This window comes from Aneurinibacillus danicus, from assembly GCF_007991215.1.
Lineage (GTDB): Bacteria > Bacillota > Bacilli > Aneurinibacillales > Aneurinibacillaceae > Aneurinibacillus > Aneurinibacillus danicus.
The window spans coordinates 1-50,244 of sequence record NZ_BJXX01000103.1 but is presented as its reverse complement, the minus strand read 5'-3'; the positions used below and the strand labels follow the sequence as shown (position 1 = coordinate 50,244).

The 50,244-nt window shown below is 46.9% G+C and carries 45 protein-coding genes and 2 pseudogenes; 16 read left to right on the top strand and 31 right to left on the bottom strand.

The window, feature by feature from the left end; genetic code table 11:
- A pseudogene (locus ADA01nite_RS11865) lies at nucleotides 1-347 on the top strand (hypothetical protein); the annotation flags it as partial.
- On the opposite strand, the gene ADA01nite_RS11860 reads toward ADA01nite_RS11865, so the two are convergent.
- The gene (locus ADA01nite_RS11860) at nucleotides 337-951 is read right to left on the bottom strand and encodes a PH domain-containing protein (protein ID WP_146810178.1); all 615 of its coding nucleotides are present in this window, start codon (nucleotides 949-951) and stop codon (nucleotides 337-339) included. The pseudogene ADA01nite_RS11865 and the gene ADA01nite_RS11860 sit on opposite strands and share 11 nt — an antisense overlap.
- A 160-nt stretch (nucleotides 952-1,111) precedes the next feature.
- Here ADA01nite_RS11860 and ADA01nite_RS11855 point away from each other — a divergent pair, with 160 nt between their 5' ends.
- Nucleotides 1,112-1,378, top strand: a complete 267-nt coding sequence (locus ADA01nite_RS11855; protein ID WP_146810177.1) for a hypothetical protein — start codon at nucleotides 1,112-1,114, stop codon at nucleotides 1,376-1,378.
- Here the strand turns inward: ADA01nite_RS11855 and ADA01nite_RS11850 are convergent.
- The 5 genes from ADA01nite_RS11850 to ADA01nite_RS11830 form a co-directional block, all read right to left on the bottom strand.
- On the bottom strand, nucleotides 1,359-1,910 hold the full coding sequence (locus ADA01nite_RS11850; protein WP_174760606.1) for a dihydrofolate reductase: 552 nt from the start codon (nucleotides 1,908-1,910) through the stop codon (nucleotides 1,359-1,361). The two genes, ADA01nite_RS11855 and ADA01nite_RS11850, sit on opposite strands and share 20 nt — an antisense overlap.
- Nucleotides 1,910-2,743, bottom strand: a complete 834-nt coding sequence (thyA, locus tag ADA01nite_RS11845) for a thymidylate synthase (RefSeq protein WP_146810175.1) — start codon at nucleotides 2,741-2,743, stop codon at nucleotides 1,910-1,912. Before thyA ends, ADA01nite_RS11850 begins: the two co-directional genes overlap by 1 nt.
- 130 nt (nucleotides 2,744-2,873) lie before the next feature.
- The gene (locus ADA01nite_RS11840) at nucleotides 2,874-5,243 is read right to left on the bottom strand and encodes a glycoside hydrolase family 31 protein (protein WP_146810174.1); all 2,370 of its coding nucleotides are present in this window, start codon (nucleotides 5,241-5,243) and stop codon (nucleotides 2,874-2,876) included.
- Between the two features lie 232 nt (nucleotides 5,244-5,475).
- Nucleotides 5,476-6,234 carry an HpcH/HpaI aldolase family protein gene (locus ADA01nite_RS11835; RefSeq protein ID WP_281286005.1) on the bottom strand — a complete coding sequence of 253 codons (759 nt, stop codon included), beginning with the start codon at nucleotides 6,232-6,234 and terminating at the stop codon, nucleotides 5,476-5,478.
- A 90-nt stretch (nucleotides 6,235-6,324) separates the two neighbouring features.
- The gene (locus tag ADA01nite_RS11830; protein WP_146810172.1) at nucleotides 6,325-7,842 is read right to left on the bottom strand and encodes an L-lactate permease; all 1,518 of its coding nucleotides are present in this window, start codon (nucleotides 7,840-7,842) and stop codon (nucleotides 6,325-6,327) included.
- Between the two features lie 131 nt (nucleotides 7,843-7,973).
- Between ADA01nite_RS11830 and ADA01nite_RS11825 the strand changes: the two genes are divergently transcribed.
- The 4 genes from ADA01nite_RS11825 to ADA01nite_RS11810 all read left to right on the top strand — a co-directional run bounded on the left by ADA01nite_RS11825 (nucleotide 7,974) and on the right by ADA01nite_RS11810 (nucleotide 13,440).
- Entirely contained in the window at nucleotides 7,974-8,537 is a 564-nt protein-coding gene (locus tag ADA01nite_RS11825) for a helix-turn-helix domain-containing protein (RefSeq protein WP_146810171.1), read from the top strand.
- Nucleotides 8,538-8,656: 119 nt separating this feature from the next.
- The gene (locus ADA01nite_RS11820) at nucleotides 8,657-11,212 is read left to right on the top strand and encodes an Ig-like domain-containing domain (RefSeq protein ID WP_146810170.1); all 2,556 of its coding nucleotides are present in this window, start codon (nucleotides 8,657-8,659) and stop codon (nucleotides 11,210-11,212) included.
- A gap of 214 nt (nucleotides 11,213-11,426) precedes the next feature.
- Nucleotides 11,427-12,407 (top strand): DMT family transporter, encoded by a 981-nt coding sequence (locus ADA01nite_RS11815; RefSeq protein ID WP_170230247.1) that lies wholly within the window; start codon nucleotides 11,427-11,429, stop codon nucleotides 12,405-12,407.
- Between the two features lie 262 nt (nucleotides 12,408-12,669).
- The gene (locus ADA01nite_RS11810; RefSeq protein ID WP_246147312.1) at nucleotides 12,670-13,440 is read left to right on the top strand and encodes a class I SAM-dependent methyltransferase; all 771 of its coding nucleotides are present in this window, start codon (nucleotides 12,670-12,672) and stop codon (nucleotides 13,438-13,440) included.
- A 198-nt stretch (nucleotides 13,441-13,638) separates the two neighbouring features.
- Here the strand turns inward: ADA01nite_RS11810 and ADA01nite_RS11805 are convergent, their stop codons facing one another.
- A complete protein-coding gene (locus ADA01nite_RS11805) occupies nucleotides 13,639-14,286 on the bottom strand; it encodes a nitroreductase family protein (protein ID WP_146810168.1) in 648 nt (215 codons plus the stop codon).
- A gap of 471 nt (nucleotides 14,287-14,757) precedes the next feature.
- Here ADA01nite_RS11805 and ADA01nite_RS11800 point away from each other — a divergent pair, with 471 nt between their 5' ends.
- Together ADA01nite_RS11800 and ADA01nite_RS11795 are read left to right on the top strand one after the other, a co-directional pair.
- Nucleotides 14,758-15,504, top strand: a complete 747-nt coding sequence (locus tag ADA01nite_RS11800) for a DsbA family protein (protein WP_146810167.1) — start codon at nucleotides 14,758-14,760, stop codon at nucleotides 15,502-15,504.
- On the top strand, nucleotides 15,501-15,947 hold the full coding sequence (locus ADA01nite_RS11795) for a disulfide oxidoreductase (protein WP_371863555.1): 447 nt from the start codon (nucleotides 15,501-15,503) through the stop codon (nucleotides 15,945-15,947). The genes ADA01nite_RS11800 and ADA01nite_RS11795 overlap by 4 nt, the downstream gene beginning before the upstream one ends.
- Before the next feature lie 253 nt (nucleotides 15,948-16,200).
- On the opposite strand, the gene ADA01nite_RS11790 is transcribed toward ADA01nite_RS11795, so the two are convergent.
- Complete coding sequence (locus ADA01nite_RS11790) at nucleotides 16,201-17,442, bottom strand: esterase/lipase family protein (RefSeq protein WP_146810166.1); 1,242 nt, start codon at nucleotides 17,440-17,442, stop codon at nucleotides 16,201-16,203.
- Nucleotides 17,443-18,074: 632 nt separating this feature from the next.
- The gene (locus tag ADA01nite_RS11785) at nucleotides 18,075-18,347 is read right to left on the bottom strand and encodes a superoxide dismutase family protein (protein ID WP_146810165.1); all 273 of its coding nucleotides are present in this window, start codon (nucleotides 18,345-18,347) and stop codon (nucleotides 18,075-18,077) included.
- 103 nt (nucleotides 18,348-18,450) lie between these two features.
- Between ADA01nite_RS11785 and ADA01nite_RS11780 the strand changes: the two genes are divergently transcribed.
- Together ADA01nite_RS11780 and ADA01nite_RS11775 are read left to right on the top strand one after the other, a co-directional pair.
- A complete protein-coding gene (locus ADA01nite_RS11780; RefSeq protein ID WP_146810164.1) occupies nucleotides 18,451-19,263 on the top strand; it encodes a creatininase family protein in 813 nt (270 codons plus the stop codon).
- Nucleotides 19,264-19,388: 125 nt separating this feature from the next.
- Nucleotides 19,389-20,288, top strand: coding sequence for a DUF4349 domain-containing protein (locus ADA01nite_RS11775; RefSeq protein ID WP_146810163.1), 900 nt, complete (start codon nucleotides 19,389-19,391; stop codon nucleotides 20,286-20,288).
- A 112-nt stretch (nucleotides 20,289-20,400) separates the two neighbouring features.
- Here the strand turns inward: ADA01nite_RS11775 and ADA01nite_RS11770 are convergent, their stop codons facing one another.
- The 6 genes from ADA01nite_RS11770 to ADA01nite_RS11745 all read right to left on the bottom strand — a co-directional run bounded on the left by ADA01nite_RS11770 (nucleotide 20,401) and on the right by ADA01nite_RS11745 (nucleotide 27,678).
- A complete protein-coding gene (locus ADA01nite_RS11770) occupies nucleotides 20,401-21,234 on the bottom strand; it encodes a protein-glutamine gamma-glutamyltransferase (protein WP_246147311.1) in 834 nt (277 codons plus the stop codon).
- Between the two features lie 285 nt (nucleotides 21,235-21,519).
- Nucleotides 21,520-21,798: a YkvA family protein gene (locus ADA01nite_RS11765; protein ID WP_146810161.1), complete on the bottom strand. Its 279-nt coding sequence runs from the start codon at nucleotides 21,796-21,798 to the stop codon at nucleotides 21,520-21,522.
- A 259-nt stretch (nucleotides 21,799-22,057) separates the two neighbouring features.
- Nucleotides 22,058-23,074: an agmatinase family protein gene (locus ADA01nite_RS11760; RefSeq protein WP_146810160.1), complete on the bottom strand. Its 1,017-nt coding sequence runs from the start codon at nucleotides 23,072-23,074 to the stop codon at nucleotides 22,058-22,060.
- The gene (hutI, locus tag ADA01nite_RS11755) at nucleotides 23,044-24,348 is read right to left on the bottom strand and encodes an imidazolonepropionase (RefSeq protein WP_146810159.1); all 1,305 of its coding nucleotides are present in this window, start codon (nucleotides 24,346-24,348) and stop codon (nucleotides 23,044-23,046) included. The genes ADA01nite_RS11760 and hutI overlap by 31 nt, the downstream gene beginning before the upstream one ends.
- A gap of 10 nt (nucleotides 24,349-24,358) precedes the next feature.
- Nucleotides 24,359-26,023, bottom strand: a complete 1,665-nt coding sequence (hutU, locus tag ADA01nite_RS11750; protein WP_146810158.1) for a urocanate hydratase — start codon at nucleotides 26,021-26,023, stop codon at nucleotides 24,359-24,361.
- 164 nt (nucleotides 26,024-26,187) lie between these two features.
- Nucleotides 26,188-27,678 carry a helix-turn-helix domain-containing protein gene (locus ADA01nite_RS11745; RefSeq protein WP_146810157.1) on the bottom strand — a complete coding sequence of 497 codons (1,491 nt, stop codon included), beginning with the start codon at nucleotides 27,676-27,678 and terminating at the stop codon, nucleotides 26,188-26,190.
- Between the two features lie 84 nt (nucleotides 27,679-27,762).
- On the opposite strand from ADA01nite_RS11745, the gene ADA01nite_RS11740 reads away from it, so the two are divergent.
- Complete coding sequence (locus ADA01nite_RS11740) at nucleotides 27,763-28,005, top strand: hypothetical protein (protein ID WP_146810156.1); 243 nt, start codon at nucleotides 27,763-27,765, stop codon at nucleotides 28,003-28,005.
- A gap of 70 nt (nucleotides 28,006-28,075) precedes the next feature.
- Here ADA01nite_RS11740 and ADA01nite_RS11735 read toward each other — a convergent pair whose 3' ends face one another.
- The gene (locus tag ADA01nite_RS11735; protein ID WP_246147310.1) at nucleotides 28,076-29,050 is read right to left on the bottom strand and encodes a cupin domain-containing protein; all 975 of its coding nucleotides are present in this window, start codon (nucleotides 29,048-29,050) and stop codon (nucleotides 28,076-28,078) included.
- Between the two features lie 309 nt (nucleotides 29,051-29,359).
- Here ADA01nite_RS11735 and ADA01nite_RS11730 point away from each other — a divergent pair, with 309 nt between their 5' ends.
- The gene (locus tag ADA01nite_RS11730) at nucleotides 29,360-30,289 is read left to right on the top strand and encodes a LysR family transcriptional regulator (protein ID WP_146810155.1); all 930 of its coding nucleotides are present in this window, start codon (nucleotides 29,360-29,362) and stop codon (nucleotides 30,287-30,289) included.
- 93 nt (nucleotides 30,290-30,382) lie between these two features.
- Nucleotides 30,383-32,110: a YcdB/YcdC domain-containing protein gene (locus tag ADA01nite_RS11725; protein WP_146810154.1), complete on the top strand. Its 1,728-nt coding sequence runs from the start codon at nucleotides 30,383-30,385 to the stop codon at nucleotides 32,108-32,110.
- Between the two features lie 83 nt (nucleotides 32,111-32,193).
- On the opposite strand, the gene ADA01nite_RS11720 is transcribed toward ADA01nite_RS11725, so the two are convergent.
- The 6 genes from ADA01nite_RS11720 to ftsW form a co-directional block, all read right to left on the bottom strand.
- Nucleotides 32,194-33,651 carry a CoA-acylating methylmalonate-semialdehyde dehydrogenase gene (locus ADA01nite_RS11720; RefSeq protein WP_146810153.1) on the bottom strand — a complete coding sequence of 486 codons (1,458 nt, stop codon included), beginning with the start codon at nucleotides 33,649-33,651 and terminating at the stop codon, nucleotides 32,194-32,196.
- A gap of 269 nt (nucleotides 33,652-33,920) precedes the next feature.
- Entirely contained in the window at nucleotides 33,921-34,253 is a 333-nt protein-coding gene (gene nirD / locus ADA01nite_RS11715; RefSeq protein ID WP_146810152.1) for a nitrite reductase small subunit NirD, read from the bottom strand.
- A 16-nt stretch (nucleotides 34,254-34,269) separates the two neighbouring features.
- Entirely contained in the window at nucleotides 34,270-36,705 is a 2,436-nt protein-coding gene (gene nirB, locus ADA01nite_RS11710; protein WP_146810151.1) for a nitrite reductase large subunit NirB, read from the bottom strand.
- Nucleotides 36,674-38,869: an assimilatory nitrate reductase catalytic subunit NasC gene (nasC, locus tag ADA01nite_RS11705; protein WP_146810150.1), complete on the bottom strand. Its 2,196-nt coding sequence runs from the start codon at nucleotides 38,867-38,869 to the stop codon at nucleotides 36,674-36,676. The genes nirB and nasC overlap by 32 nt, the downstream gene beginning before the upstream one ends.
- Before the next feature lie 39 nt (nucleotides 38,870-38,908).
- A complete protein-coding gene (locus ADA01nite_RS11700) occupies nucleotides 38,909-40,120 on the bottom strand; it encodes an MFS transporter (RefSeq protein ID WP_146810149.1) in 1,212 nt (403 codons plus the stop codon).
- A gap of 222 nt (nucleotides 40,121-40,342) precedes the next feature.
- A complete protein-coding gene (gene ftsW / locus ADA01nite_RS11695; RefSeq protein WP_146810148.1) occupies nucleotides 40,343-41,536 on the bottom strand; it encodes a putative lipid II flippase FtsW in 1,194 nt (397 codons plus the stop codon).
- Between the two features lie 91 nt (nucleotides 41,537-41,627).
- Between ftsW and ADA01nite_RS11690 the strand changes: the two genes are divergently transcribed.
- Nucleotides 41,628-42,533 carry an RpnC/YadD family protein gene (locus ADA01nite_RS11690; protein WP_146810147.1) on the top strand — a complete coding sequence of 302 codons (906 nt, stop codon included), beginning with the start codon at nucleotides 41,628-41,630 and terminating at the stop codon, nucleotides 42,531-42,533.
- Nucleotides 42,534-42,614: 81 nt separating this feature from the next.
- On the opposite strand, the gene ADA01nite_RS11685 is transcribed toward ADA01nite_RS11690, so the two are convergent.
- Together ADA01nite_RS11685 and ADA01nite_RS11680 are read right to left on the bottom strand one after the other, a co-directional pair.
- Nucleotides 42,615-43,151, bottom strand: a complete 537-nt coding sequence (locus ADA01nite_RS11685) for a hypothetical protein (protein WP_174760605.1) — start codon at nucleotides 43,149-43,151, stop codon at nucleotides 42,615-42,617.
- Between the two features lie 473 nt (nucleotides 43,152-43,624).
- Complete coding sequence (locus tag ADA01nite_RS11680) at nucleotides 43,625-43,960, bottom strand: hypothetical protein (RefSeq protein WP_146810146.1); 336 nt, start codon at nucleotides 43,958-43,960, stop codon at nucleotides 43,625-43,627.
- Nucleotides 43,961-44,099: 139 nt separating this feature from the next.
- Here ADA01nite_RS11680 and ADA01nite_RS11675 point away from each other — a divergent pair, with 139 nt between their 5' ends.
- Together ADA01nite_RS11675 and ADA01nite_RS11670 are read left to right on the top strand one after the other, a co-directional pair.
- Nucleotides 44,100-44,534, top strand: coding sequence for a DUF6444 domain-containing protein (locus ADA01nite_RS11675; protein ID WP_146810145.1), 435 nt, complete (start codon nucleotides 44,100-44,102; stop codon nucleotides 44,532-44,534).
- Between the two features lie 32 nt (nucleotides 44,535-44,566).
- A protein-coding gene (locus tag ADA01nite_RS11670; protein ID WP_218029554.1) for an IS3 family transposase occupies nucleotides 44,567-45,714 on the top strand; the annotation gives its coding sequence in 2 pieces (ribosomal slippage) (nucleotides 44,567-44,816 and nucleotides 44,816-45,714; 1,149 coding nt in all).
- A gap of 452 nt (nucleotides 45,715-46,166) precedes the next feature.
- Here ADA01nite_RS11670 and ADA01nite_RS11665 read toward each other — a convergent pair.
- The 7 genes and pseudogenes from ADA01nite_RS11665 to ADA01nite_RS11645 all read right to left on the bottom strand — a co-directional run.
- Nucleotides 46,167-46,745 carry a suppressor of fused domain protein gene (locus tag ADA01nite_RS11665; protein ID WP_146810144.1) on the bottom strand — a complete coding sequence of 193 codons (579 nt, stop codon included), beginning with the start codon at nucleotides 46,743-46,745 and terminating at the stop codon, nucleotides 46,167-46,169.
- 16 nt (nucleotides 46,746-46,761) lie between these two features.
- Nucleotides 46,762-47,067: pseudogene (locus ADA01nite_RS11660) on the bottom strand (HNH/ENDO VII family nuclease); the annotation flags it as partial.
- 899 nt (nucleotides 47,068-47,966) lie between these two features.
- On the bottom strand, nucleotides 47,967-48,119 hold the full coding sequence (locus tag ADA01nite_RS22075; protein ID WP_170230246.1) for a hypothetical protein: 153 nt from the start codon (nucleotides 48,117-48,119) through the stop codon (nucleotides 47,967-47,969).
- Nucleotides 48,116-48,304, bottom strand: a complete 189-nt coding sequence (locus tag ADA01nite_RS11655) for a hypothetical protein (protein WP_146810143.1) — start codon at nucleotides 48,302-48,304, stop codon at nucleotides 48,116-48,118. The genes ADA01nite_RS22075 and ADA01nite_RS11655 overlap by 4 nt, the downstream gene beginning before the upstream one ends.
- A gap of 308 nt (nucleotides 48,305-48,612) precedes the next feature.
- Nucleotides 48,613-49,038, bottom strand: a complete 426-nt coding sequence (locus ADA01nite_RS23055) for an HGGxSTG domain-containing protein (RefSeq protein WP_371863556.1) — start codon at nucleotides 49,036-49,038, stop codon at nucleotides 48,613-48,615.
- A gap of 192 nt (nucleotides 49,039-49,230) precedes the next feature.
- On the bottom strand, nucleotides 49,231-49,698 hold the full coding sequence (locus ADA01nite_RS11650; RefSeq protein WP_146810142.1) for a DUF600 domain-containing protein: 468 nt from the start codon (nucleotides 49,696-49,698) through the stop codon (nucleotides 49,231-49,233).
- Between the two features lie 11 nt (nucleotides 49,699-49,709).
- Nucleotides 49,710-50,244: DNA/RNA non-specific endonuclease (locus tag ADA01nite_RS11645; protein WP_307724484.1), on the bottom strand; the 535-nt coding region annotated here is incomplete at its 5' end.

Sequence of the window (50,244 nt, the reverse complement as noted above, 5' to 3'; positions counted from 1 at the left end):
TTATACAACAAGAAACCAAGCGAATCGGATTGATTTCTACCGTTAGAGAAACACCCATTGCCCTGCTTAGCTATTTAAGAGAAAAAAAGCCGGATGTTCAGGTAGAGTCATTAGTAGATCCGGGCCTTATTCATCTTCTCTTCCAGGGAAAGCAAGAGGAGCATGATAAAAGAGTGCGGGAGATGGTACACCAAATCGACGGGAAGGTTGATGTCATTGTACTCTCCCAATATAGCATGGAACATGTAGCCGGGCAGATTCATCCTTCCGTTCCTGTTCTGACCGCTCCCAGGGCTACAGCGAAACGGTGTCTGGCTTATCTCAACTTTGTTTTATTCAGTTGTTAATATACCGCTCAAATACAGGGCCGAAATCCTTCACCGTATATTTTTCTCTGCTATCAACCAGCCAGGAGAAAGCCGCCTGGTTCAGCCCTTTAAATTGGTCGACCAAATTGTTTTCCGTACTTGCCACCCGGGTTAAGGTAGTAGAAGCCAAATCAAGACTTTGCCTTGCAAACCCTAAAGCCACTTCATTTTCGTGTGAAATCTCGGCAATCATCAGAAGCGCTTTGTACAAGTCCTTCAGCTCTTCGAGATGCTTCTTGTGTACATCGATCGAATAAGGTTGCGATCCGATGTTGAATTTGATTTCAACATCCAGATCGACCGTACCGGCCGTTTCAAGCACAACATCCGAAATTTTATAAGTATAATACGGATAGCGGCGAAGCGTGCGCTTTTTGCTTGTCGCACTCGTTCCATCGAGATGAATCAAAGCTTTGTTCGTAAAGCAATATTCATCTGATTTTGATTTGATTAGAAAATATATTTTCTCGTTGTCTTCACGCATAACATAGTCATCGGCATCGGCTTTGTCGTAGTTTTCCGGTTTGATGACCGTCCCCACATCGCTAAGTCCAAGCATATCAGCCGCTACTTTTCCAAACATCGTCGTATTCCTCCCCTTTTTCAATTAAATCCCAGTTACTTCAATACCATCATAACACGAATAAGAATGGATGAATATCCAAAAATGGCAATGGGTACCTTAGAAAAGACAAGGCTTCACTGTGTTAACACATATTTGACACAAAAAGGAGGAGCATGAAATGCACCATATAGAAGGTACTATTTTCTCCGGCGAGTTTGATCAAGACGCCAATGAATTCGTCTTAACAAGCGTCAAAAACATTCCGACTCAATCCGTGTTAAAAGCCAGTCAACTCCGGGCCATTTATAACCATCTTGTGAAAACGAAGGAGAGCCACGGTTCCTATACGATGACCGTAAACGACCAGCTCCCCGTACGCCTGAATGAAACGGAAGTCGAGCAATTATTACGCGAACTCCATGACATCAACAAACGTATTCAGTAGTACTTCTTTTATTGTGCTGTCCTGTATCAGCTGATTCATACCGTCTTCCTTTCCGTTCATACACCTCGAAGTAATATTCGTATGGTGTGTCCCGTGATCCCTTTTTCTTAGAAGTGCGTTCCCATTCTTCTTTTGAAATTTCCGGAAAGAAAGTATCCGCATCAAAAACGGCATTCACCTGCGTAACATAGAGCCTGTCTGCATGCGGCAGAAATAGGCGGTATACTTCTTCGCCACCGATAATGAAAGTTTCTCTCTTCCCTCCCGGCTCTACAATTTCTGATAAGATGTCATCTATAGAATGATACATAAGGCAGCCTTCCGCCTTGTAAGACGTATTCCTTGTCAAAATAATGTTTGTTCTGTTAGGAAGCGGCTTTCCAATCGATTCAAAGGTTTTCCTTCCCATGATGACGGTTCGACTGCTTGTGAGCTTTTTAAAGTACTGAAGATCCTCTGGAATATGCCATAACAGCTTGTTCTCTTTGCCGATTCCTCTCTCTTTATCCATGGCGAGAATCATGGAAAGCATCAAATCGCCACCTCCATTTTAATAGCAGGATGGTGCTGATAATTTACCAAATTGAAATCGTCAATCGTAAAATCATCAAAGTTTTTGATGTTCGGATTAATCCAGAGTTCAGGTGCAGGATATGGCTCACGCTGGATTTGCTCCTGCAACGGCTCGATATGTCGTTCGTAAATATGTAAGTCGTTAATATTAAAGGTTAGTGTTCCCAGCTCATATCCCGTCACCTGGGCCACCATTCTTTGCAGCACGTAATACTGGAACACATTGAATGGATTTCCCAACGCCAGATCATTGGAGCGGACTTGAACAATCAAATGCAATTTTCCCTGTTTAACCAGCCACTGGTTATTCCATACGCAGGGGTATAAGGCCATTTGATCCAAATCGTCAATATTCCATAAAGAGATGACGTGTCTTCTGGAAGCGGGGTTGTTTTTCAATTCCTCAATCAAATTGTGTACTTGATTGGTTATTTTGCCTTTAAGCATGATTGGTTTTCCCAGCTGATAGCCATAGGCTTTGCCTATATTATTGTTTTTGTTTGTCCACTCTTTCCATATCGTTACGTTGTTTTCATCCAGGTACGCACAATCGCTTGTCCGTTTGACATAAAACCAGAGAAGTTCATGGATGGCCGATTTCCAGGCGACTCGCTTTGTCGTCAAAATGGGCACTTCGGTATTATCAAATGTAATTTGTTTTGAAATTACGCTTTTCGTATACGCAGGTGTACCGTCCGCCCATTTCGTTCTAACGTTTTGGTCTTTATCCCAATCACCGTTTTCTATTACATCATTGACTAAATTCTTGTAGATTTGATCTGCTATGCTCATTTTGTTTTACCCACCTCTGTCCATTTCCTGCTTCGACAACAGTACGCTTTTATTATCCTACCGTATTGTCGTCCGTTCTTCCACCATGTTCGAAAGTCAATTTTCTTTCGTCAACGAAATCGATACCCGTTTACCGCACCACTTCGAAAACGGCCCGTTTCTTGTCTGCATCAAAAAATGCGTCCACGACTCGTTTCCCGTTCCATGTAATCAACATATCCGGCGTGGTATGGTGCAGTGTGAATACGACTTTTTTCCATGGTGGCGTAAAGGCGTTCACAGTGTCTTCCACCGTAATAGTAACGACATTCTCCGCAAACCGACAGCGAATACGCTGTTCCAAATAGTGCCCTTCCTGATAGCGTATTGTCGCCCCGTCATCTTCATAAAATGCATACTCGGTCTCCCCTTCTGTAGGATAGATATGAAAAGTCATTGCATCGTCCGGCGTCTTTGTTGATGATTTCGCTTCCGCTTCAGGAAGGATAGCACCTTCTTTGATAAACATCGGCAAAGTTGCCAGATCCGCTTCCACCATAATGTGTCTGCCGCCTTTGATTTTCTCGTCCGTCCAGTAATCATACCAGGTTCCTTCAGGCAAATATACGACCCGATGAAATGTCGACGGTGTCGTGATGGGCGCAATCATAACATACGGGCCCAGCAAAAACTGATCGGATAGGTTCCAGGTATGTGTATCGTTCGGATATTCCATGACCAGCGGACGCATCACGGGAGCGCCGGTCATATAAGCTTCACGGAATAACGTATACAGGTAGGGCAGCCATTTGTAACGCAGTTGAATGTATTTCCTTACAATTTCTTCGATTTCTTCACTAAACGCCCATGGCTCCTGGCGTACCGTTCCGAGATTGCTGTGATTCCGGAAATACGGTGTAAAGGCACCCGCCTGCGTCCAGCGGGCAAGCAGCTCCCCGGTCGCGTCATGGGCAAATCCCCCGACATCTGAACCGGAAAAAGCCACACCCGACATACCAAGATTCATGCACATCGGCATCATCATCTGCAAATGTTCCCAGAAGCTCCGATTGTCTCCCGTCCAGACGGCTGCATACCGCTGCACACCCGCATACCCGGCTCGCGTAAGCACAAAAGGGCGCTTTCCGCGCAGGTGCTTTTTCAATCCATGGAACGTAGCTTCCGCCATGAACAAACCATACACGTTATGTAATTCACGGTGCGTTTTTGGATTGCCGTCATTGTCATGTATGACTTCGGGGTCCATAGTTTTCGTTTCATTGAACACGGCCGGCTCATTCATATCATTCCAAATGCCTTCCACTCCGATATCGGTATAAAACTTCTGCTTCTCCCCCCACCATGAACGGACACTACGGCTTGTAAAGTCCGGAAACGCGCTGCTGCCGGGCCATACGTCACCGAAATACATCGCGCCTTCTACGTATCTGCAAAAACAATTTTGACGAATCCCTTCCTGATAAACCGGATATTCCGGATCTTTTTTTACACCCGGATCGACAATCGGCACCGCATGAATGCCGGCCTCTTCTAAATCCTGAAGCAGCCGCTGCGGATGCGGAAAGCGGGTCCGGTCGAACGTAAAGACCCGGTATCCGTCCATATGGTGAATATCTAAATGAATGGCGTCCAGTGGAATGTTCTTCCTTTGAAAGTGCTCTACAAGATCACGAACTTCTGCCTCGTTCTGGTAGCTGTACCGGGATTGATGATAGCCGATTGCCCATTTGGGGGGCAGCTCCATTCGCCCCGTTAATGTCGTATACTGTTCCAGCACATCTTTTGGCGTAGGGCCAGCCAGTACATAATAATCCAGCTCCCCGCCTTCAGCCCAGAAAGAATACGTATCGTTTGCCGATTTCATATCAAACACGGTTTTAAATGTATTGTCGAAGAAAATTCCGTGCGCATACCCTTCGCGAATGGTCATAAAATAGGGAATGGATTGATACAACGGGTCCGTTTCCGGATTGTGCGGCGCAAATACATCGCTGTTCCACATGGTCATTTTCTCTCCGCGTTTGTCCAAATAGCTTGTTTTTTCACCAAAACCGTAGAAATGGTCAGTTGCGCGCATATCCTTTACGCACATAATTTGTCCCCTGGCGGTATACGTCATCCCCCGTCTTCCTTCGCTTACCAGCAGACGTCCGTTCCTATCATAAACGGCTATGCGAAACGGATGACGCTTTATCTGTACGGATAGCGTATCGCTTCGCAATTCGACTTCCTCTTGCTTCCCGCCCGCTTTTACTCTCACATTTTCCGGCTCTTTTACCAGCGCAAAACTCGTCTCCATTGTAGGTTCATAGAAGGGATGCATCACAATACGAACGATATCGCTCCGATAGAATCTTATGTTCACATATCCATTATCACAAACAAATTTGTAGACAGCGTCAACTTGAGTAAAAGTCTGCATATTCCCTATGTCATGCCATACGTCCGTTCTTTCCTTCTTTTCCTTTTCCGGATGGATGGCGAAACTGGTATCTTCCATCTGCGCTCTCCTCCATTTCTGGATCGGTTGGTTCTCTCCGGTAGTTTGTGCCCGATTGATATAGGATATTAACAGTATTGCTTTGCCATGTATCTACTTTGCTTTTAACGCAACCTCCGACGAATAGATAAAGCAAAAGAAAAAAGCGACACAGATTCTTATTCCGTGCCGCTGCTTGCTTATATTTCCTTCGCTTTTAAGAACAGTGGTCATAACCGTGGTGTTATCCCTGTTAATCCCTCAGGCGTACAGGCTTATACGCATTCTCAACTCCTTGCTTAAAAAGCACGCTGTCCACGCCATATGTAAAAAAGTGAACACCGCGCTCCCGCCAGAATTTGATAAAATCCGGGCTAGCGCCATGCATCCCAATCGTTTTCCCTTTTTCCTTTGCTTTATCGATGACCCTCTGTATGGTTTCCACTACTAGCGGATGGTCAACCATCCCTGTTACGCCAAGCGCTTGAGACAAATCAAAGGGGCCAATATAAAAGAGGTCAATTCCTTCTACATCCAATATTTCGTTCAAATTCTCGACGGCCTGCTCTGTCTCAATCTGCACAATGGTAAGTACACGCTCGTTTTCGCTTTCGATAAACGTATGTATATCAACATTACCATACTCGTCGGCAGCGCAAGGTCCGCCAACCCCGCGTAGACCGAGCGGAGCGAATTTTGACGCCTCTGCGATGCGCTTGGCTTCGTCTGCCGTATGCACCCTCGGCAGCATGACTCCGTCTACGCCTATGTCCAGCACCTTTGAAATAAACGGAAAGTCAGAGGAGGCAACCCGAAGAATGACGGGCGTACCAGATTTTTTATACACAGGTACCATTGCCCGCAAGTCAGCGATATCAATCGGTCCGTGCTCCATATCGATTGCAACAAAATCGATAGACGCTAAGGAGAGGATTTCAGAAACCATGGGAGACGGAATCCTTTGCCAAATACCTAGTATATCTGCTTCGCTCTTTATTGCCTTTTTCAACATGCTACTCATCCTTCCACACAACATCAGCTTTTTATCTTGCTATATCTCTGATCGTAACTCTTCATACCTAAATAATTATATAACAGAAAATTAGTGTAATAAAGAAAATTCAAGCGCTATCATTGCAATCATTACTAACAGCAAAGATACTGTCGCAATCAAAAAGATTTTTCGCAATATCTTATTTTCTGCTGTATGAATACCTGAGACCGACACGCCCAACAGCACACGGGAGGGCGACGCCATCGTCATATGGGACGCACTCGTATTCTGTGCATAACCAAACAACTCTGCAGAGAACCCGGAGTGATGAGCCGCTTGCACCTGGAGATTAATGAACATCGCATTGGATCCCGTATTGCTCCCCGTAAGAAATCCCCCGATACCTCCAATGATGGGAGAAATGACCATGAGGGCAGAACCAAACGCTGCGGCCGCTGCCTGGGCAAGCATGGCCGTCATTCCCGCCTGCGACATAATCTCTGCCATAGCGACGAACGCAAACGTAGAAAACGTGACCGGAAACCATTGCTTTATAGTTAGCCTGATTGATTTGCAAATAACCTTCTTTTTAATGCCGAACACGAAAATCGTAAAAATGCAGGTAATGAGGATAGAAAAGCCCGGCGAATACAAGATCGGCAGTTGAAACGAATACTCAGCTAAATCAAGAACCATATGAGATGTAAGGAAACGCTCTACCGGCGGAATCAATCGGGATAGAAATAACAATCCCGTTAAAAACAAATACGGCAGCATCGCGCTTCCGATGCGATGGACCCGATCGGATGCAGCGGAAGAAGTCATCCGGGATAATGAGGGAGATGCTGTTTTGGCCCGTTTCATAGAAAAGCGAATAAACAATAGCTCCACGCCCATTGCGACGAGCGCTCCCAGCACGCCAGCCAATTCCACGCTGATATAGGCGTTAAATAACCAAACCGAAGCGGCCAGGGATCCTGAAACTATTATCGTCTCTCCCCCTCTTTTTTTAAGACCTTCCCTTCCTCCTGCAAGATAAACGGCCACCAGAGCGAAATAGAGAAACGTGGGAGCGGTCAAAATCGCGCTTCCAGAGCCCAGCGTTTGCAAAGGAATGCCACCCAGATTTGATCCGATGACCGTTCCCGTTGCCAGCGCTCCCCAGGGAACGGCACTTAAACCTACCAAGGATAGGAGCGTGGCTTTATAACGGGAAAATCCAAGTTCAATCAAAATCGGGGCCACAACGATGATGGCAATACCAAAACCGCTCACCGATTCTACTAAAGGGGAAAAAGCAACCACCAGCAGCAAAACCTGGCGTACAGGGTCCGGTGTAGAGTGGGCGATAAAAGAAGCGATGACTTTTATAAGCCCTTCTTCATTCATCAAATGAAACAAAAAAATGCCGAAAAGAAGGACATAGGCGACAATCGAAGAGATAAGCGCCCCCTTGATAGACGAATGAAAGAGTTGCGCCGTTTCCAGATGAAACCGGGGCGTGATAGACGCAATCAAAATAGCGATCCCATACGCACCGAACCCTGCCCGCACGGAAGATTGCTTGAGAATAAACAACAGCAAGAAAATGACCAAAATCGGAAACAGAGCCAGCAGAATTGTCATTAGTCTCCCCCTCATTGTTGATATGTAGAAAAAAATATACTATAGTAGATATGTGTTCATTATAGAGAATATAACTCGTAAAAATCAAGAATTTTTTCTTCTATAGAGGAAATAAAGAGGCTGGGATATGAATGAATTTTGGAAAAAACGTAAAAAATGCCAGAAAAGAACAAAGATTGACACTGGAGGAATTATCGGAACGAAGCGGCGTCAGCCGTTCCATGCTGTCGAAAATTGAACGGGAAGAAAAAAATCCAACCATCCAGGTCGCTTGTCAAATAGCGGAAGCTCTTCATATGACACTGTCACAACTTTTAGGCGAGCATGAAAAACGAGAGAGCCTTTTCATTCCAAAGGATAAGAGATTAGTCTATCAAGATGAGCAATCCGGTTTCAGCCGTTACCTCCTGTCTCCTTCGCTTCCCTCCCGAGGGATTGAATTTATATTGAATGTCATTCCGCCGGGACAGGAATCCGGAGTCTTTCCCCCTCATAAACGAGGCGTGAAAGAATATATCACGGTTGCGAATGGGGCGCTGCGCGTGATATTGGGCAAAGACCTTACGGAGTACGATTTACAAGAAGGAGACTCCCTTTATTTCGAAGCCGATGTGGAACACCAATTTATCAATACGGGAACAGAAGAATGCCGGTATTACCTGATCATCGACTCGCACGATGCAAAAAGCTTATAAGATACTACTAAATACACAGATGAACATATCTAAACAAGTAAGAGAGTGAAAAGGAATCATTTTCATTCTCTTTTTTCTTTTTACAATAAGAACAAATAATGATGTCCAAGGGGGATTGTATGCACCGCTCTGTTTTCTTTTTCCAATGTCTCACTATCGTTCTTTTTCTGTTTGGATTGCTAGCGCCAGTTCCAGTACAAGCCTTCGCCTCACCTATTATTCAGCCCGAACATACGACTTCCTCGCCCGAGCTACCGACTTTCTTTACTAAGGCCGAGAAGAAAGGGATACCTATCACGCAAGCTGCTTCCGACCGCGCAAGCGATATTTATGTTACGTTTGCCCGCCCTTTCGATTTCGAAGCTCTACGTCAGGCCTGGCTTGACAAGGACATTCTTCTACAAGTAACAAGCCGTGGTAAAAGCATCCCGGTACGGCATATCGCCAGAGAAAATTCCCGTGTGCTTCGTCTGGGATTCGGGCAGGAACAGCCTCTGGAGGAAGCCGCGCTTGTCACCGTGGAAATTCGTGATTTACGGCAGAAGCCAATTTTTGCGACCAGCTATGCAGCCTTTGTCCTAAAAGACGCCAAGCTTCCTGCGCTTAAAAACATGCGGCAAACGGGAAGCGGTTCGTTCCTTCTTGAATTCGATGAGCCGGTGTATACCGGCCCGCGCAGCAGCGGATTCGAGTTCTGGAGATTGAATGGGCATGACATATACGCGCGCCTGGTTTCTGTGAAGCCGGAGACGGCGAAAAGCCGGCTCTTCGGCGATTTTCGCCGCTTCGCCATGCTGGAATTAAACCAGGGAGCCCGTTCACTCTATTCCCCTTCGGGTGAGACGAACCGGCTGGAGGGATTCGGGGTTGCCGATTATGCAGGACAGAGAAGTGGAAAACGGCTGCACAACGTTAGAATCGAATTTCGTTCTCCGAAGCCGGTAGAGCCCGTACCTCAGATTCACATGCAATCTCCGGAGCAATTCGTGCTTCGCTTTCCTTCCGAAACAGTGTCGGTATATGGCTTTGGCCTTCCGCTCGGCGCTGACGCCATCCGTTTCGAACGCCAGGACGGTTGGGACGAAAACGGCAAGCCAAAATGGACGACAAAACATGTGCGCTTGAATGAAGATGTGGCACTTGAATACGACGGTTTCACGACTTACTATTTGCATATGAAGAAAGACTGGACAGACATCCTGCAGACCAAAAACGGTGGACCGGAATATGGTGCGCCAGGATATGACCGCGTACGGATTACGCTGTTGAAAGGAAAAGCGAAAGATGCGGGAAGCACTGCCACCAATCAAACCGATATTGTGCGTGAGTTTCGGCTTCCTACCGATACGCGCCCACCCCGCATCGTGAAAACGGAAGCTACGTATACGGCTGTGTCTGACCGTGAAACCCTGACCGTCACATTCGACGAACCCGTACAGATCCCGGGGGCTACCCGGCATCTTACACCTTCGAACGGTGAGTCGGCTGTACCGTCCCCTGCCTTCGAATTCGTGTCGCGAAAAACTGGAAAACACATCCCTGCTTTCGTTACCGGATTTCTTACAGCCAGAGACGATACAACTTACACACTGACACTTCCTAATGAAGTCGCTTTAGCACCTGGCCGATGGGAGCTGGCGGTTCGAAATCTCTCGGACGATGCAGGCAATCAAGCCGACATTCTCAGACGCACCATTGACATTCGCCCGTCCCTGCTTTTACCACACAAGCATACTGAGCCTCCTGCGTTAGCCTGGGGAATCGCCATCGATAACGTGAATGCCGACAAAACACCGGAAGCGGATGAGGATGTGGTCGTCCTGCAGTTCAATACGATTCTCTCCGCCGATGCTCGGGCGCGCGTACATTATTGGATTGCCGGTCAGCCGCTTCCACCCACCGCAAAAGTGCTGGCACGTTCCGTCCGCTTTGATAGCGATAACGACGGTGTTCTGACAGATCAAGATAAGACCGGGACGCGCATGACACTTCTCTTACCCAGGGAAACCTTCGGTATACTGGACGATGCAATAGTGGCCAAACCGGTAGAAGGTATTCATTTCAACGTTCAAGTTGAAAGTGAAGAAGGGGAAGACATCAACAAGTGGGGTTCCTCGCCTTACGCTCTTTCCGGTACGACTGATGCAATACTTAAAGAAGCGTTGTCCCGCTATCGAAAAGCGGAAGCGGCTCCATCGGATTACCTATGGCTGAATGAAACCATACGTCATGCCGAAGCAGAACTCTCCGCATCCCGTGCAGGAGACACAGAAGGGGAATTTCCGGCAGAAGCCATTGAAGCGCTGCGTCAAGCCGTCGAACGTGCAAAGCAGACAGCCACCAGCAAACAGGCGGGACGGGGAGAGACAGATGGAGCCATCCACTCCCTTCAAACCGCGCAAGCTGAATTCTATACCCGCCAGCATGGGCTTCCGGCCGACAAATGGAACCTGATCATGGAACTTCGCATCGCCAGGTCCGCATGGCAAGAGATTAAGGAAAATCCTTATCAATATCCGCCGGGACTATCCGATACATTCGCTGCAGCCATTGCACAGGCAGAGGCCGTGCTCGCCAAAGAGAACGCCAGCGAACAGGAAGTGCAGAACGCCTATCGCAGACTGGTTTATGCAATCATTGAAAAAGCGCAGTATGAGGTGCCGCCACCAGAATGATAGAAAAATCTACATGATTCCAGTAAAAATATTCCCCTTATTCTTATCCGGTAATCATTGTATCCACAAAAGCGCCCAACGAATATTCGAACAGATAAAAAGCAGGAAGTTTCATAAAAATATGGTAAGATAATAACCAAAAAGAAGGATGAATCATCAAGATTCTCTTCCTTTTTTATCGTATGATGCACGATCCAGGGAAGGGGTGGACAGATTGAGCAAATACAGAGTATACCTGATTTTATTTTGCACAATGATCGTATGGGGATTTAACGTCACGGCTGTAAAGGTTCTGGTGACCAACTTCATGCCGGTGACCATGACGGCTTTTCGCATCTTTGCCGCAGGCGTAAGCGTATTTATCATCCTTTTTTGTTTTAAGAAGGTACGCATGCTGACAAAGACGGAATTTCGTTATATCTTTTTTGGCGGGCTGTTGAATGTAGTGGCCCACCATTATTTTCTATCTGTTGGACTTACGAAAACATCCGCCTCCAACGGCGGACTGATTTTAGGAATGGGGCCGCTTCTGACCGCAATCTTAGCGGCGCTTTTTTTAGGGAACCGATTTTCGGTTATGCGTGTCATCGGGATTCTTTTAGGGATTACCGGCGTATCGTTTATTGTGCTGAAAGGCAACAGCGGCATAAACGGTATTTCAATGGGGGATGTGAATGTGTTTGTCTCCGTTTTTGCTCAAGCAATCAGCTTTATTTTGATTAGAAAGGCGTCCAGTACCCTGGATCCAAGACTGATGACCGGATATATGCTAGTGATAGGATCGGTCTTCTTGTTCATTCTTGGCTTATTCCTTGAGCCCGGCGGTATAAAGAGTATGGCACACGGATCTATTGGAATGTGGGTTATCTTCTTTGCATCCGCCATCATTGCCACGGCTATCGGCCATATGATCTACAATCAGGCCATCGGAAATGTTGGCGCGGCGGAGTCTGCCATTTTCTTGAATTTAAGTCCTTTTTTCTCTTTGGTAGGAGCAGCTATTTTCCTGGGCGAAAGAATCGTCATGGAACAAATTCTTGGCTTTATCTTTATTTTATTCGGTGTACTCCTTGGCTCAGGGGCCTTCGAAGAGATGCGCTCCAATATAAAGCAGAAACGGGCGATAAATCTAACAAAACCATCATGGCCAATTGGCCACAAGCCCTGCCGTGAAAATGAAAGGAAGCACGGCTGACTTTTGCGGTCCGAAGAAAAAGGAGAAAAGAACGAGGGAATGATTTCAATTTTACTATCAGAAACCCTTAGGTCAGCGGTTGACCTAAGGATTTTTTGTCTTCCTCTCTATTATCATCTGTTCATAAAGGAAAGATGAATAAACAGTAGATATAGGAAAATCCTATCAAATAATTAGGAATTATATATTTCTCTTATCGTCAAAAAAGTGATAAAAAGAAGGAAGAGAGAGTTATTACGTGAACCATAAGGAGTGAGCAGGTGTGAATAAAAACTCTATAAATACATGGAACGCCGATTTGTACGACGACAAGATTTCATTCGTATCCGAGTATGGAAAAGAGGTTGTCCGCTTGTTAAATCCGCAAGAAGGGGAGCACATTCTCGACATCGGATGCGGAACAGGTGATCTGACCAGAGAAATTGCCGATGCAGGTGCACTCCCGCTCGGTATCGATTTATCCTCGTCCATGATTGAAAAAGCCAGACAGAAATACCCCGATCTGTCCTTCATTGTTGCAGATGCAAGCACCTTTCATACAGATCAAGTATTTGATGCCGCCTTTTCGAACGCGGCACTGCATTGGATGAAGCAGCCGGAAGACGTGATTGCTTCCGTATGGCATTTGCTAAAACCCGGCGGCCGTTTTGTAGCTGAATTCGGCGGCAAAGGAAATGTACAAATCATAATCGACAGTATTACAGAGGTTCTTTCGGAATACGGCATATCAGCCGCAGAGCGAAATCCCTGGTATTTCCCGAGCATAGGAGAATACAGCATGCTTCTTGAGCAACAGGGCTTTCATGTACGGTATGCGGTTCATTTTGCTCGCCCCACCCCTCTTCACGATGGTGAGCGCGGACTGACGCATTGGCTGGAGAGCTTCAGTGACGACTTTTTTCATGATTTTAACCCGGCCCAAAAGGAAACGATCTTTCAAAAAATCATTCAAAAAGCGAAACCTCACTTGTACCGTAATGGAAAGTGGACGGCAGATTATAAACGCCTTCGTATAGCAGCGATCAAAGAATAGCCTTATGGCCTGCTGTAGAAACTCTTGGGTCGCTCTCACCTTTCCGATGCGCGGGAAGACGTATAATCGTGCAATCGAAATTCTCGCCGGGATATTCCTATCGAAGAAGCCTTGCGCCGGGTATAAAACTTACAAATGCTTTTCTTACTAACCCGGAAAACCCCTCACAGCTCGACGTGAGGGGTTTTGCATACAGGTTCAGGAAGAAAAGGTTCCGTAATGAACAAACTCTCCGACCGGCTTTCTATATCCACGGGGTCTGGGATTGTTCGTTTTCTCTTTTCCGATGGTAATCATCATCACAGGAATAAATCGTTCCGGGATTTGCAGCAACTCCCTTACTCCCTGCGGGTCAAACCCGATCATCGGGCATGTGTCCCAGCCTCTGTCTTTTGCAATGAGCATAAACTGCATCGCAGACAGCGCAGCGTTACGGATCGCCTCTTCTTTTTGGAATTCTCTATCCTCGTATGAAGCGTAAATCGATGCAATGATTTGTTTGTATTGCTGTTCATCCATCATGCCAAGCTGTAGCATACCTTCATAGATTCGCTCGGCGTCCGTATAGGCTTGCGTATCTCCTAAGACAATAATCGCGGCCGAGGCCGTTCCTACTTTATGCTGGCGATACGCCACTTCCTTCACTTTCAGCTTCAATTCTTCGTCGTCGACTACGACATAATGGGTATGCTGCAGGTTGAAAGCAGAAGGAGCGAACTTCACCAGATTAAACATCTCTTTTAACTCTTCTCTCGAAATTTTTACGGTTTCATCAAAATTGTTTGCCGACCTTCTCGCTTTGACTACTTCTTCCACCGTATTTCTTCCAATGGTCTGTTGTTCCATTTTCTTCTCCTCCGTTTCTACTTTTTTCTGTGAAAATCATGAAGAAAGAAGAAGAGGGAGGAAAAAAGATCTAAGGAAGAAAAAGGCCTTCGCCTTTTTCTACATTAAAATCCTCTCCTCATTCTTTCCTCTCTTTTCCTTCATACCACAAAAGTCAGCCGTCCTTCCCATCATTTTCATGTCGGGGTTGCGGCTGAAATACCATGGTCATTTGCTAGCAGCCTTAAGAGTTATTCCGCGAAGTCGATTTTTTAATTGAAAAACGTAACTTTATTACTTTTAATTAGATAATAAAAAAATGATAGGATTTTGTCAAGAAAATCTATCCAATTTTTCAAAATGAATTTAAGAACCAGCAATGAAAACTTATCCACTATAAAAATGTACAATTCCTTCGTTGCTTTTTTTACAATAGACACAGAAGATTATAGTTGAAGAGTAAAGCCATAACATCAAAGCCGGGAGGAAATCATGGGAAAAACGAACGCGGGAAAAAAAGCAAAAAAACAGCAGAAAAAAATGGAGATGGAAAAGACGAAAAAGACGCGGCGGTTGATGGGATGGACGCTGGCCCTTGTGCTGATCGCCTGCGCAGCCCTTATTGCTTTTGGCGTTGCTTCCGGACCGCAAACAGAAAAAACAGTGGAGGCAAAAGAATTTCAGTACGGAAAACAACCGGCCCTCGGATCGGAGAGCGCACCTGTAAAGATTGTCGAATTCGCCGACTTCAAGTGTCCGGCATGCAAACATTTCGACCAAACCATCCTGCCACAGCTAAAGAAAGATTTCATAGACAAAGGAGAAGTTCAACTGTATTTCATTAACTACCCTATTATTAGTCCTGAAGCAGATTCAAAAACCGCCGCAATGGTTGGTGAAGCGATTTATCGTCAAAAACCGGAGGAATTCTGGAAGTTTTACGAAGCGGTATATGCGAGACAGGGAGATGAACGCACCAACTGGGCTACGCCCGATTTTCTCGTACAAATCGCCAGAGAGGCCAATCTTACGTTGGATTATACTAAGTTAAAAAAGGATATCGAAAACAATACGTTTGCTCAGGAGGTCCAGGCGGATGAGGCGATCGTCAAAAAATTGGGCGTAGACGGTACCCCTGCAATCTATATCAACGGAAAAGCGATATCAGCTGAGGATACATTTGATTACAGAGCACTGAAAGAGATAATCCTAAAGGCCAAAGGTGAGACCGGGAAATGATGCGCGATAGAGCCAGCCTTTTCTTTCACACGTACAGCCTTTATCTGGCATGGGTTGTCTCGCTCGTCGCGCTCTGTGGAAGCCTGTATTTCAGCGAAATTATGCGGTTCGAGCCCTGCAAGCTGTGCTGGTTTCAGCGCATCTGCATGTATCCGCTCGTCATTTTGCTGGGAATGGCCGCTTACAAGGACGATCATGCAATCATTCCGTACGCCAGGACGTTAAGTATCATTGGAATGGGCATTTCCCTGTTTCATTATTTGGAGCAGAAAGTGCCGGGCATGCAGAACGTGCTTCCCTGTACGACAGGCGTTCCATGCAGCGGCCAGTACATTAACTATCTGGGGTTCATCACCATCCCGTTCCTGGCACTGATCGCTTTTTCTCTCATTACCATACTGCTGACGGTTGGAAAGAAACGCAAAGAAGAAACTGATAGGTGAAAATAAAAAGAAATGGAAAAGAGGATAGGGCGAGCATACTACTGCATCCTTATCCTCTTATTTGTTAAGAGATCGTCACGCCCAAAGAATACGTTCAAACTCCCATCCCGCACGTACCGCGGCATTCATACCCGGGGCATCTCCGCCGCTTGTCAACACTGCGATTTTTCGCATGGTGCTTCCCCTCTCTATTCACTGTATCATCTATCCACTTGACCGGCTTTATATGCTTATGGATGCAGAGAAAGCACAATCATACGGGTTCATTGACAAGGTTACTATAACTCAATGAAAATCCGTCCAACACCCATTGATGCGCATCCGGATGATAAAGCAGTTCCAAATGATTAAGAGGCAGAACATCTTTTCGTTTGACTTGATTGGGGGAAGGAGCGATTCCATCGGTAAAAAGGACACTATCTACAAATACAAGCCCGTCGCTTTCCGCATCTTGCTCCCCACGTATGCCATTAAAATAAGGTTGATTACCCGCCAGTATATGGACTTCGATCTGGCTATCAATCGGTGAAGACAGTAGCTTCTCCATCAGATGATCTCCTTCCCGAATCGCAGCATCGATGCCCCTGGAATGAAGAAAAATATTTTGTCCGCCATAGTATAAGGTTTTGGATTGCATCTGAACGGGGTATTTATCGTCCCAGCGATACAGGAGCTGACAGGAACCCGGAAACGCACCACCATCACGATAAATACTTCGCTTCGTCGTATCTATATAACGTCCATAATACAGGATGGAATCACAAGCAATCGGCGCACTGATCCCCATCTGGATGACAGACCAATTAGGGAAGATATGGCGAAAGGGAAAATCTAATCCCCGGTTCGGTGTTCCCAACATCATATACCGTTCCACTTCCCCTTGATATTGTGCATCCCATGGACTGCAGAGCCCTGCCAAATAGATCCATGCGGGCACTCCTCCTTTACTGTGGGCAATCAAATCGATTTTATCTGTCTGCACCACTTCCTTGATTCGTCGAATAATGTTCGATAATTGAATTGCTTGCTGCCAGTTATCGCCATGGGAATGGGCAAAGCTAACCGCAAATACATCTCTTCCTGATGATAATAATGAATAGAGAAGCCCTTTTTCCTGATGCAAAGATTCACACCAGGACAGGTTTGCATGATGTGCGGCACCATGGACAAGCAAAACCGGATTTTGATGTAATTTCTTTGATGCAGGCAAGTAATGAAGAAGTACATCATAGGAAGCCGGTTGCGAGGATCCAAAATACCGAACGATCTCCTCATCCTTACACTCAATTTCCAGAATAAATTTCTCTTGTGTTAACCGGTCCTGATGCCCTCTAATTCGTTCTGTCCATCCCCAGTATTTACTGTCATGGTATCTTTCCATCACCTGATAAGGAAGGTTCGTTTGGGTTGACGTCATTAAAGAAGGGAGTAGTATAGGTTCATTTTCGGTCATATCAGGAGTAAGGATATCAGACTCAAGCTGTTCAAATTCCATGTCCTTTTGTTCCTCCTGTCCTACGGGCAGCCATTTTTTTATTCTTTCTTTTATCTTTTGCCAAAAGGACACTCATTCCACCCCATTGTTTGGAGTTGAAAATACTACTCTGAGGAGTGTCTGCATATCAAGTAGTATTAACAGACTCCATGAATTTTTAGACTGCTTTCAAGTAAAAAATGGTAAACTTATATTTTCATGATATCAAATTCCAATCTTATAGAGTTACAAAAAGAAAAAAGCTATAAATAGAACAGGCTGCAGAGCAACCCACAGCCTGTTTGCCATTCTTTACACGATGCTACGCTTTTTATGTATGTCAATTGTTTTTTATATTCTTAATTTGAAGGAGTAAAAAGGGGCTAGCCCTGAAAGGTCATGTTTCATCTCAAATTCCCAGGCCTGCAAAAAATGTTCGATTGAAGTAAACATAATTTTCTGCCTCCTTCGTAAACCTTTGTTTTTTCGTTTAATCTAAGCTGAATTCATTTCTATTTTAGCAAACGTATGTTCTGTATGTAAATTGATTTTTCATTCTCTACGCCTGATAATCTCAATTTTGTTTACAAAAGAACGAGTGGTATATATGAGACAGGCAAGCATCGTCACACCGGAATGCCTGCCTGCTGATATTAGTATCCTTGCTTAATCACACCGCATGCAAGGCGTCTGCCTGCATCTCCGGCCGGCTGATACGGGGGAAGTCCTTCCACATAGACGGACACCCATGTGCCTCCCTGGACCGGGCTAAACTGCACCGTTCCCTTAATGCCGGGAGCCAGCGGTCCCCCGCGAATTCTTGCTGTCGCCACTGTTGGAACCGGCGTTGCGGCCGTCCTTTGGCTAATTTGATGTTTATGTACGGCAACTTTATCGTCCTTCCCCTGATAGAAATCAATTTCCATAGTGGCTCTATCCTGGATTCATTAGAAAAAATGATATAGTATTGTTAAATAATTTGGTAAATTGAGTAGAGGATTTATTTTTCCATAAGCGAGGGTGAAAGATATGTATATAGCCAAGATGTCCTGGGAAGAGATTGAACGTATTCAATTCGATAAAAGTGTGCTGTTTCTTCCGATTGCTCCGATAGAAGAGCACGGTCCTCATTTGCCCGCAGGAGTGGATTGTATAATAGCCGAGGAAGCCTGCAGACGCTCTTCTATGAAACTGCAGAAAACCTCTTCCCTAAAGCCATACATATTTCCTCTTATTCCATTAGGTGTTGCCGTTGAATCCGCTGACTTCCCCGGAACCATTTCGTTACCTGAAACGTTGTTTGCCGCACTGATTCATCAAACGTTGCTCAATGTCACACGATGGGGATTTACGAAATGTGTAATTGTATCTCCACACGCATCTCCGGCTCATCTTGCTTGTATTCATGCGGGTATACAGCTCGCCCAAAAAGAATGCGCCATACAAATCGTTGAGCCGCTGGCACAGTGGGTGTTCGGATTCTCTATCTCAAACACAAGCAAAAGGAAAGAAGCACCTTCTTCTATTCCGGACATTCATGCCGGGGAATATGAAACTTCCATGATGCTGCATTTGCACCCTGAGTTGGTGAAAAGCGAAAAGCTGCCTTATCTTCCGGAAAGGGCAATCGAAAATATGCGGGAGCCCGGTACATGGAAAGAGAAAGGGGCCATTGAAGGCTATTTGGGAACGCCTTCTAAAGCCAGCGAAGAAAAAGGAAAACAATACATACAGTCTCTGGAGAAGTGGGCCGATGCTGCTCTAGCTTTAGAAAAGCATACGAACAATGAACTTCCGCCATTTATTAGCGCAAAGGTAGCCGCTATATTGGAAAGGATGTAGCCGTTTTTCGTCTTCGTTACGGTTTCTTTTTGAATAGCCCGCGTGATTAACATTTATTGTAAAGTTATAGATAAAAAAGAGTCGTCCCAGCAATAAAAAGTCACAAACCAAAAGGGGGGAAAGAAATGAAACAAAGAAAAAAGACAACCTGGCCAGGAATAGGATTAGTTCTTATTCTTTTTCTTGCGGCATGCGGGGCACAAAATGCAAAGATGGAAAGCGCCGTATCAGACGCGAATCCGATTAGGCAGGCGGATAACGCGCAGAGCGCTTCCTCGAATGAAGCAAAGCCTTTCCCCTCATCCGAAAAGACAAAAGCTGTCTCTGCCACCATGATGGTGTATAACGCCGAACTGTCTTTAAACGTAAAGGACTTTGCCACAGCACAAAAAGGGCTTACTGCCTTAGTAGAAAAAATGGATGGGTATATCGTAGAAGCACAGTCATACACTCTGGGAGAGGGCAGCAGCCTTCTGCGCGGTGATTTTCGCGCCCGTATCCCTTCCGCCCATTTCAATACCTTCTTAGAACAGGCAGAAAAACTGGGGGTTAACGTAACAAACCGTACGATACAGGGCCGGGATGTGACAGAAGAATATGTAGATTTGGAAGCAAGGCTGGCTTCTAAACAAGTAATGGAGAACCAATTACTTGGTTTTATGAAGAAAGCGCAAAAAACGGAAGATCTCCTGCAAATTGCCCGAGATTTAAACAATGTACAAACGGAAATCGAGCAACTCAAAGGAAAGATAAAGTATTTGAAAAACCAGAGCGACTTTGCGACCGTTACCATTCATATGGAAGAGAGCAAAGCTGTTCTTCCTTCCCTCTCCGACAATCCGGTGAGCACATGGGACAAAACAAAGCAGCAGTTCATGATGAGTATTAAGTTTGTGCTGGAAGGCGCTGCTACGCTCTTCGTCTTTATCGTCGGCACCTCTCCTCTTCTGCTGGTGATAGGCGCCATAGTAGCAGGGATTATTTATTTTAAAAGACGGAAAAAGAAGAACACTGAATCTTTGTAGAATTAGAACAAGCAACCGGTCTATTCTGTATTGGTTGCTTGTTTTTATTGTATTTCAAACCACAAATCTTTTTGTTCTACTTGCCTCGCTTAAGATAGATGGACGCTCCATCCTATGCTTTAATATACGTTGCAGAACCAATCCGGGCAATAATGAACCGATTCCCGGATGCCCTGTGATTTCTGATTGACACTGCCCCTTCTTGATCATCGTATTGAGCCAGATACGCAAAGTCGGGACGAGCCGCTCCTTCCTGAAGATACGCCGATACCGTTGCTCCGGGTTTACGCTTCTTGTTCAATGCAGCAATAATCTGTTCTCCTGTTTTGATGCCGATTCCGTGTGCAAAGTATCGGTTGTCTTCCAGCAATACGACGTTTTCTCCCTGCCATTCAGGCGTTTCGGGATTGTGATCGGGGTTTTTGAAATATAAGACGTCTCCTGGAAGATATTCTTCTGTTTTATACCACTTTAATCCCAAATCCTCATCATACACGCCGTCATAAAGAAGAATGGAAGAAAACAACCGATTGAACTTCTGCCTGCCAATGGAGTCGATGATGGCTTTATAATAGACAATCACGATCGCGGTTGCGCACTCAAAACCGTAGCTTCTTCCGTTTTTAAAAATATCCTCCATCGCCTCGGCCGGCTCGGCGTTTTCCCTCAGACGAAACCCTCCTTTCTCTGTAAGTATCCAGTAGCGCGGATTGCATCTGGATTCTTCAAATGTGGCAAAGTCTGCCCCGCTTTCATTCAATTTTTTGGCGGCCTCCACAATATGACTGCGCAGTTTCATTTCAAACCGTACTACGGATAAAGATGGATACCGATATGGAATCGGACTTGCCGCCATATGCTCGAGAATCCTCCGCTTAAGCCCGCTAAATGATGCTTCCAGTTCAACCATGCTGCTATCAAGCAGCGCATCTGCAATTTGAATCACAATTCGCTCTCCTTTTTTTCTATTTGACCCAGACACATCCTTTTCCGTTACAAACAATGTATTCATAACCGGATATAGGTGCGACTTCTTTCATTCTCAGTTAAAAAATGCGCATCAAAAAAGCCGCCGAAACCTTCTCGACAGCTTCAGAACGTATTTTATTTCTGCTTATGAATGGAAGAAGTTTTCCGGTCCGTTTTCCGGTCGTTTGGCAGGAATCAAAGCTTCCCATTCACAACGGATCTAAACCCACCATCCTCTCGGACAGCGGGCTTTATGCATGTACTACTCCAAAACGCCGTATTTATCTTTGAGGTGCTGCGGCGACATCTTCACAATCTGCTGTAAAACCAATGTTAAGATTGTAAGGTCATCTAAAATACCAAAGAAGGATAAGAAATCGGGAATCACATCAAAAGGAAAAACAATGTAGCCGACAAGCAGCAGGCAGGATAACAGTTTCCTGCGGGTTGAGACTTCTCTTGATCTGAAAAACGCAAAGAGGAAAGGCAAAAAGCGCTTGATATTAAAGATAAAACGAATTCTTCTTAAGAACTTCCTCACAAAAATCCCTCCTGAAAATAAAAATGACCTTTACCCACACAGGTAAAGGTCATGCGCATATATCAGCCTTTACCCGCAGGCAAAGGTCTCGCTAACAACGCCACGTTGCCAACAAAGCCGGGGACACTCATCCCGGAATGACGACTTTGCTGTACTAGCTACTCCCCTTTGAGAGATATCGTTGATTAGTATAATCATAAATGATTTGTCCCCTCTTCGTCAAGCAGCCAAGCCTGAAAAGCGCTTCGTCTATTAAGATTCACCGCGAAGTAAAAGTATTCTTTCGCTGTTTAAAGCCCGTTAAGAACGAGAGCATCGTGTGTACTGCGGTTTTGACGGTTGCTTCCCCTCTGTCTTTATACGGATCTAAGCAAACGATGTCCATAGCCTTGACTTTCGGATGCGCTCCCGCCGCATATACAGCATCGAACAGCTCATCGCTTCGCATGCCCCCCGGTGTGGAAGCGGGAACCCCGGGGCCGTAGCTGATATCGAGCACATCCATATCCACCGTTAAATAGATGGTGTCAACCTTGGTACTCAGTTGTTCCAAAGCTTCCCGTACCGTCGCTTCCACCCCTCTTTTGCGCGCCTGCTTTAAGGTAGTATAATTCAACTTTACCTTATCGGCGTATGCCTTCAGCGAACGAGCGTTAAAAAATCCGTGCGGCCCAATATTATGGACATCTTCCCCTCTAATCACACCGCTTTCAATCAAGTTGCGGATCGGCGTTCCGTTGCTTGGCCCGTTATCCGCCAAATCCCGCAAATCAAAATGGGTATCCAACTGCAGGATGCCGATCCGCTCATCACGGTGTACATCCTTCCAGCCTTTTACCAGCATGGCAGTAATCGAATGATCACCTCCCATCACGATAGGCAGCACCTGTGGATGATGGGTCTGCATGCTGGCCATTGCCTGCCGGATATGGGAATGGCAGGCTTCAATATCCGTTACATGCTGACGCACATCCCCAAGATCGACCACACGCAATTCAGACAGATCTTCATCATAATCCAGATTATACGTCGTAAAATATTTCCACGTCCGCCGCAGAGCATCCGGATTCTCGCTGGCCGCGGAAGCGGAGATGGAGGAACGGGACAGGGGCACTCCGAGAATCACCGCATCATAATGATCCCAGTCCGTCTCTCCCGCCTCATCCGGACGAAGGGTCTCGATCCATTCATGGACCTTTGGCTCTTCGCTCCCTGTGCTCCGGTCCCAGGAAAATGCCGGCGGTTTTAGCTGAGGATACGGGTAGCCGTGCTGCAAACCAATCTCCCTCCATCGACGACGACTACGCCGTCTTTAATCACCGTGTGTGCATGATTTACACCGTAGCGGTATTGAAGCTGCATATAATTCGGCACATCAAAAATAACGATATCGGCCTTTTTCCCTTTTTCCAGGCTGCCAATTTCTTTGCCGCGTTTGATTGCATGCGCCGCGTTAATGGTGGCCGCCGTCAGCACTTCCGCCGGCGTCATGCCCATTTTCAGACAGCCAAGATTCATAATAAGCGGCATAGAAACAGTCGGTGACGAGCCTGGGTTGCAGTCCGTAGATAGTGCCACGGGAACGCCCGCATCAATCATCTTGCGGCCGTTTGCGGATTCCGCCATCAGGAAGAAGGCTGTACCCGGAAGAAGAACCGCAATCACACCCGCTTCTGCCATCATTTCAATCCCTTTATCCGAAGCCCGCAGCAGATGATCAGCCGACACAGCTCCGATGGCGGCTGCCAATTCCGCTCCTTCATACGGTTCAATTTCATCCGCATGGATTTTGGGCAACAGGCCGTGCTTCAGTCCGGCTTCTAAGATTCGCTTGGCCTGTTCCGGCGTAAACACGCCCCGTTCGCAGAATACATCGTTAAATTCAGCCAGGTTCCGGCGGGCGACTTCTGGAATCATCTCCTGAATGATCATACCAACAAAGGCATCCGGATTGCTCTTATATTCGGAAGGCACAGCATGCGCTCCCATGAACGTTCGGACAATATCGACTGGATGCTGTTCATGCAGCTGTCCCGCAACTTCGAGCTGCTTGATTTCGTTCTCAATCGTAAGGCCGTATCCGCTTTTCGCTTCTGCTGTCGTGACGCCGTGAAGCAGGAATTGGTCGAGGCGCTTCCGACTTTCCTCGAAGAGAGCTTCGTGACTCGCCTCCCTTGTTGCAGACGTGGTGGCGTGAATGCCTCCGCCGCTGTTCATAATCTCCATATAGGTCGCACCCTGCAGGCGCATGTTGAATTCATTTTCACGGCTGCCCGCATACACCAGGTGTGTATGCGGGTCGACAAGCCCCGGTGTAACCAGTTTGCCTGCCGCGTCAATAATTTCCGCATCCGCAAGCCGTTCCTTATACCTTTCGGCGGCCTCTTCATCTTTTCCCACGTATTGGATGAGACCGTCTTCAAGCCAAACGCTGCCATTTTCAATAATGTGCAGTTGATTCATCTTTTCCCCGGTAAGAGGGGCGTTCGAGCTGCCGGCAAGCGTTACCAACTGACTGGCATTCCGAATAAATGTCGGTTTCTTGCTCATAATCAGCCTCCTACTTCAGCATCGGTATGTGGATGCCTTTTTCTTTTGCCGTCCGAATTGCAAGGTCATAGCCGGCATCCGCGTGGCGGACAACCCCCATGCCCGGATCCGTAGTAAGCACGCGCTCAAGTCGTTTTTCCGCTTCTTTTGTTCCGTCTGCCACGATGACCATTCCTGCGTGCAGGGAATAGCCCATACCAACGCCGCCGCCATGGTGAACGGACACCCAGCTTGCTCCGCCTATGCTGTTAATAAGCGCATTGAGAATCGGCCAGTCGGATACCGCGTCGCTTCCGTCTCTCATCGCTTCCGTTTCCCGGTTTGGCGAAGCGACCGAACCGGAGTCGAGATGATCACGCCCGATGACAATCGGTGCTTTCAGCTCACCACGTGCCACCATATCGTTGATAATCCTGCCAAACTTCGCACGTTCCCCATACCCCAGCCAGCAAATACGCGCCGGAAGTCCCTGAAATTGAATGCGTTCCTGCGCCATTTTAATCCAGTTGCAGAGGTGTGTATTGTAGTTGAACTCGCGTAAAATCACTTCGTCTGTTTTATAGATATCCTCCGAATCGCCCGAGAGCGCTACCCAGCGGAACGGTCCTTTTCCTTCACAGAACTGTGGACGAATGTACGCTGGTACAAAACCCGGGAAATCGAAGGCGTTCTCTACTCCCTCGTCTTTCGCGACCTGGCGAATGTTATTGCCATAGTCAAACGTAACGGCGCCCTGCTCCTGCATCTTCAGCATGGCGCGTACATGTTCGGCGATGCTTTCTTTGGATTGCGCTTCGTACATTTTCGGATTCTCGTTTCGAAGTGCCGCCGCTTCTTCCAGACCCATGCCCGTTGGAATGTAGCCGTTAAGCGGGTCATGCGCAGACGTCTGGTCCGTTAATATATCCGGAATAAACCCTCTCGCAAGCATTCGTTTTAGCACATCGGACGCATGGCCTAAAAGTCCGATCGAGATGCCTTTCTTCTCCCGCTTCGCTTCAAGTGCCATCGCAATGGCTTCATCCAGGTTGTCTGTCATTACATCCAAATATCTCGTATTAATTCGGCGCTGAATGCGCGTCGGATCCACTTCGATATTAATGCTAACGCCGCCATTTAAGGAAACGGCAAGCGGCTGCGCGCCTCCCATGCCGCCAAGGCCCGCCGTTACGGTGATGGTGCCGGCCAATGTACCGTTGAAATGCTGGCGTGCACATTCGGCAAACGTCTCGTACGTTCCCTGAACAATGCCCTGACTGCCGATATAAATCCAGCTGCCCGCCGTCATCTGCCCGTACATCATTAACCCCTTCTTATCAAGCTCATGGAAATGAGCCCAATTCGCCCAGGCAGGTACCAGGTTAGAATTGGCGATCAATACGCGCGGCGCGTCCGTATGGGATTTAAATACGGCGACCGGCTTTCCGGATTGAATGAGCAGCGTTTCATCATTTTCCAAGCCCTTCAGCGTTTCCACGATGGCGTCGAAACACTCCCAGTTCCGGGCGGCTTTTCCGATACCTCCGTATACCACCAGGTTCTGCGGATGTTCCGCCACGTCCTCATGCAGGTTATTCAACAGCATCCTCAGCGCCGCTTCCTGAATCCATCCCTTTGTATGAAGTGTCGAACCTGTATAATGCTCAATCTTTCTTTCTGTTTGATTGTTCATCATCTTTTCACCCGCTCGCTTTTAACGTTTACTTTCATCTACTTAAAGTGTAGAGAAGCGCAGACGGTAAAAATAGAGGCGAACTTTTCGAGTTTTTTCAATTATTTTCGAAAAAAGAAAGCGCTTTATCAGCGCTTTATGTCCAAAACTGTTATTATTTTAGATTTCTACATTTTTTTACGATTTCTAAACATGCGGGGGGTAAGTCCCGTTTTTTCTTTGAAAATCTTGCTGAAATAGTTGGCGTTGATAAATCCCGCTCTTTCAGCAACCTCCTGAACCGACAGCTTCCTATCCAGCAACAGCCGCTGCGCCTCTTTGATCCGGATGGTCGTTACAAGCTGACGAAAAGAATGCCCTTGCCTTTTCGTGAAAAGCGAGCTGAAATACGCCGGACTCCGGGCGACATAGTCGGCGACATCTTCAAGACGAAGATTCGGATTTGTGTAATTTTCTTCTATGTAGCGAAGCGCTTGTTCGATGATATCGATTCGCGCATCTTCCCGGTATTCCTTTGCCATGTCCAGCATTTCGTATAAAAACAGCAGAAACTCCTGTACGATCCGATACAAAATCGGATTATATAGAATTGTTTCAAATACCCGGTGATAGCGCTCTTCAAGTCTGCCCTGATCCAAACAATATGATTTCATAAAGCGGCGAACCTGGGCAAGAATGCTCGTCAAACGCGTCCGCAGCAGCCCCGGTTCGGGGTATGGCTCTTCTTTATTCAGAAACTCTTTATACATCCATAGCTTAAGCCGCTCCCTATCCCCATCGCCCAGCATGCCAATCCATTCCCTTTGTTCCGCAGGCGTCAAGAACGGGTCGATAATCTGCCAGTCCACTTTATCCTCAATGATAGAAACCTGCCGGTATCCTTTAAAAAAACGAATCTCAAGCGCTTGTCTGGCATACTGGTACTTCTGCTGAAGCGCAAGAGACTTGTCTTTCGTATCATACAGGACAAGGGAGAGAGGCTCCGCAAATTTCTCTTCCCATTCCTGAAGAAGCCGATTGCCTATTTTTTTCATCGTGAAAAGCGAGTGCCGCGGCTCACGGGTAAAAATAGAGACAATCATGTCGCTTAGCGGCAGCAAAACCGGCGCATGGTGAAACGGATAGTCCTGTAAAAAGCTAAGCAGCCTGGGTTGCTGCTCCGTCTTCTCAAGCTGCAGCAGAAGCAGCCAGCAATCATCGGCTGCCTGCTTCTGGGGAAGAAACAGGGAATGGTAGGAAAGAGCAGGCGGGATCGCTCCCTCTTCAATCTCTGTATCCTGTTGGGCGCTGGAAGCGGCCTTGCAGCATCGTGCCAATACACGTCGGATACTGTCCGGTGAATGAGGCTTAATCCACAAGTCGTGAGCGTGAAGCTCAATCCCCTGCATCGCTCTCTCAAATGTGGCTTCTGCCGTCATGACAATGATGGTTTGTTTATATTGTTTGATTCGCTCCTTGAAGCTGTCCCACACTTCCCTCGGAATCATGTCGAGCTCAATGCAAATGACATCCGGCATCTCTGACTCTATGATCTGAAATACTTCAGGAATGGTGCCGGCCATCACTACACGATCAAACGGAATGGCGTATGAATTCACGAGCCAGCCAATCCCGGTCCGTTCATTATGGTCCCTGTCGGCAATCAATAACTTTACCATGTCCCTATTCCTCCACTGAAAAGTTGAACATTGTCCGGACGTTTTATACATTATTATACAATAAACCCGCCGGACTACCCGTAAATGAGAAAAACTCGCGGGCGTTGCCGCTCGTCCTTTTTCCTCAAAGAAGCCAAACAGCCGCTTTTTGTCGCTACGGTCGGACCGGCAAAACATCCGGGTTGTTCAGGGATGGAGACAGTTGCCGGTCTTTCTCGCCCTCCGCGTCACACGCTCCACAAGGAAAAAGGAACGTTTGGCACACGCCTCGCGAGTTTTTTCTCGCTTACGAATGGAGGGAAAGTATATGTTGCTTTATCACTGTAAAGTAACATATACTTTCCTATACCATAACGAAAGACCGTTCTGAAATCAGAACGGTCCTCTTTTTCATATACTAGTCACGCGTTACAAATTGAATATCAAGCGTACGCAGATACGTCTGCAATCCTGCATCCTGAATGGGCAGAATATAGGCCGGAGCACCGGATTCATTGTGGTGGGAATGCCATTTGCCCGGCGGAGTAACGAAAGCCTTGCCCGGTTCCCAATCGATGCGGAGCGGGTTTACGATTTGCTTCGTGACCGGATCGACCTGGTCACCGACAAGCGTATAGCAGCCGGGCTTACAGTCAACGACAAAGTCAAGTGCCACCGATTTATGGCTGTGCGGAAGCTGTATCGCCCCTATCGGCACTACGCCGAACATCGCCCATAACGTATGGGTAATCGTAAGCGTCTGATTGAAGGCCGCATTATTGAGCAGCACGGAAATCCGGTTCTTCTTGTGTGCATCCGGCGCTGAAGCCGCAAGCTCCAGCTCCGCCCTTACCTTTTCCCCTGCAAATAAAACGGGGCGGAAGCGGGGAGTGGTAGCGGTAACACCAAGATAATCAAGCAGCGGTGTGTCGAGCACATAATAGCATGTCGTATCTTCTTCCGCGACATGCTTGCTGGACGAGCCGGCAGGCAGTGTAAGAAAATCCCCGGCTTTCCAGTGTATTTGTACTCCGTCTATTTCCGTATAGCCTCGTCCGGAGATTATATAGTAGAGTTCGCTTGTGGCATTCGGATTTGTTTCCAGCCTCTCTCCCGCTTTGATGCGTATGAAATGAGCCAGCAGTGACGGGCTGGTGGCAGGATAGTCGGTGCCCAGCGCTTCGGAAAGATCAAGAGGTACGATGCGTGTCGGTCCTGTCGTATAGAGCTCTGCGGAGAATTCGCTTGCCGGGATTGGACTGATAAAGCCGGAGCCGATCGGATCGGCTGCCTTTGTGTACTCATAGAAACGGGCATCGCCAGCCCAATTTTCCCGAACTTCCCCTACAGCCAAATTTCCGGCTTGAAATGCGGCGGTCTTATTCGTCATCATGTTCTCCTCCTTATTTTCTGTGAAAATCATGAGAAAAGAAAGAAGGGGAGAGGAAAGAAGATCCAGGGAAGAAAAAGGCGTTCGCCTTTTTCCACATTGAAATCATACCCTCGTTCTTTTCTCTTTTTTCCTTCGTACTCCAAAAGTCAGCCGCCCTTCCCTCATTTCATGTCGGGGTTGCGGCTGAAACGCCATAGTAGTTTTCTGCCTTGTAGCTCCATGGTATTATTAACCTTAACATCGTGTCTAATATATAATTCATAGCCATAATATTCGTTATACGAATAAACTGAAATAAGGTGATAGAATATGGAGCTTCGCCATTTGGAATACTTTATGGCCGTAGCTGAAGAGCTCAACTTCAGCAGAGCGGCGGCGCGGCTGAACATTACACAGCCTCCGTTGAGCCAGCAAATTCAACAGTTGGAGAGAGAGCTTGGTGTTCCTCTTTTTCACCGTGAGAAAAAACGCATTCAACTAACCGGCGCAGGAGAATTGTTTCTGGTTGAAGTACGGCGGATTCTCGCCGGCGTGTCACACGCCGTCAAGGTTGCGCAGCGCGCCCATCGCGGGGAGGTCGGTTCACTGGTCGTAGGATTCGTAGGCTCGGCTACATACGACATTCTGCCGGCCGTGATCCGCGAATATCAGCTTCGCTTCCCCGACGTGCATATCTCTCTTTACGAAATGTCCACACCGGAGCAAATCGAGGCTCTCCGCCAGAATCGCATCGATATCGGAATCCTGCGGCCCCCTGTATCGGACCCTGCCCTGCGCACCAATATTGTCCAGGCGGCACCGTGCGTACTCGCTCTGCCTAAGAATCATCCACTGTTAGAAAAGAAAGAAATCCGTCTCGTTGACACAGCTCATTTCCCGTTTGTTGCCCTATCGCGAAAAACATGGGCAGGGCTGTATGATGAATTCCTCAGCCTCTGCAACCGGATGGGCTTTCACCCTATCATCCGTCAGGAGGCGCTGGAATTTCAGACCGTCATCGGTTTAGTGGCTGCCGGCATCGGCATTGCGGTCGTACCTGTTTCGGCCATGAATCTCCATACGCAGGATGTGGTGTACCGCAATGTAAAAGATGGAATGCCGAACGCTGCTATGGGCCTATCATGGCGCAGGGATGCCGCATCGCCTCTGGTGGATAAATTTGTACACATTGCAAAGAAATTTGTAATATCCGGTACGACTCAGGCACCCGGTACAATCCATACTCCCGGCAATGAGTAAATATTTTTTTTTTTTTAAAAAAGATGGTTGATATTTAAGCGGTTTCCTATATGATTAAAGTAGTTTCTATATTTATCCAGAAAGGAGATTGCGATGAAATATTCACTGCCGCTGGCTGCGCTGCTGCTGGCGTCTTCGCTTGTTCCCGCCGTTCCGGCTTTAGCCGCCGGGACCGAAAGCGAGATCGCTCAACCTGCAGCCTCAGTCAAATCTACAGAACACCTTGCTCCGATTCCTCCTGCCGTACAAAAGTCAATGGACAAGTTATTTTCCCTGCAGCCGGAATTAAAAAGACTGCATGTTACTGGCAGCTATCCCTCAGAGGGAGACGGGCGATTTGTCGTAACCCTCAGCAATCAAAAGCCGGAAGAGGCTTGGAATCCAAAAGGGCTGTCGAACGCTCATCTGATTTTCGATAACAGCACCGGAGAACTGCTGGGATTCGATCTGCAAATCTGGGAATGGGCATCCGATAAGATGCCGTCCCGTCAGCTAACATTGGAAGCCGCAGATCGCTTTCTGACCGAATGGTTCGGAGCGGAAAACAGGCAGAAATTCGGCAAACCGGAATCCAATGGCGCCGGCTCCTCAACCACACACCACGATGACGGAACAAAAACAACATGGGCAACTCGTCATGCGGAGTTTCCCCTTGTGCTGAATGGACTTCCCGTATCCGGCGGCGGAGGGCCGCATCTGGGTGTCGACTCTTTCGGTCATGTCGTGAACTATACATATACCCCGATAGATTTAGACAACATTTCTGTACCGAAGCCGAATACCGCCAGACCCGCGGAAGAAATCAAACAAAAGGCAGTTACCGCTGACAGCATAGACGTAAGCTACATAGAAGCACAGCCGGAAAAATACACACGGCTTTCCGTTAACACAAAAACGAAACCTGTACTGCGATATGACTTCCAGAGGTATGGCTACCTTCATCCCGTGACGGGCAAACCGATCGATACGTTGAGCGGAAAAGAAATAGATAAAAACAGGCAGCCTTCCGTCTCCAAACAAGAAGTTACGCTTCAACCGAAAGGGCAGCCCATTATCGTCCGTTCTGAAGACGAGGCAAAGCAATTAATCGGACAACTACTTGGCATGGCTGACGCCCGGACAAAGCTGCGCACAGCGGAACATCGAGTTCCTGAAAATAACGAAGACAACCCGCAGCAAATGTATGAATTCGACACCGAGGATCACCAAATTTTTTCATATGTTTTGGTAGATAAGAGGACAGGACAAGTCCAGCATGCCAGTGTGCAGGTAAACCGGGAACCGCAGGAACAGGCGGCAAAAGTCACGAAAGAGGAAGCATACGCCACAGCCCTCTCTTTCCTTCAGACATATGCCAGTCCGACAGCCAAACAATTGGAGTCGATCGATTTCTCCTGGGAAGAGCCGGAACTTCCAGCCTGGGTCGATAAAAGCAAACTGCCGGAAGGAATTCTTGAAAATCAATCAAATGAATACTCTTTCTTTTTCCAGGAGATGCATCAAGGCATTCCCGTACAGGACCGTTCCTATCAAGTAACGGTGGACAAGCAAACAGGAAAAGTGGTTGGATTCTCACTTGCTGTTCCAAAAGAAAAGCTGGAGCTGCCTGATGCCAAAAACATCGTAACGAAGACGCAGGCTGTGACGATGTTTTTGAAAAACGAAGCGCTGAAGCTGCAGTACATTTGGCCGCAGTATATGAATCAGCGTGCACCGGCTCCGATTCTTGTCTACGGCTGGGACAATTCGAAAGGTTATGGATACGTGGATGCTACAACAGGCGAATATGTAAACGTACCTGTGGAATGGGACGAGGAATAAGGATTACCATCTCAGACTCTTTCCATAAGAAAAAAACCGCTCAGAGAGATTTCCTTCCTGAGCGGTTTTTTTTGACGGCGGGTTTAATAGCGAGCCGTCAGCATCTTCTTGCGCGTGTAGAATTCGACCCCGTCGCGCCCGTTGGCGTGCAAATCTCCGTAGAAGGAATTCTTGTATCCCGAGAACGGGAAAAAGGCCATCGGAGCAGGTACGCCCACGTTGACACCCAGCATCCCGGCATCCATCTCATCACGGAACTGGCGCACCGCTTTGGCACTATCAGTATAAAGGCAGGCACCGTTGGCGAATGCGGACTGATTGGCAAGCGCAATGGCTTCCTCCAAATTGCTGACGCGGACAACCGAAAGTACCGGGGCGAAAATCTCATCCTTCCAAATCGACATGTCTGTCGTCACCCGATCAAAAATGGTCGGACCGATAAAGTATCCTCCCTCGACTTGTACCTTATCATTTCGTCCGTCGCGGACCAATACCGCGCCTTCCTTTTCACCGGCTTCGATATAACGAATGGTCCGGTCTTTATGCGAATCACGGATAACGGGTCCTAAGAAGACACCTTCCTCCAGTCCGTTGCCCATTTTGATGCTGTCCGCTTCTTCTCGCAGACGGCGTACAAGTTCGTCCCCGATCTCCCCTACGGCGACGACCACCGCACACGCCATGCAGCGCTCGCCTGCTGAACCAAAAGCGGCGCTGATAATATTTTTGACTGCTACATCCATATCGGCATCCGGCATGACAATGGAATGGTTCTTGGCGCCGGCCAGCGCCTGTACGCGCTTTCCGTGTGCTGCGGCCGTCTTATACACGTATTCCGCTACAGGCTGTGAGCCAACAAACGAAACCGCCTTAATGTCCTGGTGTTCGAGAATGCCGTTCACCACATCATGCGCTCCGTGTACGATATTGAGCACACCGTCAGGAAGCCCCGCTTCCGCAAAAAGTTCCGCCAGGCGGTTTGCCAGCAGCGGCGTACGCTCGGAAGGTTTTAATACAAAGGTATTGCCGCAGGCGATCGCCAGCGGGAACATCCAGCAGGGCACCATCATCGGGAAGTTAAACGGCGTAATGCCGCCGACTACACCAAGCGGGTAACGATACATCCCGGATTCAATGCCTGAAGCAATGTCAGGGAGCTGATTTCCCATCATCAGCGTTGGGGCTCCTGCTGCAAATTCAACGCACTCAATGCCCCGTTGCACCTCACCGTATGCTTCATCGTAGCTCTTCCCGTTCTCGATGGTAATAAGGCGGGCCAGCTCTTCCCATTGATCCACGAGCAGTTGCTGGTACTTGAACAAAATGCGTGCCCGACGCGGCACCGGCGTTTTACTCCATGTCTGATACGCTTCCTTCGCCGCTTCCACCGCCCGATCTACATCCTCGCGTGTAGATACAGGAACGCGCCCGATGACTTCTCCCGTCGCCGGATTTGGCACTTCTTCATAACGTGCAGCCCTGGCCTCTACCCACCGACCGCCTATAAAATTTCTTACTATCTCTGCTTGACGTTTCATCATTGTCATCCCAACCACCTCAATTGCCTAAATTTATTTCTGCGTAATCTTCTTCCTTTTTACTATAAACCGATTATAAGACGTTTACATTAGACAGTGTGTAAAAACTTCAATTTTTCATTTTGACTTGTTGCCTACCTTTTTGTATTCTAACGGCAATAATTCAGGCTGAAAACAATAGAATTTTAGACAAAACGTATATCAAAAAAAGGCACCCTGCTCAAAGGATGCCTTTTCACCGTCTGACATTGGAGAAACGGAAGGGTACTGCCTTACCCGGAGATTGCCGCCTCTTTCACCGGAATGCCAAGAATCACCGTGCCCTCTATCAATTCAACCGGATAGGTTCTGACACAGCCTATATCCGGCTTCTGGACCAGACCGTCTTTGAGATTAATTTTCCTGTCATGCAGCGGACAAAATACGTAATTGCCGCTGACGATCCCTTCGGCCAGCGGCCCGCCTTTATGGGGACACCGATTCTCCACGGCCTGGACTTCCCCGTTTGACAACCGGAACACAGCGATTTCCCGATTCTCAATGTACACCACTCTTCCTGTTTGCACAGGCAGAGATTCAATCGGCCCAATCCTATATCGTTTCATGCTTCATCCCTCCGTTTTACAGGCTGCTTGCCTTGATCTCTTCGAACATCGTCTCGCGAATTCCAGCATCCCGCACGATTTCTTCCCACGGATCGACAAGTTGAGCCAGTGCAATATCGATGCGCTGCAGCAGCAGCTTGCGGCCCTCCTTATCGTCAACAACCACGCGTTTGATATGCTCAAGCCCCATGCGCTCCACCCACTCGGATGTTCGCTCGCCGTACTGCCCCGTCTCGCGGTAGTACTGCAGATAAGCGCCGGTAATATCAAGCACTTCTTCCCGCGTTTTAACCTTGCACAGTAGGTCCCCCTTGCGCAGATTAACCCCGCCGTTTCCACCGACGAAGATTTCCCAGCCTCCGTCTACGCCTACGATGCCCAGATCTTTAATGCCGGACTCCGCACAATTGCGCGGGCAGGCAGAGACGGCCATTTTAACTTTTGCCGGTGTGTTGAGCCGTTCGTATTTCTTCTCCATGTCGATGCCCATCTGGATGGAATCCTGCGTGCCGAAGCGGCAGAAGGTTTCGCCTACGCATGTTTTGACCGTACGTACGGCTTTAGCGTAGGCATAACCCGAAGGCATCCCTAGCTCTTCCCAGATTTGCGGCAGATTTTCTTTGGATACGCCAAGCAAATCGAGCCGCTGGCCCCCGGTAACTTTAATCATCCGCACCTGGTATTTCTCCGCCACATCGGCAATGCGGCGCAGCTCCTCCGGCGAGGTCACTCCGCCGTACATTCGCGGTACGACGGAATAAGTACCGTCCTTTTGAATGTTGGCATGCACTTTTTCATTAACAAAGCGGGAATTCCGATCGTCCGCGTACGCTTCCGGCCATACCATACCCAAATAGTAATTCAGTGCGGGACGACACTTCGAGCACCCTTCTTCCGTATTCCATTCCAGTACATGCATCACTTCTCTCATGTGCGTCAACTGTTTCTCGCGGATGGCGGCAACCACTTCATCATGTGTCAGCGGCGTACAAGGACAAATGCCTTCCTTCTGTATACCTGCGGAGTCGAACTCATCCCCAAGGGCATGGCCGAGAAGCTGGGTGACGAGCGGCTTGCATCCGCCGCACGAACGGGACGCGCCGGTACACCCTTTGACTTCATCTACCGTAGTAAGCCCCTTTTCTTGAATGGCGGAAACAATATCCCCTTTAGATACACCATTGCATCCGCAAATGATCTCCTCATTGTCCAGATCAGCCACTGTATCTGCGCCGCCGCTTCCGTTTCCTTCTGCCGCAAGACCGAGCAGGGATACGTGAATTTTAGGGGTCATCTCCGCCCGGTTTCGAATCCATTGAAACAATCGGGATGATTCGTTCGTATCGCCGAACAACACGCCGCCGATGATCCGGTTGTTCCGGACCAGCACCTTTTTATAAACGCCGTTCCATTCGTCATGTATACGAATGGAACGAGTATCCGGTCCATCCATAAATTCACCGGCTGAGAAGACATCGACGCCGGAGACTTTTAATTTTGTGGAGATTACCGAGCCCTTGTAAGGTGCAGTTTCAACTCCGCAGAGCCGTTTGGCAAGCACCGCGCCCTGCTCATACAGCGGCGCAACCAGACCGTAGACAATCCCCTGATGCTCGGCACACTCCCCCACTGCATACACATGGGGTCGGTTCGTCTCCATGTAATCGTTAACCACGATGCCGCGATTGACTTCAATATCAGATGCCCGGGCTAACTGTACACTGGGCCGGATGCCGACCGCCATAACCACCAAATCGGCTTCGACGCTTGTACCGTCCTTAAAGCGAAGCCCGGTAACGCGGTCGTCTCCGAGAATTTCTTCCGTTTGCCTGGAAAGCAAGAACTTCATACCCTGCCTCTCAAGCTCGGCGCGCAGCATCTCCGATCCAGTCGAATCCAGCTGTCGTTCCATTAAATAATCGGAGATATGGACCACGGCCACCTCCATGTTCAAATTCAGAAGTCCCTTGGCCGCTTCGAGTCCCAAAAGTCCGCCGCCGATAACGACGGCTTTTTTATATCGCTTTGCTGCCTCCATCATCGTCTCGCAGTCCTTGATATCCCGGAACGCAATAACCCCTTCCCTGTCGGCACCCGGCAGCGGGAGTATAAACGGCACCGAGCCGGTAGCAATAATCAATTCATCATAAGGCTCGCATACACCTGTGTCGGTATAAACAAGCTTATTCTCCGTATCGATACGATTGACGGTATGCCCGGCATACAGGCGAATATTATTTTCTTCGTACCAGTTCCAATTGTTTAAAATAATATCGTCCATCTCGGCGTTCCCGGCCAGCACGGACGACAGCAGGATACGGTTATAGTTCGGATGCGGCTCACTGCCGAATATCGTAATGTCATACCGCTCGTTTCCCAGTTTCAAAATGTGTTCGATCGTATTGATCCCGGCCATGCCGTTACCGATAAGCACAAGCTTTTTCTTGTTCATGCTTCTTTTGCTCCTTTCGTGTAGGGGCTGTAGACTCCACCGGTTCAATGCGGACCGCGCACGCCTTAAACGACGGCATCCGGCACTGCGGGTCCAATTCCGGCAGTGTCAACCTGTTGATACATTGCTCGTCGCCCCAGTGAAATGCGACAAATACCGTATCTTCGCGGATATCCTTGGATACTCTCACATCGACTTCTATCGTTTCGCGTTTTGAGTGGATACGCGCCCGCGCACCGTTTACAAGTCTCAGACGCTCGGCGGTTTCCGGATGAATCTGCAGCACAGGCGCCTGCGCCCGTGCATAGAGCGCAGGCGTCCGCCGCGTCTGCACGCCGCTGTTGTAATGGTGAAGAAGGCGCCCCGTCGTTAAAGTAACCGGGTATACATCATCGGTGCGCTCGGGCGGTGTCAGATGCGGAACATGCGCGAGTCTGGCGCGGCCATCCGGGTGATAGAACACACCCTCTTCAAACAGGCGTTCTGTTCCGGGAGCCCTTTCGTCTGCACATGGCCAGAAGACCCCTTGCTCCTTCTCGATCCGCTCATACTTTATTCCGCTGTAATCAGCCACTCCCCCGCGGGAGGCCTTTCGCAGTTCTTCAAAAATATCACGTGCTCCGCCATACCGAAATGTCCGCCGCTGTCCTAAAATATGCGCTATATCCTGAAGGATTCGCCAGTCGGGCCGCGCTTCTCCGGGAGGCGGCTGCACCGCTTTGCGGAGCATCACCCTTCCCTCCAGATTCGTCACGGTTCCTTCCTTCTCCAGGTGGGAGGCGCAGGGAAGAATCAAATCAGCCAATTGTGCGGTCTCTGACATATACAAATCAACGACAACCAGGAGCGGAAGCTTGCGCAACACCTCTTCGACGAATCGGGCATTAGGGTTGGATACGACTGGGTTGGATGACAGCACAATCATTCCCTCAAGTTCTCCCGCTGCAGCCCGTTCCATCATCTCATACGCGGACACTCCCTTCCCGGGCAGGCGGCTTTCCTTAATGCCCCACACCTCCGCTATATGTCTTCGATGTTCCGCATTTTCAATGGAACGGTAGCCCGGAAGCTGATCAGCCTTCTGCCCGTGTTCCCGTCCACCCTGTCCGTTCGCCTGTCCGGTCACGGCTCCGTATCCCGAACCAGGCTTGCCGATTTTGCCCGTCACCAGTGCAAGGTTGATGAAGTTGCGCACGTTCTGCACGCCATATGCGTGCTGTTCCACGCCGCGGGCCGTAAAGACCATCCCGCTCTCCGCCTGTCCATATATTCGGGCCGCCTGCACAATATCTGCCTCCGGAATGCCCGTGATGTGTGACACTTCGGACATCTGTACCGTCCGGATATAGGCAGACATCTCTTCCCAGCCAACGGTATGGGCAGTGATGAATTTTGAATCATAATATCCCTCTTCGATTATCACTTTCAGCATGCCGTTAACCAGCGCCGCATCCGTGCCCGGCTTTGGCTGCAGGTGAACATCCGCCATCCGGGTGGTTCCCGTTGCACGCGGGTCAATTGCGATGATGCAGGCTCCGTTCGCTTTGGCTTGACGGAGGTACGGCATCATGGTCGGCTGGCATTCCGCTATATTAGTGCCGGCTAAGATGATGCATTTGGCAAGCGGAATATCTGCCAGGGGATTTGTCATTCCACGGTCGATCCCAAACGCCTGGCTGCCCGCCGCTGCCGCTGCCGACATGCAGTACCGGCCATTGTAATCGATATACCGGGTGCGAAGCGCCACCCGTGCGAATTTACCGAGGAGATAGCCTTCTTCATTCGTCAAAGAACCACCTCCATAGACACCGATGGCATCAAATCCATGCGCTTTTTGAATATCGCGCACTTTTCTTTTGAGCCACTGCAATGCCGTTCGCCAGGAGACCGGAATAAATGTACCGTGCCGGCGAAGCAATGGGGATGTAATCCGTTCTTTTGTAAAAATCGGTGTATGCGCCTCCAGCCCTTTTACACACATGCGTCCCTGTACAATGCTGTCTTCTTTATTAGGAGTAATCGTAAAGCGGGAAGAAAACGGCGTGTTTTCTCTGTGAAAAAGCATGGTGCACTGCATGCTACAGTACGGGCATCGCGTCTGATTCGTTGTAGACACTGTGTATCTTTCATTAATCTGACGAAAATGCTGCAAAAACCCACTCATGGCTTCCCTCCTATTTCAGATCTGGTGTAGAGACAATCATTAAACAGCGGACCCGGTTGATGTTTTTTTAACCAGTGATTCGCTCCAGCGCTGACTCACAGCAAGCATCGTAAACAGCGCAAGCCCCACGATGACGGCCAACACGATGAATCCGGGTGTATACGTCCCTGTCATGTCCTTTAAAACACCTAACAGAGAAGGAAGGAAGAAGCCACCTACTCCACCCGCAGCACCGACGATTCCAGTCACGATGCCGATGTCTTCTGCAAAACGTTGAGGGACCAACTGAAATACCGCGCCGTTTCCAAGTCCGAAGCTCGCCATAATCAACAGCAGAAACAACAGCTCCAAACGAAGAGAAAACATGGCGGATACGCAGAGAAACAGCGTTAAAATGCACAGGAAAAGAGTTTGCAGGATACGCACACCCCCCCATTTATCCGCAAGCCAGCCCCCGATCGGGCGAAAGAAGCTGCCTGCAATCACACAAAACGTCACAAAGTCACCAGAACGAATGGTCGGTAGCTGGTATTGTTCGTGGAAAAAGAGCGGAAGAAAGCTGACCATTCCTACAAAGCCGCCGAATGTGATGCTATAAAAGAAGCAGAACAGCCACACATCTTTCACTCGTACCATGCGTACATATTCCCGCAGCGGTTTAGCAGGCGGCGGATTCGGTGCGTCTTTCGCCAGTAAAACAAAACCGGCTAAAACAAGTGAGACGGGAATCATCGCAAGTCCGAAGACGGCATGCCATCCGCCGAAATATTCAGCCAGACGCGGAGCGAACAATGTGGCGAATACCGTACCGCTGTTGCCTGCACCCGCGATGCCAAGGGCCAGGCCTTGGTAACGGGGGGGATACCACCGGCTGGCGAGCGGCAGCGCGACCGCAAAACTGGCTCCCGCGATACCAAGCAAAAAGCCATATGCATACACTTCATATAACGTAGTACCGAACATCCACAACAAAAACAGCGGAATCAGTGTCAGCGACATCCCCAGCACGGCGCTTCGCTTGGCTCCGATACGGTCTGCAAGCAGCCCCATAACCACACGCATGATTGAACCGCCAAGAATCGGCAGCGCCACCATGAATCCTTTCTGCGAGGCGGTTAACTGCAGGTCTTGGGTGATATACACACTTGTAGCCCCCATCAGCACCCATACCATAAAGCTCACATCAAAATATAAAAAGGAGCCCAACAGGGTTGGCCAATGACCACTTTTCCAAAAATTTCGGATTTCCATATAAGAGACGCCTCCTTCCGTAGCTAACTATGTTAGTGGTGATGGCTTTATTGTATAAAAACAGTGTTTATATGTTACTTCTTGTGTCATATTACCTGACATACTCTTTGAATGTTTCACATAAAAAAAGCCGGATGAAACTATCATCCGGTTTAGTCAGTCAGACATGGAAATAGGAAATGAACTCTTATGACAAATTTATTTATTTATATTTTCTGGTATTTATCCTTTATATCGGCGGGGCGCATGTATTTTACGCATTGGAGGGGCTTTTTTCTGTGTGATGCTGCTCATTGCTTCTCTCATCTTCTGCCGGTCGATCTCCCTTGAAATGCTCAGCGTAACCCCGATGCCCAGCAAGGTGACCAGCAGCGAAGAACCCCCGTAGCTGATTAACGGAAGAGGAACACCGGTAAGCGGAATGGCGCCAATGACCCCACCAATGTTAATAAAGATTTGAATGGCTATCATGCTGGCTACACCGTACCCAACCAGCTTTGAAAATACGTCTTCTGAAGAGATGGCGATAAACATCATTCTCCACAGCAGGAACAAGTAGGTAAACAAAAAGCATAAAACACCGATAAACCCGAATTCTTCCCCGATAATCGCAAAAATGAAGTCCGTATGAACCTCAGGAAGATACAGATATTTTTCTATGCTCTTGCCAAGGCCTGTCCCGATGATTCCTCCGTGCGCCAGTGCGCTAAACGACTGTGTGAGCTGATACCCCCAACCAAGCCCGTCCATTCCATCGTCCCATGGGTTTAAGAAAACCAAAAAACGGTTCAAACGATAGGCTGACAAGAACGTATAGACAACACCGAATAAAAGAAGCGGAATGCCCAGGATCAAAAGATACTTTAACCGTGCTCCTCCAACGTAGATCACGCTTGCCGCTGTTAATGCCAGAATCGCCGCCGACCCCAGATCAGGCTGAATCGCAATCATGACAAAAAACAGCGACACCACCACAACGGCGGGGATGAATCCTTTTTTTAAATCCCAGAATTTCTCCCCCTTTTTTGCGATAATACCCGCCAAATAAATGATTAACGCAATCTTCGCAAATTCCGCCGGTTGAATCTGCAACGGACCGATATCAAGCCAGCTTCTGGCCCCGTTTCGCTTTGCCCCGACACCGGGGATTAGTACGGCGACAAGCAAAAAGTAGGAAAAAGACAGAACATGAAAGAAATACTTTTTATAAAAAGTAAACGGAATATTCATCGCGACCAGCATAATAAAAATGCCAAGCCCCACACGAACCAAATGGTTTTTCACATAGTAGGCGGCATCACCGTATGTATCGATGGCCTCGATAGAGCTTGCGCTATATACGACCACTACACCGAAACAAACGATAATAAACGTTAAGATTAGCAGCCAGAAATCCGGCCTTCCTCTTTTATTCATCTCGCTCTTCTCCTCTGGTATCCTTCACAATGTATGAAAACTACACCTCATTTTAACACAAAATGGAAGAAAACCAACAATAAAAAACGAGGTGCGAACGCTGAACGGACGCACCCCCGTTTTCTGTGATAATTGTGAGGAAAGAAGGAGAAACAAGAGTCTGAAAGGAGAGAAACGGCGCGTCGATCTTCTCGTAGAAACGCGCCTGAAAGGAGAAGAAAGTCTTATCATCATTCATGTGGAGCCACAATCGTATGAACAAACAGCCTTTCACGACCGGATGTTCATTTATTTCAGTCGACTGTATGAGAAATACCGCAGGCGCATTTTACCGATCGCCGTCTTCAGCTATGATAAAGTCAAAGAAGAACCCGATACGCTCCACATCTCCTTCCCTTTCTTCGATGTGATGACATTCCGGTTCTTAAAGGTCGAACTGAAACGAAAGAACTGGCGTGACTATATCCAGCAGGACAATCCGATAGCGGCGGCGCTGCTTAGCAAAATGGGGTACACACCCGAAGAACGAGTCGAAGTTAAAAAAGAATTTCTTCGCATGCTGGTGCGGCTTGAACAAGACCCGGCTCGTATGACATTGCTTACCGGCTTTTTTGAAACCTACTTGCCATTGAGTGAAGAGGAAGAACAACACTTGCGCATGGAATTACAAAAGCTTGATCCTGACGAGGAGGGACGAATTATGGAGTTGACAACATCCTGGCATGAGAAAGGAAGACAAGAGGGGAGATTAGAGGGAAGATTGGAAGGAAGACAGGAAGGAAGACAGGAGGGAAAACGGGAAGCTGTCCATGTGCTTTTGCAGGCGAAGTTTGGAGATGCTGCGAAAGCTTTACACGAAGATATACAGAAACTAACGAAGGAGGAACATATCGACGAACTGTTGCTGAAAGTCACGGTAGCGCCATCTTTACAGGAAGTAAAAGACTTTATCCAGGAAAAGGTTCCCAAACAAATAGAAAAGAAACGGTTGCAGTAACAAAATGAATTTCGCCACATCAAAAACATAAGGAGTAAATCGCCCAGAGTGAGGGCGATTTTTCTTTTCCATCCTCGGTTTCTAAAGGGGGACAGGAAATGTAATCGGAGGAAGTCTCCCCTTTTGTTTCTGCTTCTTCTGCTCCTTGCACTTGTCGTACACTCTGCAATAGCCTGCCTGTTGCCGTTGTCTCTTGTTTCCGTAATACCTTGTTCCCTCGTACAGGTTCATGCGTCTGCCTGTACTCGATGCAGTAAAGACCTGATTCATCGGGCAGGAAATGTCAAACGCTACGTCACAGCGGACAAACCAGATGGAACTTGCATTTGCCTTCAATCCATCAAGAATAGGCTGAAAATGCTCCAAAGGGTCAAGATGCGTTTCAATGCGTAACGTATGCTTCATAGACTTTGGCTCATGATAGGGCTGATATGAGATATGGAAATAACGGTTAGGACATTCCCGAATATGAAGATGGTACTTGAATCCCATTTTCCCAATATACTCCTTAATCCCATAATAATCACAGATGTTCTGCTTGAACGGGTTGAAGAATGTCCAATAGACATCTCTGTATTCAATGACGATTCTGTCTATGGATACCTTGATGTTGCTCATGTGTTCCCCCTCAAAAATTTTCACGAATTCTCGCTGAATTAGAGGGAAGGTGGCTAGCCTTTCACACGTGTTCTTCCCAAACAATCTATATAAACTGGCACGTTACCAGATGGATGATGTTCCTCTACACAGAATAATCGCTACAGGTTCAGAAAAAGTTGCGATTCTCTTAAAAGGAATCTCATTATTTTTCTCACCCTAGTTGTCGATGTATGACTGAAATTGTTGCATGAAATATGAATTATAGAGAAACGGGAAATAACGAAGGTCATGATTTTGAAAACAAGAACGATAGGAACTGAACATATTGAGGGTGAAATGAAAGGATTGGAGACGGGAAATAGGTTATATATTTCAATACATGCCATGATGTACGTACAAATAAATCAAGGAAATATTGTACAGGCATGATTAAGGTTATGTTTGTTAGTAACAGAGAAAGAGATTCATTCGGCACTGGGTAGCCCATTACTTTAATTCTCCCAAACTATTCCGATTTCCTCAAACGAGGTATTACTTTCACTCAATCCCTCAGGATCATCTGTTCCAATCATTTCAATTTCTCTTTTAGTTAATATTATTTTAGCGTCTGGTCTTTTGATTTTTCTAGCATATATCGACTCTAATAGATCAATTTGCACATTCGTCATCTCATAATAATCTCGCCAAGACTCAACTGCAGCTTCATATTCCATTAACTGTCTCTCTAAAAGATAACCACCATATTGAATTAATCTTACGATATTATCAATGGAGATAATATTGTCGGCATCTCCCCAAAAAGCTGTAGTAATAGAGGGTATAGACATTCCATCTTCTCCCTCTTCCAAAAGATACTCTAATGTTTCATTTGTAACTATTCAGCGTGCTAATAGTTATTTTTTTTATGTATAGAGTCTATTCCTGCTGTTTCCCGTTAAAAATGAAGAAGACAGGAGGTGAGACGACATGAAACGAAAGGATATCCTCGCGGTATATCATAAAGGCCCGCAAGCTATGGTTCAACTTGTTGAATCACTCTGCTCGCGTATTGAAACGCTGGAAGCACAGGTTCAACAACTTGAGAATCAGGATAAAAAAAACTCCAAAAACAGCCACAAGCCGCCTTCTACCGACGAATTCCATAAACCGAAACCAAAAAGTCTTCGGCCAAAAACCAATCGAAAACCTGGCGGACAGCTCGGACATGTCGGTCACACCTTACAACGTGTAGAGCATCCCGATCATATCGTGATTCATTCGGTGACCGACTGTTCTTCCTGTGGCAGTTCGTTCGCACACGTCCCCGTCCTTCGTCACGAAAAACGGCAGGTCTTCGACCTTCCGCCTATTCAAATCGAAGTCACTCATGATGTTAGACTAAAAAGTGGACACACATTATGATAGAAATAAGAATCTATACATGAGGTGTCCGTATGAGAAGACAATATGATGAAGAGTTTAAGCGCCAAACAGCTCGTTATATTTTGGAGGAGGGGAAAAGTGTTACCCAAACAGCACGAGAGTTGGACATTAGTAAAAACACGATTAACAACTGGGTAAAAAAATATAAGCAGGAACCTGAAATTAGAAACAAACAGAAATTCCGTAACGAGAACCACCAGCTCTCCGAGCTTCAAAAACGAATTCGTGACCTGGAAGAAGAAAATGCTATTTTAAAAAAGGCCATGCACATCTTCGCCAAAGACCAACGATAATTTTTTCCTTTATTCATCAACATCGCCACATGTTTCGGGTGGAGAAGATGTGCCAGGTGTTTCAAGTTTCCCGAAGTGGTTATTACAAGTGGCTACAACGCCCTGTAAGTCAGAAAGAGCAGCGTAGAAAAAAGCTTGTAGCGAGAATTCGGCAATTGTTTCTGGATTCTCGCAGACTGTACGGCAGTCCAAAAATTACCCATTTATTACGCAAGGAAGGGATGGTTGTCTCGCAGAAAACGGTCGCTCGACTCATGAAAACAAATGACCTTCGGTCTCGTACTGTCAAAAAGTATAAAGCGACAACAAACTCGAAACACTCCCATCCTGTTCATGAGAATACCTTGAATCAACAGTTCCTCGTGGAGAAGCCAAACCAGATATGGGTAACAGACATTACGTACATTCCTACTCGTGAAGGCTGGCTGTATTTAGCCAGTGTGATGGATTTATATTCCCGTAAAATCGTAGGATGGCATGTAGATAGCCAGATGACGAAAGAGCTTGTCCTTCAGGCACTGGATCGGGCCTATATCCGTCAAAAACCGAAAGGTTCTGTTCTCCATCATTCCGATCGAGGCAGTCAGTATGCTTCAAAAGAATATCAGGCACGCCTTATACGATACGGCATGCGTTGCAGCATGAGTCGAAAGGGCAACTGTTACGATAACGCTTGTATTGAGTCCTTTCATGGTATTCTCAAACGAGAGTTAATCTACCAGCAGACATATAGAACAAGAGAAGAAGCCAAGAAAAGCTTATTTGAGTATATTGAAATCTTTTACAATGATAAACGGATTCATTCGGCAACGGAGTACTTTTCGCCTTCTGAATACGAACGTATGTACTTCAAGAAAACAGCCTAGTCTAAAAGTTTTTGTGTCTACTTTATTGACCTAATATCATGACCTACTCTATATATAAACTGGCACGTTACCAGATTGATTTTGACCCTTACACTATTCATAGTCGGGACACCATACTGATTAGTTGCGATAGGATGTCTATATGACCGATTATGTCCTTTCCCACACTATCAATCGTCCTATGTACGTACATAGTTGCAGTCATATTTGAAAAAAACGCAAGAAAACGAAGATAACAAAAAACAGGCCTGTTATGGTGGTATCTGACCATAATCGACCTGTTCAACGTAACGCTATTGCGTTAAATAGGGTATACTTTTTTCAGCTTTTCTGTACGTACATCTCAATTCGTGAAAACTTCCTACAGGTAGAACAAAGGTAATGTTGGTTATCATGAGGTAAAGAGGTTCATTCGTTAGTGGGTAGCCCTCCGTTTTGTCATGTAACTACAATCAAATAACGGAAAGTCTATTCAAATCCAAAATGTCAACGTCTGACTCTTCCAATAAATCTTCTAACGCTTCGCTCCCATGTTTTTGGGCGTATACAAACTCTGTATCAGAAATTGGAATTGCCTGTAACCAAGCTACTTTTTTATCTTCAAAATGTAGGGTTTCAAGGTCCTTATCCCATAAAAATGGACTCACGAACAAAATATGTTTTGTGTTTAATTCTGGGTAATACATTTTTACAATGTTAGGGTAAATTGTTCCCGGTGAACATGAATAATCGGAATTGATAACATTAAAAGCACAAGTACTAATAATATTGCCGAATTGTTCATATTCAGCAGGACTAGCACCAACAAACTCAATTCTTAATGGCTTATCTTCAACACTTAATCCGATATCGTAACTTGATAAACCGATAGTTGAGTAAGATACTTCACCACCGCAAGGGGAGTCAACTGACTGAAGTATAGCTATCTTACTTATGTTATTATCATCCCCATAATTAAACACAGAAGCCTTGCCTCCAAATATATCAGCTATATATTTGGCAATTTGTTTTTTTTCGGGCGTTACACTCATCCCTCGTCATCCTCTCTTATGGACCTAAATAGCTATCCGTGTCATCCTCTAGTTTATGACTTCTATTTGAACTTGGCAATTCGGGGACATAATGGTCAGGATTATTATGTTCATCTAAAAACTGTTTCCTAGAAATTCCTCTCTCAGCCGCACTAATTTGATGTTTTCTAAACTCGTATCCCGGTTTATGACCCATATCCCACGGTTCTTCTTTGTTCATTACTTTTTTAGTGAGTGGGTCTCTTACTTTACCATCACTATCTTTGGCATTATCCCAAACTTTGTCTCGAACGCCCTTACGAAACTTCGAAGGTCTCCTATATTTGATTTTCTCTGCAAGTGTGAGTTTTCTTGGTGGATTTGGTGGTGCAACTTCACCCGTCCCCTGAGTAGCTTTATCCCTGTTGTTTCTTCCAATGGCTATTGAACCTCTTTCATTACTTATCGCCTCCATAGCCTGTGGTGTTGCTCTTACTACCGCCTTTGCCGTTTGCTTAGCAACAACCGATACACCTTTGGCTCCTACTAAGCTTACACCCGCATTGCCCCCAAATTTCCCAATCACATAGGCTCGCTGCTCAGGGCTTACTTTCTGAAATTCGTCATATTTTTTCTGTATGCCATGGATAACCTTGTTCGTTGTTCCGAACGGGTCCTCCACCATTTGTCCAGCAAATTTTTCTGCCTTATTATACGTTTCTTTTAGAGATTGTCCAATATTTTTTACGGTTTGCTCAGGATTGTACCAAAGTTGTTTTGCTAACTCAACGGTATCTGTAACCGCTTCTTTTCCACCATCCCAAACTCCCTTTCCAAAACTTTTAGATAGGATGAGGGCCTTTCGCATGTCATTTTTTAATTGCTTAATCCTTTCACTCTGACTGAGATTATTCTTTACCTTCCTGGCCCGGGTAATAACCTTCCCCACTTTACGCTTTACGAATGCAGTCGCTTTCTGTTTTGCTCCTTTCAATGCTTCTTTTGTCTTCTTTGCAACTGCCTTCGTTGCCTTTACCGCCGAATTCAAGAATTTCTTTGTTTGTACTGCTGCCTTCTTTACGACTGCTTTTGTCGCTTTTACAATCTTCTTCGCAGCTGTTTTCGTTGCTTTTATCCCCTTCTTTATAGCCGCTTTCGTTGCTTTTACTGCCGATTTTACAAGTTTCTTTACCTGCAACACTTTCTGTTTAACGGTCGTTGCTACCTTGGATACCGTTTTCTTCACGGCTGTTCCTGCTTTTGAACCTGTTTTTTTACCGCTGCTACTCCTCGTGACACCGTTCGCTTCACGGCGGCTGTCGCTCTCGACACCGACTGTGAGAACTTCCTTGCCTGTAACTCCGCCTTCTTTTTAATTGAACCCCACCAGCTCATGTCTTCCGCCCGGCTTTCTTAGCTTTTATTGTTTTTAGAATGGCTTTCGCTCGTGCGGCCACCCCACCAACAAAAGGGACACACGCCGCAACAGTGCGAGCGATGTCTTTCCCACCTTCCTGAAGATTCCCGTCCGCATCTCCTGATTCCGGGACCAATCCTGCCACGCTTTGGGCGAGTTCCATCCTGTCCCCCTCCCCATTCTCCCGGCTCAACAACAAAAAAAGCACCTGCATCACCAAAAAGGTAATCAAGTGCTCGAAGTTTGTTTGTATAATAAGTTTTCGCAAGTGTAGAAGGTTTCAAAGGATGCGGACAATCCGCAAGCTACGCACAGGCGTATGATATGGGCAAAAGTATGATACATATCCCGTTCGGCGTCAAGAATAACATGTATGCCTACGAGCGCTTTCGCTCATGCCGTTCTCTTCCCCTGTCCGGTGTATTCGGTGGGATTTCCTTGTAGAATGGCAGCATACCCGATTCTCGTAGGTTATCGCTGTAACACACTGCAAATTTGTTTACATCTTTTCCCTTGTATCCTTGTCAAGGCTTCTTCCATCTGAATCCAGCGGATATCCTCTGTCTCCTCTCTGCTTCGTTGTAGCATTCTTGCTATACGTACGTCTTCCATGACATAGGGGTTATTTATCCGTTGGTGAGGTTGTAAGCCATAGTGTTGCCGCAACTTGTTTTGTTCTTGCGCTGTCAACGTCTCCCACGTTATGGTTTCATACTCCCCGGTTGTAACCCTTGCTTTGTTGCCTGCGGCGTTTTGGTTTCTACACAACTTTTTCCGGTCTTTTGGTCCTGTACTTTTTCCGCCGTGCATCGGACATCTCCCGTTTTTCATCGGGATGTTTTGGCAGCTTGTTCCTTTTCTAGTTGTTGCTCCGCATATGGTTGTTTGTCCTCGCATCATTGTTATAACCCCTCCGTAACTTGCATGGGGTTTGTGTTTGAAGATTTTAGTCGAAAAAATACCCCAGACGAGCTTTAAAGTACTCGTTTGGGGTGAATCTGCTCAGATTTCAAGTTAAAATAAAGCCTTTGAAAGTTTATCAGTGTTTGTCAAGTTGTTTAGTGTTTGGTTTGTTGTTAGGATTGTAAATTATAACTTTCCGCCCATTTCTACAAACCATTCATCAAAAATGTGACTCGAAATCTTTTCAGGGTCATTTGAATACTTTAAATCATAACTATAAGTAGCATCTAATTTATTATTGGCTACGTCATAAACTAACTTCATCTCAGTAGGCATCTCTCTGTTGAGTTCTCTACACAAATCATATATTTTACGGAGATTTTCATTCGCTATATCAAGCATTGCAATTTGTCTATCCCTAGAAACATCATACAAGTATTCTGACTTATCTCCAAAACGTTGCACCGCATCATTTAACTTATGTTTTTGCACAACACAATTGTTTATTTTATAAAACACATCAACTCCATATTCACCAAGTTCATATGAAGCATAGATATAAATTACATCTGCTCTATTGTTCACATATTCCAGACAAATAGAAACCATGTCAGCTTGTAGTTCCGAAAAATAATCCTCAAATACTTTTGCCATAAGCCTTCCTCCTAATTTGTTAAATTTCTGACCGTAATCTTTCCGTCTATCTCATACGTTACTTTAAATCCTGAAGGCCTGAGCGAATCCCCAGCATACTTGACTTCTACTTCGACAGATACATGTTTAGGTGGTTTTGCTTGTAACGCTCTCGCCCATTCATTTTCGAGCTTTTTATATTGGCTTAGATTTACATTACTAGACTGTGAAACTAAATTATCTAACTCAGGAGAACCACCGAACCTATCTCCCGCCAGATGACCTGCATGGTCTCCTGGCTGTTTACCTGGTGTATTTGAAGCATGCGGTAATCGTTTATCTCTTGTAGTCAATTTTAAATCATCAGCACTAAACTTTTCAATTCTACCAAGATGATCTGTTTCATAATCATATTGGTGCTCACCAGCTTTATACTTCACATTCGGTTTAAGTTTCCCTGCATCATCAAATGGATTATCGATAAAAGTCTTATTAGGAGCTTTTTCCGTTCCCTGAGTAGCTTTAGGTGTCCCCTTAGTAATCTTACTAACCTCACTCACTTCTTCA

Excerpts from the sequence above, each read along its gene's own strand:
- ADA01nite_RS11860 (WP_146810178.1), bottom strand. The coding sequence starts at position 951 with ATGTTTGGAAAAGTAGCGGCTGATATGCTTGGACTTAGCGATGTGGGG.
- ADA01nite_RS11855 (WP_146810177.1), top strand. The coding sequence starts at position 1,112 with ATGCACCATATAGAAGGTACTATTTTCTCCGGCGAGTTTGATCAAGAC.
- ADA01nite_RS11850 (WP_174760606.1), bottom strand. The coding sequence starts at position 1,910 with ATGCTTTCCATGATTCTCGCCATGGATAAAGAGAGAGGAATCGGCAAA.
- thyA (WP_146810175.1), bottom strand. The coding sequence starts at position 2,743 with ATGAGCATAGCAGATCAAATCTACAAGAATTTAGTCAATGATGTAATA.
- ADA01nite_RS11840 (WP_146810174.1), bottom strand. The coding sequence starts at position 5,243 with ATGGAAGATACCAGTTTCGCCATCCATCCGGAAAAGGAAAAGAAGGAA.
- ADA01nite_RS11835 (WP_281286005.1), bottom strand. The coding sequence starts at position 6,234 with ATGTTGAAAAAGGCAATAAAGAGCGAAGCAGATATACTAGGTATTTGG.
- ADA01nite_RS11830 (WP_146810172.1), bottom strand. The coding sequence starts at position 7,842 with ATGACAATTCTGCTGGCTCTGTTTCCGATTTTGGTCATTTTCTTGCTG.
- ADA01nite_RS11825 (WP_146810171.1), top strand. The coding sequence starts at position 7,974 with ATGAATTTTGGAAAAAACGTAAAAAATGCCAGAAAAGAACAAAGATTG.
- ADA01nite_RS11820 (WP_146810170.1), top strand. The coding sequence starts at position 8,657 with ATGCACCGCTCTGTTTTCTTTTTCCAATGTCTCACTATCGTTCTTTTT.
- ADA01nite_RS11805 (WP_146810168.1), bottom strand. The coding sequence starts at position 14,286 with ATGGAACAACAGACCATTGGAAGAAATACGGTGGAAGAAGTAGTCAAA.
- ADA01nite_RS11800 (WP_146810167.1), top strand. The coding sequence starts at position 14,758 with ATGGGAAAAACGAACGCGGGAAAAAAAGCAAAAAAACAGCAGAAAAAA.
- ADA01nite_RS11795 (WP_371863555.1), top strand. The coding sequence starts at position 15,501 with ATGATGCGCGATAGAGCCAGCCTTTTCTTTCACACGTACAGCCTTTAT.
- ADA01nite_RS11790 (WP_146810166.1), bottom strand. The coding sequence starts at position 17,442 with ATGGAATTTGAACAGCTTGAGTCTGATATCCTTACTCCTGATATGACC.
- ADA01nite_RS11785 (WP_146810165.1), bottom strand. The coding sequence starts at position 18,347 with ATGGAAATTGATTTCTATCAGGGGAAGGACGATAAAGTTGCCGTACAT.
- ADA01nite_RS11780 (WP_146810164.1), top strand. The coding sequence starts at position 18,451 with ATGTATATAGCCAAGATGTCCTGGGAAGAGATTGAACGTATTCAATTC.
- ADA01nite_RS11775 (WP_146810163.1), top strand. The coding sequence starts at position 19,389 with ATGAAACAAAGAAAAAAGACAACCTGGCCAGGAATAGGATTAGTTCTT.
- hutI (WP_146810159.1), bottom strand. The coding sequence starts at position 24,348 with ATGAGCAAGAAACCGACATTTATTCGGAATGCCAGTCAGTTGGTAACG.
- hutU (WP_146810158.1), bottom strand. The coding sequence starts at position 26,023 with ATGATGAACAATCAAACAGAAAGAAAGATTGAGCATTATACAGGTTCG.
- ADA01nite_RS11745 (WP_146810157.1), bottom strand. The coding sequence starts at position 27,678 with ATGGTAAAGTTATTGATTGCCGACAGGGACCATAATGAACGGACCGGG.
- ADA01nite_RS11740 (WP_146810156.1), top strand. The coding sequence starts at position 27,763 with ATGAGAAAAACTCGCGGGCGTTGCCGCTCGTCCTTTTTCCTCAAAGAA.
- ADA01nite_RS11735 (WP_246147310.1), bottom strand. The coding sequence starts at position 29,050 with ATGATGACGAATAAGACCGCCGCATTTCAAGCCGGAAATTTGGCTGTA.
- ADA01nite_RS11730 (WP_146810155.1), top strand. The coding sequence starts at position 29,360 with ATGGAGCTTCGCCATTTGGAATACTTTATGGCCGTAGCTGAAGAGCTC.
- ADA01nite_RS11725 (WP_146810154.1), top strand. The coding sequence starts at position 30,383 with ATGAAATATTCACTGCCGCTGGCTGCGCTGCTGCTGGCGTCTTCGCTT.
- ADA01nite_RS11720 (WP_146810153.1), bottom strand. The coding sequence starts at position 33,651 with ATGATGAAACGTCAAGCAGAGATAGTAAGAAATTTTATAGGCGGTCGG.
- nirD (WP_146810152.1), bottom strand. The coding sequence starts at position 34,253 with ATGAAACGATATAGGATTGGGCCGATTGAATCTCTGCCTGTGCAAACA.
- nirB (WP_146810151.1), bottom strand. The coding sequence starts at position 36,705 with ATGAACAAGAAAAAGCTTGTGCTTATCGGTAACGGCATGGCCGGGATC.
- nasC (WP_146810150.1), bottom strand. The coding sequence starts at position 38,869 with ATGAGTGGGTTTTTGCAGCATTTTCGTCAGATTAATGAAAGATACACA.
- ADA01nite_RS11700 (WP_146810149.1), bottom strand. The coding sequence starts at position 40,120 with ATGGAAATCCGAAATTTTTGGAAAAGTGGTCATTGGCCAACCCTGTTG.
- ftsW (WP_146810148.1), bottom strand. The coding sequence starts at position 41,536 with ATGAATAAAAGAGGAAGGCCGGATTTCTGGCTGCTAATCTTAACGTTT.
- ADA01nite_RS11685 (WP_174760605.1), bottom strand. The coding sequence starts at position 43,151 with ATGAGCAACATCAAGGTATCCATAGACAGAATCGTCATTGAATACAGA.
- ADA01nite_RS11680 (WP_146810146.1), bottom strand. The coding sequence starts at position 43,960 with ATGTCTATACCCTCTATTACTACAGCTTTTTGGGGAGATGCCGACAAT.
- ADA01nite_RS11675 (WP_146810145.1), top strand. The coding sequence starts at position 44,100 with ATGAAACGAAAGGATATCCTCGCGGTATATCATAAAGGCCCGCAAGCT.
- ADA01nite_RS11665 (WP_146810144.1), bottom strand. The coding sequence starts at position 46,745 with ATGAGTGTAACGCCCGAAAAAAAACAAATTGCCAAATATATAGCTGAT.
- ADA01nite_RS22075 (WP_170230246.1), bottom strand. The coding sequence starts at position 48,119 with ATGAGCTGGTGGGGTTCAATTAAAAAGAAGGCGGAGTTACAGGCAAGG.
- ADA01nite_RS11655 (WP_146810143.1), bottom strand. The coding sequence starts at position 48,304 with ATGGAACTCGCCCAAAGCGTGGCAGGATTGGTCCCGGAATCAGGAGAT.
- ADA01nite_RS23055 (WP_371863556.1), bottom strand. The coding sequence starts at position 49,038 with ATGCGAGGACAAACAACCATATGCGGAGCAACAACTAGAAAAGGAACA.
- ADA01nite_RS11650 (WP_146810142.1), bottom strand. The coding sequence starts at position 49,698 with ATGGCAAAAGTATTTGAGGATTATTTTTCGGAACTACAAGCTGACATG.